The sequence below is a fragment of the Pedobacter heparinus DSM 2366 genome (assembly GCF_000023825.1).
GTDB lineage: Bacteria > Bacteroidota > Bacteroidia > Sphingobacteriales > Sphingobacteriaceae > Pedobacter > Pedobacter heparinus.
The window spans coordinates 4,325,365-4,383,035 of the sequence record NC_013061.1; the positions used below are offsets into that span (position 1 = coordinate 4,325,365).

The 57,671-nt window shown below is 43.2% G+C and carries 54 protein-coding genes (2 of these 54 only partly in view); 28 read left to right on the forward strand and 26 right to left on the reverse strand.

From position 1 onward, the window contains the following. The 12 genes from hemH to kbl all read right to left on the reverse strand — a co-directional run. Positions 1–637 carry the 5' portion of a ferrochelatase gene (gene hemH / locus PHEP_RS18050; protein WP_036675219.1) on the reverse strand. 377 nt of this gene lie to the left of the window's left edge, so only the first 637 of its 1,014 coding nucleotides appear in the window; it begins with the start codon at positions 635–637; the stop codon falls past the left edge of the window. Positions 638–748: 111 nt separating this feature from the next. Then, positions 749–1,597, reverse strand: a complete 849-nt coding sequence (locus tag PHEP_RS18055; protein ID WP_015809418.1) for a 4-hydroxy-3-methylbut-2-enyl diphosphate reductase — start codon at positions 1,595–1,597, stop codon at positions 749–751. 53 nt (positions 1,598–1,650) lie between these two features. Next, entirely contained in the window at positions 1,651–2,607 is a 957-nt protein-coding gene (locus PHEP_RS18060; protein ID WP_015809419.1) for a hypothetical protein, read from the reverse strand. Continuing rightward, a complete protein-coding gene (locus PHEP_RS18065) occupies positions 2,604–3,224 on the reverse strand; it encodes a lysophospholipid acyltransferase family protein (protein ID WP_015809420.1) in 621 nt (206 codons plus the stop codon). The genes PHEP_RS18060 and PHEP_RS18065 overlap by 4 nt, the downstream gene beginning before the upstream one ends. A 39-nt stretch (positions 3,225–3,263) precedes the next feature. Continuing rightward, the gene (locus PHEP_RS18070; protein WP_015809421.1) at positions 3,264–3,773 is read right to left on the reverse strand and encodes a phosphoribosyltransferase family protein; all 510 of its coding nucleotides are present in this window, start codon (positions 3,771–3,773) and stop codon (positions 3,264–3,266) included. Positions 3,774–3,940: 167 nt separating this feature from the next. Beyond that, positions 3,941–4,351 carry a hypothetical protein gene (locus tag PHEP_RS18075; protein ID WP_015809422.1) on the reverse strand — a complete coding sequence of 137 codons (411 nt, stop codon included), beginning with the start codon at positions 4,349–4,351 and terminating at the stop codon, positions 3,941–3,943. Positions 4,352–4,362: 11 nt separating this feature from the next. After that, positions 4,363–5,808, reverse strand: a complete 1,446-nt coding sequence (gene rlmD, locus PHEP_RS18080; RefSeq protein ID WP_015809423.1) for a 23S rRNA (uracil(1939)-C(5))-methyltransferase RlmD — start codon at positions 5,806–5,808, stop codon at positions 4,363–4,365. A 109-nt stretch (positions 5,809–5,917) separates the two neighbouring features. Beyond that, positions 5,918–6,028 carry a hypothetical protein gene (locus PHEP_RS18085; RefSeq protein ID WP_015809424.1) on the reverse strand — a complete coding sequence of 37 codons (111 nt, stop codon included), beginning with the start codon at positions 6,026–6,028 and terminating at the stop codon, positions 5,918–5,920. Positions 6,029–6,141: 113 nt separating this feature from the next. Continuing rightward, positions 6,142–6,717: a TetR/AcrR family transcriptional regulator gene (locus PHEP_RS18090; protein WP_015809425.1), complete on the reverse strand. Its 576-nt coding sequence runs from the start codon at positions 6,715–6,717 to the stop codon at positions 6,142–6,144. After that, the gene (locus PHEP_RS18095) at positions 6,717–7,133 is read right to left on the reverse strand and encodes a Rieske (2Fe-2S) protein (RefSeq protein ID WP_015809426.1); all 417 of its coding nucleotides are present in this window, start codon (positions 7,131–7,133) and stop codon (positions 6,717–6,719) included. The genes PHEP_RS18090 and PHEP_RS18095 overlap by 1 nt, the downstream gene beginning before the upstream one ends. Next, on the reverse strand, positions 7,133–8,170 hold the full coding sequence (gene pheS / locus PHEP_RS18100; protein WP_015809427.1) for a phenylalanine--tRNA ligase subunit alpha: 1,038 nt from the start codon (positions 8,168–8,170) through the stop codon (positions 7,133–7,135). Before pheS ends, PHEP_RS18095 begins: the two co-directional genes overlap by 1 nt. Positions 8,171–8,191: 21 nt before the next feature. After that, the gene (kbl, locus tag PHEP_RS18105; RefSeq protein WP_015809428.1) at positions 8,192–9,379 is read right to left on the reverse strand and encodes a glycine C-acetyltransferase; all 1,188 of its coding nucleotides are present in this window, start codon (positions 9,377–9,379) and stop codon (positions 8,192–8,194) included. 139 nt (positions 9,380–9,518) lie between these two features. Here kbl and PHEP_RS18110 point away from each other — a divergent pair, with 139 nt between their 5' ends. Next, positions 9,519–11,969: a DUF5686 and carboxypeptidase regulatory-like domain-containing protein gene (locus PHEP_RS18110; protein ID WP_015809429.1), complete on the forward strand. Its 2,451-nt coding sequence runs from the start codon at positions 9,519–9,521 to the stop codon at positions 11,967–11,969. A 54-nt stretch (positions 11,970–12,023) separates the two neighbouring features. Here PHEP_RS18110 and PHEP_RS18115 read toward each other — a convergent pair whose 3' ends face one another. Further along, a complete protein-coding gene (locus tag PHEP_RS18115; protein WP_015809430.1) occupies positions 12,024–13,208 on the reverse strand; it encodes a C1 family peptidase in 1,185 nt (394 codons plus the stop codon). 342 nt (positions 13,209–13,550) lie between these two features. Here PHEP_RS18115 and trhO point away from each other — a divergent pair, with 342 nt between their 5' ends. From trhO to PHEP_RS18165, 10 genes are all read left to right on the forward strand, one after another. Then, complete coding sequence (gene trhO / locus PHEP_RS18120; protein WP_015809431.1) at positions 13,551–14,489, forward strand: oxygen-dependent tRNA uridine(34) hydroxylase TrhO; 939 nt, start codon at positions 13,551–13,553, stop codon at positions 14,487–14,489. A gap of 15 nt (positions 14,490–14,504) precedes the next feature. After that, complete coding sequence (locus PHEP_RS18125) at positions 14,505–17,405, forward strand: ligand-binding sensor domain-containing protein (RefSeq protein ID WP_015809432.1); 2,901 nt, start codon at positions 14,505–14,507, stop codon at positions 17,403–17,405. A 247-nt stretch (positions 17,406–17,652) separates the two neighbouring features. After that, entirely contained in the window at positions 17,653–20,685 is a 3,033-nt protein-coding gene (locus PHEP_RS18130) for a SusC/RagA family TonB-linked outer membrane protein (RefSeq protein ID WP_015809433.1), read from the forward strand. 21 nt (positions 20,686–20,706) lie between these two features. Continuing rightward, positions 20,707–22,233, forward strand: coding sequence for a RagB/SusD family nutrient uptake outer membrane protein (locus tag PHEP_RS18135; RefSeq protein ID WP_015809434.1), 1,527 nt, complete (start codon positions 20,707–20,709; stop codon positions 22,231–22,233). A gap of 19 nt (positions 22,234–22,252) precedes the next feature. Next, complete coding sequence (locus tag PHEP_RS18140) at positions 22,253–23,176, forward strand: LamG-like jellyroll fold domain-containing protein (protein ID WP_015809435.1); 924 nt, start codon at positions 22,253–22,255, stop codon at positions 23,174–23,176. 55 nt (positions 23,177–23,231) lie between these two features. Continuing rightward, complete coding sequence (locus PHEP_RS18145; RefSeq protein WP_015809436.1) at positions 23,232–24,899, forward strand: glucoamylase family protein; 1,668 nt, start codon at positions 23,232–23,234, stop codon at positions 24,897–24,899. Positions 24,900–24,912: 13 nt separating this feature from the next. Then, positions 24,913–26,286, forward strand: coding sequence for a glucoamylase family protein (locus PHEP_RS18150; RefSeq protein ID WP_015809437.1), 1,374 nt, complete (start codon positions 24,913–24,915; stop codon positions 26,284–26,286). Between the two features lie 24 nt (positions 26,287–26,310). After that, on the forward strand, positions 26,311–28,611 hold the full coding sequence (bglX, locus tag PHEP_RS18155) for a beta-glucosidase BglX (protein WP_015809438.1): 2,301 nt from the start codon (positions 26,311–26,313) through the stop codon (positions 28,609–28,611). Between the two features lie 82 nt (positions 28,612–28,693). Beyond that, complete coding sequence (locus PHEP_RS18160; RefSeq protein ID WP_015809439.1) at positions 28,694–29,041, forward strand: hypothetical protein; 348 nt, start codon at positions 28,694–28,696, stop codon at positions 29,039–29,041. Positions 29,042–29,442: 401 nt separating this feature from the next. Continuing rightward, positions 29,443–30,231 carry a carboxylesterase family protein gene (locus PHEP_RS18165; protein ID WP_036674893.1) on the forward strand — a complete coding sequence of 263 codons (789 nt, stop codon included), beginning with the start codon at positions 29,443–29,445 and terminating at the stop codon, positions 30,229–30,231. On the opposite strand, the gene PHEP_RS18170 is transcribed toward PHEP_RS18165, so the two are convergent. Next, complete coding sequence (locus tag PHEP_RS18170; protein WP_015809442.1) at positions 30,228–30,956, reverse strand: YebC/PmpR family DNA-binding transcriptional regulator; 729 nt, start codon at positions 30,954–30,956, stop codon at positions 30,228–30,230. The genes PHEP_RS18165 and PHEP_RS18170 overlap by 4 nt on opposite strands. 86 nt (positions 30,957–31,042) lie before the next feature. Next, positions 31,043–31,987, reverse strand: a complete 945-nt coding sequence (locus PHEP_RS18175; RefSeq protein WP_049772322.1) for an NAD-dependent epimerase/dehydratase family protein — start codon at positions 31,985–31,987, stop codon at positions 31,043–31,045. A 270-nt stretch (positions 31,988–32,257) separates the two neighbouring features. Between PHEP_RS18175 and PHEP_RS18180 the strand changes: the two genes are divergently transcribed. From PHEP_RS18180 to PHEP_RS18250, 15 genes are all read left to right on the forward strand, one after another. Continuing rightward, positions 32,258–32,947: a gluconate 2-dehydrogenase subunit 3 family protein gene (locus PHEP_RS18180; RefSeq protein WP_015809444.1), complete on the forward strand. Its 690-nt coding sequence runs from the start codon at positions 32,258–32,260 to the stop codon at positions 32,945–32,947. 21 nt (positions 32,948–32,968) lie between these two features. Further along, positions 32,969–34,672: a GMC oxidoreductase gene (locus tag PHEP_RS18185; RefSeq protein WP_015809445.1), complete on the forward strand. Its 1,704-nt coding sequence runs from the start codon at positions 32,969–32,971 to the stop codon at positions 34,670–34,672. Positions 34,673–34,674: 2 nt separating this feature from the next. Beyond that, positions 34,675–35,832, forward strand: coding sequence for a Gfo/Idh/MocA family protein (locus tag PHEP_RS18190; protein ID WP_015809446.1), 1,158 nt, complete (start codon positions 34,675–34,677; stop codon positions 35,830–35,832). A 4-nt stretch (positions 35,833–35,836) separates the two neighbouring features. Continuing rightward, positions 35,837–36,889: a sugar phosphate isomerase/epimerase family protein gene (locus PHEP_RS18195; RefSeq protein WP_015809447.1), complete on the forward strand. Its 1,053-nt coding sequence runs from the start codon at positions 35,837–35,839 to the stop codon at positions 36,887–36,889. 11 nt (positions 36,890–36,900) lie between these two features. After that, complete coding sequence (locus PHEP_RS18200; RefSeq protein WP_015809448.1) at positions 36,901–37,308, forward strand: c-type cytochrome; 408 nt, start codon at positions 36,901–36,903, stop codon at positions 37,306–37,308. Between the two features lie 12 nt (positions 37,309–37,320). Next, positions 37,321–38,742 (forward strand): Gfo/Idh/MocA family protein, encoded by a 1,422-nt coding sequence (locus tag PHEP_RS18205; RefSeq protein WP_015809449.1) that lies wholly within the window; start codon positions 37,321–37,323, stop codon positions 38,740–38,742. A 44-nt stretch (positions 38,743–38,786) separates the two neighbouring features. Continuing rightward, positions 38,787–39,479: a 3-keto-disaccharide hydrolase gene (locus PHEP_RS18210; RefSeq protein WP_015809450.1), complete on the forward strand. Its 693-nt coding sequence runs from the start codon at positions 38,787–38,789 to the stop codon at positions 39,477–39,479. Between the two features lie 32 nt (positions 39,480–39,511). Next, positions 39,512–40,714 carry a nucleoside permease gene (locus PHEP_RS18215; RefSeq protein ID WP_015809451.1) on the forward strand — a complete coding sequence of 401 codons (1,203 nt, stop codon included), beginning with the start codon at positions 39,512–39,514 and terminating at the stop codon, positions 40,712–40,714. Between the two features lie 12 nt (positions 40,715–40,726). After that, on the forward strand, positions 40,727–41,608 hold the full coding sequence (locus PHEP_RS18220; RefSeq protein ID WP_015809452.1) for a hydroxypyruvate isomerase family protein: 882 nt from the start codon (positions 40,727–40,729) through the stop codon (positions 41,606–41,608). Positions 41,609–41,618: 10 nt separating this feature from the next. Further along, positions 41,619–42,497, forward strand: coding sequence for a sugar phosphate isomerase/epimerase family protein (locus PHEP_RS18225; protein ID WP_015809453.1), 879 nt, complete (start codon positions 41,619–41,621; stop codon positions 42,495–42,497). A 154-nt stretch (positions 42,498–42,651) separates the two neighbouring features. Continuing rightward, complete coding sequence (locus PHEP_RS18230; RefSeq protein ID WP_015809454.1) at positions 42,652–43,644, forward strand: aspartate-semialdehyde dehydrogenase; 993 nt, start codon at positions 42,652–42,654, stop codon at positions 43,642–43,644. Positions 43,645–43,710: 66 nt separating this feature from the next. After that, the gene (gene dacB / locus PHEP_RS18235) at positions 43,711–45,117 is read left to right on the forward strand and encodes a D-alanyl-D-alanine carboxypeptidase/D-alanyl-D-alanine endopeptidase (protein ID WP_015809455.1); all 1,407 of its coding nucleotides are present in this window, start codon (positions 43,711–43,713) and stop codon (positions 45,115–45,117) included. 48 nt (positions 45,118–45,165) lie between these two features. Next, positions 45,166–47,133: a beta-N-acetylhexosaminidase gene (locus tag PHEP_RS18240; protein WP_015809456.1), complete on the forward strand. Its 1,968-nt coding sequence runs from the start codon at positions 45,166–45,168 to the stop codon at positions 47,131–47,133. 12 nt (positions 47,134–47,145) lie between these two features. Beyond that, on the forward strand, positions 47,146–47,955 hold the full coding sequence (gene truA, locus PHEP_RS18245; RefSeq protein WP_015809457.1) for a tRNA pseudouridine(38-40) synthase TruA: 810 nt from the start codon (positions 47,146–47,148) through the stop codon (positions 47,953–47,955). Positions 47,956–48,044: 89 nt separating this feature from the next. Continuing rightward, complete coding sequence (locus tag PHEP_RS18250; protein ID WP_015809458.1) at positions 48,045–48,500, forward strand: DoxX family protein; 456 nt, start codon at positions 48,045–48,047, stop codon at positions 48,498–48,500. Between the two features lie 3 nt (positions 48,501–48,503). On the opposite strand, the gene PHEP_RS18255 is transcribed toward PHEP_RS18250, so the two are convergent. Genes PHEP_RS18255 through PHEP_RS18270 form a run of 4 tightly spaced genes read right to left on the reverse strand, consistent with a single transcriptional unit; the run spans position 48,504 to position 51,765 of the window. Next, a complete protein-coding gene (locus tag PHEP_RS18255) occupies positions 48,504–49,013 on the reverse strand; it encodes a shikimate kinase (protein WP_015809459.1) in 510 nt (169 codons plus the stop codon). Continuing rightward, a complete protein-coding gene (locus PHEP_RS18260) occupies positions 49,014–50,069 on the reverse strand; it encodes an ABC transporter permease (RefSeq protein ID WP_015809460.1) in 1,056 nt (351 codons plus the stop codon). A gap of 2 nt (positions 50,070–50,071) precedes the next feature. Beyond that, the gene (locus PHEP_RS18265) at positions 50,072–51,223 is read right to left on the reverse strand and encodes a BT_3928 family protein (protein WP_015809461.1); all 1,152 of its coding nucleotides are present in this window, start codon (positions 51,221–51,223) and stop codon (positions 50,072–50,074) included. Then, the gene (locus tag PHEP_RS18270) at positions 51,223–51,765 is read right to left on the reverse strand and encodes a DUF1599 domain-containing protein (protein WP_015809462.1); all 543 of its coding nucleotides are present in this window, start codon (positions 51,763–51,765) and stop codon (positions 51,223–51,225) included. Before PHEP_RS18270 ends, PHEP_RS18265 begins: the two co-directional genes overlap by 1 nt. A gap of 72 nt (positions 51,766–51,837) precedes the next feature. Here PHEP_RS18270 and folP point away from each other — a divergent pair, with 72 nt between their 5' ends. Beyond that, a complete protein-coding gene (gene folP / locus PHEP_RS18275; RefSeq protein WP_143715774.1) occupies positions 51,838–52,695 on the forward strand; it encodes a dihydropteroate synthase in 858 nt (285 codons plus the stop codon). A gap of 28 nt (positions 52,696–52,723) precedes the next feature. Next, the gene (gene cdaA / locus PHEP_RS18280; RefSeq protein WP_015809464.1) at positions 52,724–53,515 is read left to right on the forward strand and encodes a diadenylate cyclase CdaA; all 792 of its coding nucleotides are present in this window, start codon (positions 52,724–52,726) and stop codon (positions 53,513–53,515) included. A 121-nt stretch (positions 53,516–53,636) separates the two neighbouring features. On the opposite strand, the gene PHEP_RS18285 is transcribed toward cdaA, so the two are convergent. From PHEP_RS18285 to PHEP_RS18315, 7 genes are all read right to left on the reverse strand, one after another. Further along, complete coding sequence (locus PHEP_RS18285; RefSeq protein WP_015809465.1) at positions 53,637–54,041, reverse strand: hypothetical protein; 405 nt, start codon at positions 54,039–54,041, stop codon at positions 53,637–53,639. Positions 54,042–54,075: 34 nt separating this feature from the next. After that, a complete protein-coding gene (locus PHEP_RS22105; protein ID WP_015809466.1) occupies positions 54,076–54,642 on the reverse strand; it encodes a hypothetical protein in 567 nt (188 codons plus the stop codon). Between the two features lie 102 nt (positions 54,643–54,744). After that, positions 54,745–55,251, reverse strand: coding sequence for a hypothetical protein (locus tag PHEP_RS18295; RefSeq protein ID WP_015809467.1), 507 nt, complete (start codon positions 55,249–55,251; stop codon positions 54,745–54,747). A 190-nt stretch (positions 55,252–55,441) separates the two neighbouring features. Beyond that, the gene (locus PHEP_RS18300) at positions 55,442–55,846 is read right to left on the reverse strand and encodes an ATP-binding protein (RefSeq protein WP_015809468.1); all 405 of its coding nucleotides are present in this window, start codon (positions 55,844–55,846) and stop codon (positions 55,442–55,444) included. 98 nt (positions 55,847–55,944) lie between these two features. Further along, on the reverse strand, positions 55,945–56,355 hold the full coding sequence (locus tag PHEP_RS18305; protein ID WP_015809469.1) for a BrxA/BrxB family bacilliredoxin: 411 nt from the start codon (positions 56,353–56,355) through the stop codon (positions 55,945–55,947). A 126-nt stretch (positions 56,356–56,481) separates the two neighbouring features. Then, positions 56,482–57,411 (reverse strand): bestrophin family protein, encoded by a 930-nt coding sequence (locus PHEP_RS18310; RefSeq protein WP_015809470.1) that lies wholly within the window; start codon positions 57,409–57,411, stop codon positions 56,482–56,484. Positions 57,412–57,436: 25 nt separating this feature from the next. Continuing rightward, a protein-coding gene (locus PHEP_RS18315) for a hypothetical protein (RefSeq protein ID WP_015809471.1) crosses the window boundary here: on the reverse strand, positions 57,437–57,671 show its final stretch. The gene runs 251 nt beyond the window's last position; 235 of the gene's 486 nt are visible here — the last part of the coding sequence; its start codon lies off the right edge, out of view; it ends in the stop codon at positions 57,437–57,439.

The window sequence follows — 57,671 nt, forward strand, 5'->3', positions numbered from 1 at the left end:
TGTCTTTTTTAAGGCAGTAATGACCTGTATGATCGCACTTTAAGAGCTGACGCTCTGGTAAGCCATGAAAACTAAAGAGGACATGATCATAGGTTTCTGGCTGGTATTTCCTTGCATTCCCCGCAAAAGTCTCAATCATCAGTTCATTGTCATGAAAAGAACTGACAAAAGATACTGGTGGTATTGTTGCCCATTTGCTAACCAGTTCCATGACCAGCTGGATCACAGAACCTGAACTGGCCGATGCATATTGTGGGAACAGGGGGATTACTTTGATGCTTTCCACCAGGCCTGCTTTCATTTTCTCCAATGCAGATAAAATTGAGGGGTTTTGATAGCGCATGGCCAGTTCCACATGGTAATCCTCTCCCAGCTGTTCCTGAACCAGGGCAGCCTGTATTTTACTGAAGTACAACAGGGGTGAACCATTCTCATCCCAGATCTCTTTATACAATTTGGAAGTTTTCGGACTGCGAAAGGGAACAATGATACCTTTAACCAGCAAGGTTCTGTTAACAATGTTAACGTCAATGACCCGTTCATCCATCAAAAACTGATCAAGATATTTACGTACATCGCCAACTTCCGGACTGTCCGGAGTTCCTAAATTCACAAGCAGTATACCTTTTTTTCCCATATTTTTTGCAAAAATAACCATTCGATCCATTATTCTGTCTGAACAACTAATGGAAAGGGAATAATTACTTTTTAATGATGATAAACAATAGAATTTCTTTAAAGATTAAGCTCAGTAAGTTAACAATTCGGCCTTCACCTGTTCCATCAGCCACATTGGCGTAGAGGTAGCCCCGCAAATGCCCACTTTGTCGCCAGGACTAAACCATTCCTTGTCTATTTCTTCTGTATTGGAAATAAAATAGGAATTGTCATTGTATTTTTTGCACACATCGTATAACACCTTGCCATTTGAAGATTTTTTGCCCGACACAAACAGGATTTTATCATATTCAGCTACAAACTTTTCCAGATCGCCGTAACGGTTGGATACCTGCCTGCATATCGTATCGTTTGCCTTCACATCGTAACCGCGGCCAATCAGTTCCTCTTTAATGCTATAAAACTTATCGGTACTTTTAGTAGTCTGGCTGTATAAAGTAAATTTTTGGGGCAGCTTCACCTCGTCAAGCTCTGCTATATCCTGAAATACGATCGCTTTACCATCTGTTTGACCCTGCAGGCCAATTACCTCGGCATGACCATGCTTTCCAAATATCAGGATCTGCTCTTCTTCATCATGTGAGTTCTTTATCCTGTTCTGTAATTTTAATACAACAGGACAGGAAGCATCGATCAGGGTAAGCCCATTTTGAAGGGCCAGTTCATAAGTGGCCGGGGCCTCTCCATGTGCACGGATCAATACCTTCTCTTTGTACAAACCTTTCAACTGCTCATGGTCTATTATCCGCAGACCTTTATCAGTTAGCCGTTTAACCTCTTCATCATTGTGTACAATATCTCCAAGGCAATACAGATAATCCTCATTGTCCAGGATATCCTCAGCCATATCAATAGCATAAACTACCCCAAAGCAAAAGCCGGATGCTTTATCTATTGTTACAGCTAAATTGTATTTCATATGACATTATATTTTGAGCTCCCGCAAAATTACGTAAAAACTGTTTGATATTCCTATTTCCCTGGTTTAAATGACCTGAGTATGCGCCCCAGGATGACCTTCAATATTAAAGTAAAAAGCAAGAGCATCTGTAAGGGATGTAACAGTACCTGTACGAAAGGATTTTGCAGGGTTAGGAATGCGATCATTATCCTCGACAAAAAGATCAGTCCAAATGGCAGCACTGCAAGTACCGGGTTAAAGCTGAGCAGCACCATCACCGGCCCCAGCACCACCAATGCCAGATAGCTCAGCGCTACAGGCACACTATTGCCAAAATTCAGGAACAAACGTTCCGAAAAATTGTCCAGCCCCTTCAATTCAACCTTACTGTATACAAACTTATTGGCCAGCAGGGTCTCTGCTTTAAGCTGCTGCTGTTTTACCTGCTTAACCACTTCAATTCCGGATTTGTGCTTTAACTTGTTATGCCAGTTATATTGTCTGCACAAGGCTGCATCGAAAAATAAACAGCCATTGTTACCGGCGGCAAAAGCAGGCACCCGGCTTAATCTGACTAATCTTAAGGGCAGCAGGTTTAACAGCAAAAAATCGTTCAGGGGATAAATGCACTTTTCCATAAAACCAGCAGCTATATACGTTGGCACGAGGCTTAATACTGCCAGCTCAAACACCTTTACCCTGTAAATCAGGTTATTGATCAGACCATGCCGTATAACAGTCCCGGCTTCTAAAAAAAGTAAGTATTTTCCACTTGCCCGGTTTACAAGTTCTTCTTCGTTTTCCAGCTGCTGAACAATCACTTCTGTATACTTGTACTCCTGCTGTTCAATAGCATTGAGCGTACTCTGGACACCATCTTCAGATGGTGCCGATAAAATAATGATGGAAACCTTGTCTGTAAAATGTTTTCCGTAATAACCCAGTTTGGGATTAGATAAAAAATTAAATAAAGTCACGGAAAAGCGCAGTACCAGAAACACAAGAACTGCATATACAAATATCATCATACCAGCGCCTTGCTTTGTTTTTTTAAGGAATGCTCGTAGTGTTTGTTATATTCGCTCTTTAACAGCTGTAAGCTCGTGTGTTCTTCTGCCTCCCAGCTGGACAGGTAAGTATAAACTCCAGGTTTTCTTGAGGTATGATCTACGAGGTTTGCGGCAAAGACAATCTGAAATTCTTTTTTTGAAGCATTTATCACCTGCATTATCCCTTTCTCAAAAGCAATGCTGTCTATGTAAACAGAATAACATTTCCCCTGCGGGAACATCAGTACAATATTAGCCGGATCATCGAGTAACTTGCCTGCATACAACAGGGTTTCGACCACATCCTTACCCTTCCCTTCCGCAGCAAATGCACCGAGGTATTTTAAAAACCAGTATTTTTCATAATCCTCTTCGGTTACCAGCACATGAAATTCTTTCTTAAAGACCAAGCGGTTGAGCTGAAACATTAAGAAACCGTCCCACCAGCTGAAATGATTGGCCAGCAGTAAAACGGCTTTTTGCTTTTTTACTTCAAAAGGATTGAATACATAAGCAGAAAAGTCCTTTTTTAGGATATACCTGATATACCAGGAAAAGAAATTAAAAACGATAAAGTTTTTACGGGACTGGTGCATCCCCCTAAAATGAGAAAAAATAGCCTCAAATGCAAACGGCTAGCTTAAATAAACCCTGTCCTCTTCTCCATCCACATCCATTACCACATCTACGTGTTCTTTTAATACAGTTGCCAGCTCCAGTCCAACAAAATCTGTAGCAATCGGGAATATCTTATGGCTCCTGTCTACCAGTACTACCGTTCTGATCTTTTTATGGGGGGTATTTAAGAAAACACCTAAGCCATAGGCCAGTGTTTTTCCGCTGTTCAGTACGTCATCAACCAGGATGATCACCTTATTTCTCCAGTGTACTTCATCGAGGTCTGTATTGGCAACCAGCTTACTGTTTTGCCTGTCCAGCTCAATTTTCAGCATCGTGATCTTCAGGTCAGAAATTTTGGACAATACCTTCTTCAACCGTAAGGCCAGTTTATACCCCCTGTCCCAGATACCTGCCAGTACAATCTCCTTTTCATTCAGGTTGTCTTCCAGTATCTGATAAGCTATCCTGTTTATTTTCTGTTGTATCTGCTTTTTATCAAGAATAAGCAATTGAGATCCTGCCATTGTTATGCCTTATTTTATGCTACAAAAAGAACGATTTTAAGGTTCATATTCAAATATTTAAAAATATTTTCCAAACCCATGAAACCTTTCGGCCTGAGCGATGTCTAACTGGTAGTTTTTTAGTAATCCTTATCCATGTTTGCCCGGGTAGGGATTTCTTTTTTAGTTCAGGCCTTGCTCTTCACCTGATAAGGGTAATAAATAAAATTCGCACCCTCAGGTACGATCACAAACACACACATATAGTCTTCCGGCTTTTTATAACTTTTTAAAAACAAAGCCTTTTTTTCGGGGCTAATGATTCCCTTTTCTACAAACTCTTCAAAAGTTGAGGCCTGTATGGTCCATTCTGTGTTTAATTCTTTCCTGTCCAGGATCAGCTCACCGATACTTACGGTATGCTGATGGGCAACAAAAATTGGGTTGGCAGAGATGCCTTCCACCATAATTTCAACCGCCACTTCCTTAATAGAAGCTGCATACAGCTCCAGGTCTTTTTCCAGGCTTAGCAGCGGGCTTTTTCTTTGTTCTTCTTTGCCGCCTTCAGGTTGTTGCGGCAGCAGTTCTTCTATATCCATCGCTATAAATCTTATGGTTGTGCACCTGTAAACTTCAGCAGCACTACATTTTCAACATGCTGTGTATGCGGAAACATGTCAACAGGTTTAATCCTTACTACTTCATATTTTTCTTTCAGCAGGGCCAGGTCGCGTGCCTGGGTGGCAGCATTACAGCTCACATACACTATTTTCCCTGCTTCCATTTCCAAAAGCCGTTCTACCACATCAGCATGCATCCCTGCCCTTGGCGGATCGGTAATTACCACATCAGGTTTACCATGTTCAGCTATAAATTCCCTGGTCAGGATGTCTTTCATGTCTCCCGCATAGAAAACCGTATTGTCAATGCCATTCAGCGTTGCATTAAACTTCGCGTCTTCAATCGCTGTAGGTACATATTCAATACCTACCACCTGTTTTACGCTCCGGGCTACAAAATTGGCAATGGTACCAGCTCCGGTATAAAGATCATACACCAGCTCATCACCAGAAAAACCTGCAAATTCTTTGGTAATCTTATACAGTTCATGCGCCTGATCAGAGTTGGTCTGGTAAAAAGATTTTACACCTATCTTAAATTTCAGACCTTCCATCTCTTCAAAGATATGGTCCCGTCCAGCGTAAGTGATCACTTCCTGGTCAAAAATAGTGTCGTTTTTTTTCTGGTTCACAATGTACAACAGCGCAGTAATTTCCGGGAAACGGTTTTTCAGGAACTCCATTAAACCAATGATCTCTTCCTGCTCCACATAAGCAAAAACCACTGCCACCATCACTTCGCCGGTTGATGAAGTACGGATGACCAGGTTCCTGAGGCTACCTTCGTGGTTACGCAGGTCATAGAACGAAAGTCCGGCTTTTAAAGCATAATCCCGAACCTCATTGCGGATGGTATTGGAAGGCTCCGCCTGCAAATAACAATGCTCAATGTCTAATATTTTATCAAAACGTAAGGGCACATGAAAACCCAGCGCATTCATTTCCAGTTCCGGATTGGGCGCACCGGTTTCAGCCCCTTCCATCATGTCGGTCTTATTCAGCCAGCGCTTATTGGAAAAAGTATATTCGAGTTTATTTCTATAATATTTATTTTGTGCAGAACCCAGAATGGGCTCCATACCGGTCGTATCAATTTTTGCAAGGCGCTGCAATGCAGCCTCCACATTTTTGTGCTTAAACTTCAGCTGTGCAGCATATTCCATCTGTTGCCATTTACAGCCGCCACAGGTACCAAAGTGCTGGCAAAATGGTTCTGTCCTGAATGCTGATTTTTTATGTAACTGCTCTATTACAGCTTCAGCAAAGTTTTTCTTCTTCTTTATCACCCGAACATCCACCACATCACCCGGTACAGCTTTTTCTACAAAAACAACCAGTTCATCTGCTTTACCTACGCCTTTTCCTTCTTCGGCAATATCAATAATACTTAAATCAGGAATGATAGTTACCGTTCCGGCTTTTCTATTTCTACTCATTATGGCGCAAACTTAGATAAAAAAGAGAAAAAATTAGTTTTTTTTCAGACATACTCATCTCTGTGACGCAGAAAACGTCTTTTAAGAAAAGAAACCAATGTGCTACATCCTACCTGCCAAAAATTTTAAGTATCAAACCCAAAAAGCCATCAACCAGGTCAAATTTCACATCAAACTTCTCATCAACCAATACAGAAATTTCTAAAATCTCTTTACTCATTGTAATACGATGGTAACTAAGCAAATATAGCGCATTTCATACCAAATACCCAAACGGTATAAGTTAAGTTTATGTAAAGAAATCTCTTTAAAGCCTATAAATTGGTGGGATAATTATAAGGCTGCTTTTACCAGAAAGGGGAGTAATTCTTTTTGGAAGCTGACAAAGTTTTTACGGACATCCGAATCGCTTACTGAAGTAAAAGCAAATGAAAACACAATGTTCTTACTGGCTTTTAGTAAAAAAGCAAGGCCTTCCCTACGCGAAGGATGGTTTTTAAAATGGTCCAGTTCCAGGTAAGCAGAAAGCAACAAAGATTCGAGCTGGTCGGACAGGTGTTTCAGGAATTCCTGTGAGTTGGCATTTTCGCGTACAAAATCCCAACCTATAAACTCGTTGCATACGGTATAGGTTAACCTGCAGGTTTTCATGACCAATGCTTTAAGATGTTCCTCTTCATTGGCAAACTGAGCTTTATTTTTCAATATCTCGTGCAGGTTCAAATCCAGGTAATCCATTAAAATGGCATCCAGGATCTGTTCTTTGCTTTCAAAATACTTGTATATGGTCGCTTTTGCTATTCTTGCCTTCCTTGCGATCTCATTCACACTTGTTTTATGATAACCGTATTTTCTGAACAGTTCTTTAGCAGCCTTTACTATACTTTCTTTTATTTTTTCTGGTTCCATTAATTGGTTACATGTAATGTATTTCCTGCTACAAATGTATTATACTTTTTAAGTGATAGCTGTGCCGGGGCTTTAGCAGGACTACCGTCTTCCAGCAGATATTTTGCCCCCGAACATTTATCAGTAACGGTAAAACTGGGGTCATCCAGCTCTACTGCACATTTTTTTTCCGGATTAACCGTACTGCAGCGATCATAAGCTACATACCCACCACTGTTTGTGCGGTAGATGACTATACCTGCCACACCATAATCTGCAAATGCCACTGCACCACCCGGACTGCTCAACCTGATCAGCCGCGGATCGGTTAGCTGCGCACTAAAATTAACCGGTACATTGGGGATATTCAGGTTTTCTTTTCCACATCCGGTCAGTACCAGGACCAGCATAAACAATCCGGCCAGTATTCTGTTCATCAGATCAGCGAGGTTTTATATTGTTTCAAAAACCGGGCATCATTCTCAGAGAACAGGCGCAGGTCCTTAATCTCAAATTTTAAATTTGCAATGCGCTCAATGCCCATTCCAAAAGCAAAACCACTGTACTTTTTACTGTCTATACCGCAGTTTTCCAACACATTGGGATCAACCATGCCGCAGCCCAGAATTTCTACCCAGCCACTATATTTACACATCTGGCAACCAGCACCTTTACAAATCGTACAGGAAATATCCATTTCGGCAGAGGGTTCGGTAAAAGGGAAATAAGAAGGGCGGAAACGCACTTTAGTCCCTTCGCCGTACAACTCCTGAACAAAATAGAACAGGGTCTGCTTTAAATCGGCAAAAGAGACATGCTCGTCTACATACAGGCCTTCCACCTGATGAAAAAAGCAATGTGCCCTGGCAGATATGGCCTCGTTACGGTAAACCCGTCCCGGCATAATGGCCCTGAATGGTGGCTTTCCTGCCTCCATCATCCTGACCTGAACGGAGGACGTATGTGTACGCAGCGCGATGTCACCATGTTCTCCACCTTTTTTAATGAAAAAGGTATCCTGCATGTCGCGTGCCGGATGTTCTTCCGGGAAATTTAATGCCGAGAAATTGTGCCAGTCGTCCTCAATCTCCGGTCCTTCTGCAACTATAAATCCAAGTTTATTAAAAATCTCAATGATCTCCCTTCTTACCAAAGCCAGGGGGTGGCGGGAGCCAACTTCAAAACCTTCTCCTGGTAAAGTCATATCCAGACCAGATGCTGCAGCTGTATCTGTAGTTAAGGCTGCGTCTTTCAGCTCCTGATACCTGGCTTCTGCCAGCTGCTTAAATTCATTTAAAACTTTCCCCAGGCTTCTTTTTTCGTCAGGAGAAACGGCTTTAAACTCATCAAAAATATCTTTTATAATCCCTTTTGTGCCGAGGAATTTTATACGGAACTGCTCCAGTTCATCAGCAATGTTTGTCGAAAACGCCTTTATTTCGGCGGTATATTGTGTTATCTTATCTTGTAACATGGGAACAAATATACAGCTAATTTATATTACACCCAATGCCTTCCCCACCTTAGTAAATGCAGCTATGGCTTTATCCAGGTGATGCTGCTCATGGGCGGCCGACAACTGCACACGGATTCTGGCCTTGCCCTGTCCAACTACCGGATAATAAAAGCCGATCACATACACCCCTTCATCCAGCATTTTTGCAGCAAATTCCTGTGCAAGTTTAGCATCGTATAACATTACAGGTACAATTGGATGTACTCCAGGTTTAATATCAAAGCCTGCCTCAGTCATTTTTTCACGGAAATACCGGGTATTGTTTTCCAGTTTGTCCCTCAAATCTGTAGTTTCGGTAAGTAGATCCAGCACCGCAACCGAAGCACCTGCAATAGCCGGGGCAAGGGTATTGGAAAATAAATAGGGTCTCGAGCGCTGGCGCAGCATATCAATAATTTCTTTCCTGCCAGAGGTAAAACCACCAGACGCCCCACCCAAAGCCTTACCCAGCGTACCGGTAATGATGTCTACCCTGTCCATCACATTAAAATGTTCATGGGTACCACGACCAGTTTTACCGATAAATCCTGTACAATGCGACTCATCAATCATTACCAATGCCTCATATTTATCTGCCAGATCACAGATCTGATCTAAAGGCGCCACAACACCATCCATAGAAAATGCACCATCCGTTACAATAATCCTGTGCCTTGCCTCCTTCGCTGCAATCAGCTGCTGCTCCAGATCGGCCATATCCGCATTTTTATACCTGAAGCGTTTGGCCTTACACAAACGTACCCCATCAATAATCGAGGCGTGGTTCAGTTCATCGGATATAATGGCATCCTGATCATTAAACAAAGGTTCAAAAACCCCGCCATTTGCATCAAAAGCCGCTGCATATAAAATGGTATCTGCTGTGCCCAAAAACTTAGAAAGCTTTTCTTCCAATTCTTTATGCACATCCTGGGTACCACAAATAAACCTTACGGAAGACATGCCATAACCATATTTATCAATCGCCTTTTTGGCGGCATCAATTACCCTGGGATCAGCCGAAAGCCCAAGGTAATTGTTTGCACAAAAATTAACCACTTCCTGTCCGGTACTCACTTTTATATCTGCACCCTGTGGGGTCACAATGATACGTTCCCGTTTAAATAAGCCATCTTTTTCTATTTGGTCTAGTTCTTGTTCAAGAACAGGTTGTAATGTTTTATACATATTGTTGTGATTTGATACGCTCAAAGTTATACAATTACCCCCTGCTGGTGGTAACCTAAAATAACGGGGCCTTTTACAAATTTAACATTTAACTATATTTACCGGTAACTTATCCGATATTTAAGGCCTAATCCTCTGTATGAAGAAACTATTTTTAACGCTGGCACTGTTTATTCTGACTATCACGACCTTGCTTGCCCAGCAATTTAAATTAAGCGGCAGCATAAAAGACACAGAAGGACAGCCGGTATCCTTTGCATCGGTATACCTCAAAAACACCACTAAAGGCACCTCTGCCAATATTGATGGCTTTTACCGCCTGGCTATAGATAGGGGCAGCTTTACCATTGTATACAAAGCCATTGGCTATAAAGCAATAGAAAAAGAAATAACCATAAGCGGTGACGTTTCGGAAAATATAATACTTAGCCCCGAGGCTTATACACTCACTGGTGTTACCATTAGCGCAAATGCTGAAGACCCTGCATACGCCATCATACGGCAGGCTATAAAAAATAGAAAAACACATTTAACAGAAGTACCTGCTTATACCAGCAATGTTTACATTAAAGGTGTTCAAAAACTGGTAGGTGCACCAAAAAAGGTATTTGGCAGAGATGTTCAAAAAATGCTCGACCTGGATACCAATCGTAAGGGTATCCTCTATTTATCTGAATCTACCTCTACATTTGCCTTCCAGCGACCAGATAAGATCCATGAAGAAATGATCTCTTCTAAAATCGCAGGCAGGAACAATGCCTTCAGTTTCAATAAAGCGTCAGACCTCATCATCAATTTTTACGAGAACATCCTGCTTGAGGACAAGCTTAGCTCCAGGGGCTTTGTTTCTCCCATTTCAGACAATGCCTTTCTGTACTACCGGTACAAACTGCTGGGTGTGAACACAGAGAACGGAATTACTGTAAACAAGATCCAGCTTATTCCGCGCCGTGACCACGATCCGGTGTTCAGGGGCATTATCTATATCAGTGACGATAGCTGGCACCTGGTCAATGCAGAGGTTTACCTTACAAAAAATACAGGCATCAATTTGCTCGACACCTTAAACATCACCCAACAGTTTCTAAAGGTAGAAAACACCTATATGCCTTCCAACATCAACTTCCGGTTTAACGGAAATGTATTTGGGTTTAAATTTGAAGGTTATTACATAGGTGTTTACAGCAATTATAACATCCGGCCCGATTTCCCTAAAAACTACTTTACCGGCGAAATCCTCAAAATCTCCAGGGCGGTAAACAAAAAAGACTCCCTGTTCTGGCTAAACAACCGACCTATTCCGCTTACACAGGAGGAAAGCCGGGATTATGTACGTAAGGATAGTATTGCTGTCCTTAAAACCTCAAAACGATATCTTGATTCGCTGGAAAGGGTAAACAACAAATTTGGCCTGGTTAAACTTGCCGTAACAGGTTACACCATCAACAACCGTTTTGAAAGAAAATACTATAAATTTGATCCGCTATACCGTTCTATATTTTACAATACCGTTGAAGGCTTTGCCCTTAAATATGGTGTAACGTATACTAAAGGCCTGCAAGACCGCAGTTATTACAATATCAGGCCCGAAGCCAGGTATGGCTTCTCTAATAAGACCTTTACAGGAAGCCTGGCAGCCAATTATTATTACAACCCGGTTAAACGGGCAAATATTAGCTTCAGTGCCGGATCGGGTATTTACGATCTTAACAATTATGGCTCCATGAGTTTGCTGGGCAACTCTATCAACTCCTTATTTTTTGAAACCAATTTTTCCAAATTCTATAAAAAGGAATTCGTTAATATAGGGGCTACAAAAGAACTGGCCAACGGACTTCAGGCTACACTGGGCCTTGACTATTCCCGCAATACCAATCTGATAAACACCACTCATTTTAAGATTAAGGATTTAAAAGGCGAAGAATTTACCTCTAACAACCCCTTTACGCCTGAAACAGAAACACCACTGTTCCCAACCTATAGGGCACTGACTTTAAATGCTACTTTAAATTATACGATCGGGCAAGAATTCATTACGCGGCCTGATGGCAAATTTTATCAGCCATCCAAATACCCGGTCATCGAACTGTCTTACAAGAAAGGTATTCACAATGTATTGAGCAGCGATGTAAACTACGATCTGGCGTCTTTGGAAGTTTCACAAAACAGGATCAGTAGTGGCCTTTGGGGTTATTCATCCTTTGTTGCAGGTGTAGGGAAGTTCCTGAACAACAACAAAGTATTTTATCCTGAATTTAAACACTTCAGAGGAAACAATTCCCTGTTTTCTACGCCCGATCTCAGAAAGTTCCTTTTCCTTGATTTCTATATCTTTAGTACTGACCGGGAATACCTGGAGGCACATTTTGAGCATAACTTTTCAGGATTGCTGACCAATAAAGTACCATTGCTGCGCAAACTGAAACTGGAAGAGCTTGTTGGGGCCAGCTACTTAAGTCAGCCTTTAAAGAGAAATTATACTGAGTTTTACTTTGGCCTACAACGATTAATTTTCCGTGCAGCTTATGGATTTGCTTATGACGGAAGCAAAAGAGTTGAACATGGTTTCAGGTTCTCCTATGGGTTTTAAAATAAAAAAGGAGGCTACGAATGTAACCTCCCTTCCTGTATAGCTCAACCTTAATCAGATCTTCATTTTTTTTCTCAGATCTGACGGAATGCCGTTTTTATGCAGTAAGAATGCTGTAGTTTTGTATTTTACAAAATTTCTGGTTACGTATAAATATCCTTTATAATCGTTGGAAACGCCCCAAGAATTTTTAACAATATAGTATTCTTTACCCGCCTGATCTTTGGCAATACCCGTAATCTGCATCCCATGGTCATCCGTTGTTTCATAATCATCAAAAGCTGTCTGACGCATGTCTACTGTAATCTCCTTCTCTGGTTTTGGACCGTTAAACATGGTTTTCTTTTCATCGGCAGACATATTATCAAAATCTTTTTCCGGCACATAAGCTACACCGTTCTTCCAGCTAAAACCTTTTTCACTTACATCCGTTGCCCAGGCCACAGTAAACCCTTTTTTAAGCGCATTGTCAATAATCGAGGTAATGTCATTCATTTGCACATTGTATACCTGATCGTACGACCAATTGTCGGGTACCATGAGTACGGTTTTTTCATAGTACGGACTGGTAGTAAACGAAGAAAGTTCCACATAATCGGCCGGGTTGATCCCTACAACTTCTTTGGCAAAAGTTTTAGGGGTATATTCTTTACCTTCATAAGTAAATTTTTCCGGTACAGCACCCATGCAGGAATCAATAGTGGCAATATATTTTGCTTTCCAGCTCGGATCAAATTTACCCGCAACAGCTTTTTTCAGGATCGCTTCTGTCAGCTTGTTCATCCTGTCAGACGAACCGGGGCTACCATAATTATTACCGTTATAAACTTCCTGTGGCAATGCGCCATATTTGGCAAACATATTGATCACATCGTGACAGGCACCGCCATCACCCAAAGTTAGGGCCCCATGCATGCGTACATAATTGATCCCTTTTTCGATATAAGCATTACGCGCAGTAAAAAGATCGGCAAGGTCGACAGGCTTTTTACCCATACGGATCATTTCTGATTCCAGGAATGAATTGGTGCTGTAGCTCCAGCAGGTACCAGAAGATTTTTGGTCCTTTATTGAAGTTGCCTCTGCATTAATTACAGGCGTAAAAATAAAGCTGTTGGCACTATTTGCGCTCTGGTTGTTTTTTAGTGAGTTTACAAGGTTGTCCTGTGCAAAACCAGCAGTTGAACCAAAGAGCAGACCTGCAGCCAACCACAATGGTTTCATTGAAATTTTAATCATCTTATGTTTAAAAAAGTTAGTTAGTATACTTGTTCTAATTGCAATAGGCAAATTTAACAATTATCCTACATAAATAACGCCAGCTCCGGACCAATAGCTTTAATGTCCCCCCTAAAAGGGGAAATTAAAGCACCTTTTAGCTTACCGGCAGTTAATTTGTTACAAACTTTGAAACCCCTTTACCGCTCTTCCAATCCAGGTCCTGTTTAACCCCCAAAAAAACCTGCTCTGACAAAGCCTGGGTGCTGTTGCCCTTCGCAAAGATGCCAGACTTGGAAGAGAATGGTTTTTTTTGCACTTTTGCACTGCATTAAACGCCGTTTGCATCGGTATCAATGAAATATGAAAAAATTCCAGACATTACTTTACTACTGCTATAGTCATATAGCCGGGGCAGAACAGTTTGCCGACGATCACCTCAAATTTTGTAAATCATTGGGTCTTGTGGGCCGGATCATAGTGGCCGACGAAGGCCTGAATGGCACCGTTTCGGGCACACAGGAAGCCTGCGAAGCATATATGGCTGCTGTAAAAGCCGACGAGCGCTTCGCAAAAACAGACTTCAAAATAGACGATGTTGAAGAACCATCCTTTATTAAAATGCATTGCCGCTACAAAGCGGAAATTGTGCACTCCGGACTCAGGGATCCGAACATCATCGATCCGAACAGGCAGACAGGCAAACATCTGGAACCTGCAGAATTCCAGAAAATGATAGACCAGGACGATGTAGTGATCCTGGATGTACGTTCCAACTACGAGCATAACCTGGGTAAATTTAAAAATGCCCTTACCCTCGATATCGAGAATTTCAGGGAGTTTCCTGATAAGATCAACGAGCTGGCCAAATACAAGGATAAAAAAGTCCTGACCTATTGCACCGGCGGTATCAAATGTGAAAAAGCATCGGCATTGCTCTTACACCATGGTTTTAATGAGGTGTACCAATTGCATGGTGGCATCATTAAGTATGGCAAGGAAGCAGGTGGTGAGGATTTTGAAGGCAAGTGCTATGTGTTCGACAACCGTATTGCGGTAGATGTAAACACGGTAAACCCTACCGTGGTTTCCAAATGTTTTAACTGTGGCAAAACAACGCCCAAAATGATCAACTGTGCCAATCCGGAATGTAATGAGCACATTACACAATGTGACGAGTGTGGCGAGGAACTACAGGGCTGCTGTTCTGTTGCCTGCACCAGCAATCCGCGTAAACGCAAATACGATGGAACAGGGTATTATGTAAAAGTCCCCCAGCCGGTAAACGTAGCGAAGAAATAACTATCTTAGCTATTCATGAAGCACTCTGGCCTTAAATACCTTTTATTTTATCTCGCTTTACTCTTACCTTTTTTTGCAACGGCAGATAACATACAACGTATCGGGGTTCCTTATGTGCAAAACTATCCCAAATCGGTTTACCTTTCGGGTAATCAGAACTGGTCTATAGCCAAAGACAAATACGGCATCATGTATTTTGGCAATGCCCAGGGTCTGCTCAGCTTTGACGGCAAATACTGGCAGCAGTACAAACTGCCTAACCGGCAAATTGTACGTTCGGTAGCTACCGCTGCAGACGGCACCATTTACACTGGCGGATTTGGTGAATTCGGCTACTGGTCGGACAAAAACAAACACCTTAGCTACACTTCTTTAACCAACCTTATCCCCCATCCGCACCGGCTTAAAGACGAGATCTGGAAAATATATACCTTTGGCAAAAAAGTCATCTTTCAATCCTTCTCGGCCATTTATATTTACGAGAACAAAAAGATCAGTGTAGTTACGGCACAGCAATCGCTCCTTTTTCTGCACCAGGTTGGCCAGCGTTTTTATGTGGAAGTAAATGGGAAGGGGCTCTTTGAGCTTACAGGCAACAAATTAATCCCCTTAAAAAACAACGGCTTAGTCCTGCCAAAAGGTGTATTGTCTATACTGCCCTATCAAAACGGCAGCCTTTTGATCGGTACAAGTAAAGATGGGCTTTTTGTATATAACGGTGAAAACTTTAACCCCTTAAACACTCCGGCAAATACCTTCCTTAAAACCTACCAGTTAAACAATGGTACACGTATACAGGACCGCTATTATGCTTACGGCACCATTCTGAACGGTCTGATCATCATAGACGAGACGGGAAACATCGTACAGCGTATCAATAAATCGAGTGGCCTGCAAAACAATACGGTACTGAGCCTATATGCCGATCAGGACCAGAACCTGTGGGCCGGTCTCGATAACGGGATAGACCGGATAGAACTCAATTCACCCCTGTACTTTTACTTTGATAAAACAGGACAGTTCGGAACGGTATACTCCAGCCTGATCTATAAAAACAACATTTACCTGGGCACCAACCAGGGCCTATTTTACAGTACCTGGGCATCCGGAAGGGGAAACCTTTTCAATACCTTCGATTTCAAACTGATCCCCAATTCACAGGGTCAGGTATGGGACCTTACCTTAATAGACGACCAGTTATTTTGTGGCCACAATGATGGTACTTTTAAGGTAACGGGTAATAAACTGGAAAACATTTCGACGGTAAAAGGGGGCTGGACCATCAAAAAACTACACTCAAATCCCAATTTTTTAATTCAGGGCACTTATAACGGGCTGGTGCTGTTTAAAAAAGATGGAGCCGGACAATGGGTATTCTGGCATAAGATAGAGAATTTTGGAGAACCTTCCCGTTATGTAGAGCAGGATACCAGGGGCGACATTTGGGTAAGCCATGCCTACAAGGGCCTGTATAAGCTAAGCCTCAGTCCGGACTTTAAAAAGGTCACCACCATAAAAACCTATGATGAAAGGAATGGCCTGCCGGGGGATTATAACATCAATATCTTCACGCTGGAAAACCGTTTGGTTTTTTCTTCAGATGAAGGATTTTTTATTTACGACGAGATCAGCAACCGTTTTACCAAATACACAACACTGAACAAGGAACTGGGCAGTTTTGCCGGTGCCAATAAGATCATTGATGCGGGCTCAAAAAAATACTGGTTCATCAACCATGGAAAAATGGGACTTGTGCACTTACTGGAACCAGGAAAAGTCCAGGTAGATTCCAGCACTTTCAGCATCCTGGACGGCAGGATGGTACAGTACTATGAAAACATCAGCAAAATAAGCGATAAGATCTATCTGATGAGCGTGGACGATGGTTTTGTCATTTACAACGCCACTGAAAACCGAAATGGGAAAAACCATACAATACTCCCCCAGGTACTCATCCGAAAAATTGAGGACATCACCGATACCTACCATACGATCAGCGAGTTTGGCGACAAGGATACTGAAATTGAGATTCCTTTTAGCCGCAACAGCATCCGTATTTCTTTTGCCCTGCCCTGGTACAGGCAATCCAAAATTAAATTTCAGTACTATCTGGAGGGTTATTCCAAACAATGGTCTGACTGGAGTGCAGCCTCACAAAAAGATTTCACCAACCTGGGCCAGGGTAGTTATGTCTTTAAAGTAAGGGCACGCATCAACGAGAGCACGGTTAGTAAGGTTACCGAGTTCAGGTTTACCATACACCCTCCATTTTATGCCAGTAACTGGGCCATTGCTTTATATCTTATCCTGTTTATATTGCTGCTCTTTACCTTTAAACGGCTTTATGAGCGTAAGCTAAGAAAAGATCAGCGGGCCATATCTGATAAATTACAGGCAGAGAAAGAGGCATTCCTTAAAAAAGAAGCTGAAGCAACAGAAAAGCAGATCATCAAATTGCAGACAGAGAAACTCCAGGCCGAACTGGCGGGCAAGAACAGGGAACTGGCCAACTCGGCCATGAGCCTGGTTTACAAAAATGAACTGCTGCAGAAGCTGAGCCAGGAAATCCTTAAACTGAAAGATGAAAGCGGAAAACCGCTTGCCGAAGATCAGCTCAGAAAAATCCAGAAGGTAATAGATGAAGGTATGAATGATGAACGCGACTGGAACCTTTTTGAAAGCAGCTTCAACGAAGCCCACGAGAGCTTCTTTAAAAAACTGAAAGTAAACCATCCCGATCTGGTACCCAACGATCTTAAACTTTGTGCTTACCTGCGCATGAACATGAGCAGTAAAGAAATGGCATCTTTATTGAACATTTCTTTAAGAGGTGTAGAAATACGGCGTTACAGACTGCGTAAAAAGCTGGATGTGCCCCATGACAAGAACCTTGTAGAGTTCCTGATGGAGCTGTAACACTACATCATTACCTCTCATCACCGCTTTCAGGGTGTAATTATTTTAGCCTTAAAAAACAATATTGTTGTAGTAGTAAATTTCTGTTTGTGGCTTAAAAAACATCGTTTTTATACCAAAAACGAATGTAGAAAGCATAGATGAGATAGTGCAAAATCTGCTGATGATGTATTAATGTAGAGGCACTTTTTTTGTATTCCCCACAATAGTACCGGAGCTTTATCTAACATTTAAATAACCAAATAGTATGAAAAGAATCTTTACAAAACTTTCAGTTTTAACTTTTCTCTGTTTTCTTTTTACGAGCGTAACACAAGCACAGGACCTTACTGTAACTGGTGTAGTAACAGATTTAGCAGATAAACTGCCGCTACCTGGTGTCAGTGTACAGGTAAAAGGAACCCAGAAAGGAACAACCACAGATGCAATGGGCAAATATGCCATCAGCGCACCTGCAAATGCAACCCTGGTTTTCACATCCATTGGGTATACCAGCCGTGAAATGCAGATCGGCAATCAAACCACAATTAATGTCGTGCTTTCCTCTGCCTCCCAAGACCTTGAAGGTGTAGTTGTAGTAGGTTATGGCACGCAAAGAAAACGTGATCTAACAGGAGCAATTACACAGATCAAAGGCGACGAAGTGGCAAAAATGCCAAACACCAATCCTCTATCTTCTTTACAGGGTAAAGTAGCCGGTTTAACCGTTGTAAACAGTGGCACACCCGGTGCCGCACCTACCGTAAGGATCAGGGGGGTAAACAGCACAACATCAGGAGGCAACAATCCTCTTTATGTAGTTGACGGCGTGCATCAGGACAATATCGATTACATCAATCCCGCAGATATAGAAAGCATTGAAGTATTAAAAGACCCTTCTTCTATAGCTATTTTTGGTTTGCAGGGAGGAAACGGTGTGATTGTAGTTACCACAAAACGGGCAGCTAAAGGACAAACCACCATTAACCTTCAAAGTTCTGCCGGTGTACAAAAAGTATTGAATACCATTGATGTAACCAATGCAGCACAATTCATTAAATTGTACAACAACCTACTCGCTAATTCCGGATTGGGATCTTACGATTATACCAATTATACTGCAGATACCGATTGGCAGAAAGAAATCCTCCAATCAGCCTTTCAAAGCAACAATAACCTGAGCATTTCCAATAGCGGTGAAAAATCAACCACATTGATCAACCTGGGATACAATACAATGGAAGGTGTAGTTAAATTTGGAAAGTATCAAAGATATGTAGCCCGGGTAAACGAGGAAATAAGAATAAATGATAACATTAAAATTGGCGCAGATATAACAGGAACACACTGGATTCTGAACAACTCGAGCGGAGATCTGAACAATGCATTATGGGCAGCCCCGATAGTTGGCATCAGGGAAAGTGAAACTGCTTATTATGCCATGCCTGGATTTCAGCGGGGCCAGGTTGGTAATCCGGTAGCCAGGATTTACCAAAACGACAGAAACAGCATTAACAAAGGTTACCGGGTAGTCGGAAACCTTTTCGCCGATGTTACTTTCCTGAAAAAATTTAAATGGAGGTCGCAGTTTTATACCGACCTTGGTTTCAACAATAACCGGGGATATACAGGCCTGCCCTTTACTGTTATCTATTTAGGAGAAGGCAATATCCCTACCACCAGATTCGACAATCCAAATGCCCGTACTTCGGTAAGACAGGGAGCTGACGAATTCAGAAAGTTTCAGCAGGACCACACAATAACTTATGAAAACACCTTTAATAACGACCATAAGGTAACAGCTGTTGCAGGTTTTACTTCTATCTTCAGAAGTGAGACTAAACTTTCCGGGGACCGGACAGACATCGGGCTAAATATTCCAGATGACCCTGCTTACTGGTACATTGGCATTGCCGACAAAAGCAATCCAAGTGGTGTAACCGGTAGTGGTGAAGAAAGGGCCTCAATGGGTTATTTTGCAAGGGTAAACTATGCTTATAAAGACAGATACCTGATAAATGCCACTTATAGAAGAGACGGGCTGTCCAGTATTGCCCCTCAAAACCGCTGGGGTAATTTTGGCGGTATTGGTTTGGGATGGGTGCTCTCCGAAGAAAGCTTCTTCAAAAACATTAAAGGTGTTGACTTTTTGAAACTTCGTGGTTCATGGGGAACAACAGGTAACGGACAGGGCTTACCTCCCAATATCTTCAGACCAGGTGTTACCACCTCTGGCTCGGGCGTGTTCGGCGACAACATTTATCCCGGCATTGCACCTGCCTATATTGCAGATCCAAACCTGAAATGGGAAGTAGTAAGAGGATTAGACTTGGGAATGGATCTGAAAGCTTTGAACAGCCGCTTAAGCGCAGAAATTAATGTATATGACCGTACAACAAAAGACATCATTACCCAGATCACTTTATTGAATACTAGCGGAAGCTATCCTTACCGTACCAATCTGGGCACTATATCCAATAAAGGAATTGAGGTGGCCCTGGGGTGGAATGATAAAATCGGCAGTGATTTCACCTATAATATCACACCTAATTTTAGTTACAATAAAAACGAAGTCGTATCCATCGGAAATAACATTAACTTCCTGCTAACCGGAAATGGCGGTGCAAACAGGACCATTACCGGAGAATCGATAGGTCACTTTTATGGATATAAGCAAATAGGCATTTATCAATCGACTGCCGATCTGGACAAAATGGCCAGGCTATCCAACTCACTCCCTGGTGATATTGCCTATCAGGATACAGATGGTGATGGTAAGATCACACCTGCCGACCGGATTAAGCTAGGTTCTCCCTTTCCTGCCTGGAGTTATGGCCTGAACCTGAACTTAGGCTACAAAGGTTTCGATGTTTTGTTACAGGGACAAGGTGTTGCCGGCAATAAAGTATACACCCAGCGCCGTACCGCAACTTTTGCTGACCTGAACTTTGAAACCAACAGATTAAATGCCTGGACAGGGCCAGGAACCAGTAACGTTGAACCCATTTTACAGAAAGGCAGACTCAACAACTACCTGTTCAGCAGCTATTACCTGGAGCCGGGAGATTACTTCCGTCTGCGTACCGTACAATTGGGTTATACCTTTAAACCAGCTATGCTGGCAAAAGCAGGTGTTAAAAACCTCCGTTTGTATGTGAGTGGACAGAACATCCATACCTGGACAAAAACTACCGGATATTCGCCTGAAGCACCGATCAGTGATGTACTTGGTGGTGGTGCTGACAATGGAGTATATCCAATTCCGGCAGTTTACACATTTGGTATCAATGCAACATTTTAATGGAATCCTTATTAAAAGAAGATGAAAACATTTAACAATAAAAATTTCTGTCTGATGCTTTTTAGTATCGCAGCAATTACCTTACTGGCGAGTTGTAAAAAAAGCTTCCTGGATCGCGATCCACAAGGAACATACACTTCCGACACCTATCCCTATCCTAAAGGATCAGGTCCATTTGATTCGGAAATATTTGCCACCTATGACATCCTGCGCTCATATGATGCCTCTGGAAGCGGATTTATTGCTGCAACCGGTATCAGAAGTGACGATGCTGATAAAGGCAGTACACCTACCGATGGCCCTACCTCACTTGAAATGGACAATTTCAACATTACCACCAGTAATGTCCTGGCAAATGATCTTTGGAGAGGCTACTTCAATATCGTAAACAAGAGCAATATTGTGCTGGATAAGGTAGCTAAAGATCTTGACCCGGGCACACCAGCAGAATCAAAAGTATTTGCAGAAGCAGAAGCTAAATTTTTGCGTGGCTATGCCTATTTCATGCTGGTACGCTTATTTGGCAGGGTGCCCCTGATAGACAAAGTATTTGATGATCCCGTTGCCCAATCTAACGTTGCCCAAAGTGAACCGGCCGCTACCTATACCTTAATTGAAAGTGACCTGCAGTTTGCCGGAACCAACCTGCCCTTAAGCTGGGATCCAAGCAAGTTTCCCGGACGAGCAACCAGAGGTGCGGCGAACGGCTTACTGGCCAAAGTATACCTTACCCGTCAAAACTGGGCAGCTGCCCAAAGTGCCGCTAACCTGGTTATTACCTCACAACAGTACAACCTAAGCACTCCATATGATGATATTTTTAAAGAAACAGGTGAAAACAGTAAAGAATCTGTATTCGAAATTCAGGCAACAGCTAACCTGACGGAAAAAAGAAGTTTCGGAAGCCAGTTTGCAAGTATCCAGGGTGTAAGGGGAACAGGTATCTGGAACCTTGGCTGGGGCTTTAATATCCCAAGTCCACAACTCGAAGGTACTTATGAAACCGGCGATCCACGTAAAGCCAGAACCATTTTATACGCCGGAGGCACCTCAGTTTTTGGTGAAGTTGTTCCTACCGGTTTACCAAATACCAGGTACAACCACAAAGTACACAGTAATCCTGCAACGCGAAATGCACTGCTTGACAATTTCAGCTATTGGATGAACATCCGGATCCTGCGTTATGCAGATGTATTACTGATGTATGCAGAAGCTGCAAATGAAGTAGGTGGCACCGCAAATACCACTGCTGCGCTAGATGCATTGAACAGTGTAAGAAAAAGAGCAAGAGGAACAACTCCGGGTATTTTACCAGACATCACGGTAACTGATCAGGCGCAGCTGCGCGAGATCATCCGCCACGAAAGAAGGGTTGAGCTAGCCATGGAACATGAGCGTTTCTTTGACCTGGTACGCTGGGGCATTGCCGGACAGGTACTGCAAAATGCAGGGAAAAATTTCGTTACCGGCAAGCACGAACTCTTACCTATCCCTTTTGCACAGATAGAGATCAGCAAGGGTGTATTGAAACAAAATTTTGGTTATTAATCATTAAAAATATACGAACATGAAGTTTTCAATATCATATTTCAATTATTGCGTTCTTTCCCTTACAGTCGGGCTCCTAATCAGTTCCTGTAAAAAAGACGGCAATCCAAATAACCTGCCCGATGCAGACGCATCAAAATATGCGGGGACGATTGATGGCTATAACAATTCCGATGAAGTTGCTTCGGCAAATCTGATTGCTTACTGGGATTTCGATGGCACAAACAATGAGAAAATCAGCGGTACTGCCCCAACAACAGCAGCCGGCAATTCGTTTATTGATGGTGGTGTTAAAGGCAAGGCCCTCAGCCTCAGCGCCGGCTACCTTTATTATGCCACACAGTTTGCCAAATTTAAAACAGATGTTTTTGCCAATTTTACCATCAGTACATGGGTACAGATTTTGAACAATGGTTCAAAAAAAACCATGGTCTTCCAGTTGGCGCGTCCAGGTATATTTAACGGAAACATCAATTTCATTTTAAATACCCAAAGTTTTCCGGCCAGCAATACGGATGAGCTCAAGATCAATCCAACTTTTACAGCAGTAAGTGGTGGCATGCAGGACAATGTCAATACCAAAAGGGATAACCCTGGTGATGCCAATTATTTTCCTTACCTGACCCCAAAAATAGGTGCGAGTAAATGGACACACCTTTTGCTGACCTATGAAGGTACTACAGGTGTATTTAACATCTGGGCCGATGGCATAAGGGTTGGCGCCTTTTTTAGCAGAGGCCTTGGAACTGCACTCTTTAAATCCTATGAGCCAAGCGAAGTGATCATTGGAGGAAACTATAATGTTATACCTGGCAAAAGCGTAAGTACCGATGTAAGTTTTGCAGCAATGACTGGCAGAATTGACGAATTGAAAGTCTGGAACATTGCTTTAACAGACGCACACATCCAGGCCATTTATAAATTAGGCCTTGCCGGAAAATAAATATGTAGCGGAGCTACAACATGCAGCTCCGCTCATTAAACACCATTTGAACCCTATGACCCAATTTAAAAAGCTATTGTTTTACACCGGATGTTCCTGTCTTTTGCTACTGCTTGCCAGTTGCAGTAAAAGCAAAGAATCGGGCGTGTCAGCTACCGATACCTCCTTATCCTTTACCGTAAACGGAGCTTACAATGGCACTTTAAATTATGAGGTAAATGGAAAACCGGTTATCAAATTCAGCTTTACAGAAGCGATAGATCCGGCAACAATAGCTGCAGGTGTTAAACTTACCGATGCAGCCGGCGCAAATGTGGCCTTTAGCCAGGCTTTACAGGATGCAGATAAAACCCTCAGCATTACCCCACAAAACAACTTTTTGTCCTTTGCCGGTTATCACCTCGAAATAACCAATGCCATAAAACCGGCAAAGGGTGGACGACTGCTCAATCCGGTAAGGATCAGCCTCAGTACCGGTTTTGACGATACTGATAAATGTCCTCGGATTTCTGATGATGAACTGCTTACACTGATCCAGCAACAGACTTTTAAATACTTTTACGATTTCGGACATCCCGTAAGTGGCCTGGCCCGTGAAAGGAGCACTTCCGGCAATACAGTAACTTCCGGTGGTTCCGGATTTGGTGTTATGGCGCTGGTTACCGGTGTACACCGCAGTTTTATTACCCGTGCCGCGGGCCTGGCAAGAATGCAGAAAATCGTAGATTTTTTAAAAAACAAAGCCAGCCGTTTTCATGGGGCTTACCCCCACTGGCTGGATGGCAATACCGGGGCCGCATTGCCCTTTAGTACAAAAGACAATGGCGGCGACCTGGTAGAAACTTCCCTGCTGATGCAGGGTTTGCTTACCGCACGCCAGTATTTTACTGGCAGTGATGCTGCCGAAACCGCTTTAAGGAATGACATTACCTCCATTTATAACGGAGTGGAATGGGACTGGTACCGTAAAAACAACAGTGATGTATTGTACTGGCACTGGAGCCCGGATTACAACTGGGAAATGAACCTGCCCATTAGCGGATATAACGAATGTCTGATCACTTATGTGCTGGCCGCATCTTCCCCTACCCATAGCATCCCCAAATCGGTGTACGATATAGGCTGGGCAAAAAACGGTGCCATAAAAAATGGCAACAGCTATTATGGCATACCATTGCCATTGGGCACTGCCAATGGTGGTCCGCTGTTTTTCGCCCATTATTCCTTTCTCGGCCTGAATCCTATGGGCTTAACAGATACTTATGCCAATTACGAAACACAGAACAGGGCGCATACCCTCATCAATTATAAATACTGTGCAGACAATCCTAAAAAATATGCCGGTTATAGCGAGAACTGCTGGGGACTTACCGCCAGCGATATTCCTAATGGTTATGCAGCAAGCTCTCCAGCTAACGACCGTGGTGTAATTGCACCAACAGCAGCCCTTTCTTCTTTCCCTTATACACCTGTAGAATCTATGCAGGCCTTAAAATTCTTTTATTACAAATTGGGCGACAAACTCTTTAAGGACTATGGCTTTGTAGATGCCTTCTCGCTACAGGAAAAATGGTTTGACACCCAAACTCTTGCCATAGACCAGGGGCCAATTGTCATTATGATCGAAAACTACCGCAGCAAATTGCTATGGAATTTGTTTATGACTGCGCCGGAAGTTAAATCGGGCTTGCTTAAACTGGGTTTTAACAGCCCTAATTTATAAATTACACTTTAACATGAAACGAAACTTATTTTACCTGTTTTTACTTTTAACCCTTTTTACAAGCTCTACTTATGCCCAGGTAAAAACACTGCCCAATAAAAATGAAGGCATAAAGCCTGAAATGAAAATCAGGAAAGACCTGAACGACGAACAGCTGTTAGACCTGGTACAAAAACAAACCTTCCGCTATTTCTGGGATTTTGGACATCCGGTAAGCGGTATGGCCCGCGAACGCAGCAATACTACCTTAAATTATGGCCCTGAAGTGGTTACCACCGGCGGCACCGGATTTGGCGTAATGGCCATCATTGTGGCTGCCGAAAGAAAGTTCATTACCCGCGAACAGGCCGCTGCAAGAACAAAAAAGATTGTCGATTTCCTATATAAAGCAGATATGTACCATGGCGCATTTCCACATTGGCTGAACGGAGAAACAGGCAAGACCATCAGGTTTAGCCTTAAAGATGATGGGGCCGACATTGTAGAAACTTCCTTACTGTTTCAGGGCCTGCTTACTGCGCGCCAGTATTATACGGCAGACAACCCGGTCGAAAACAGTATCAGAAGTAAAATAAACGAAATGTGGAATGCCATAGAATGGGACTGGTTTACCCAAAACCAGCACGTGCTGTACTGGCACTGGAGCCCCGACAACGGCTGGGCTATGGACCACCCCATCAAGGGATACAATGAATGCCTCATTACCTACGTCCTGGCAGCATCCTCAACACGCCATAGCATTGATTACAAAGTATATAAAGATGGTTTTGCCAACAACAACACCTACCTGAATGGTAAAAAATTTTACGACATTACCCTGCCTTTGGGCTTCGACTATGGTGGCCCTTTGTTTTTTGCCCATTACTCTTTTACCGGCCTCGATCCCCGTGGTTTAAATGATGCCGGTGCCGATTACTGGGAACAGAACAGGAACCACACCCTGATCAACAGGGCTTATTGTATCGATAATCCTAAAAAATACAAGGGCTACGGTGCCAATAGCTGGGGTTTAACAGCCAGCGATAGCTGGGCTGGCTATGCTGCACATTCTCCAACTAACGATGATGCTGTAATTACCCCTACCGCAGCTTTATCTTCCTTTCCTTATACACCTGCAGAATCTATGCAGGTCTTAAAACATTTCTATTTTAACATGGGCGATAAGTTATGGACTGAATATGGTTTCATTGATGCCTTTAGTGAAGAAAAAAACTGGTATGCAAAATCCCACCTGGCCATTGATCAGGGACCGATCATTGTGATGATCGAAAATTACCGAAGTGGCTTGCTCTGGAAACTTTTTATGAGCAGTCCCGAGGTACAAAATGGTCTGCGCAGCCTGCATTTCAAAAGTCCCGCTCTCCAGAAACCTGTCATCAAAAACTAACAGCACAAACGAACACACACCACCATGAAAATAGCTAACTTATTTATCCTTACGCTCATTTTTACTGCCCATATAACTTTTGCCCAAACCAAAAAAACGGGCAAAGCTACCCATCAGCAAATGAATACCTTCATCAGTAACCTGATGTCAAAAATGACATTAGACGAAAAGATCGGGCAGCTAAATCTGCTTACCGGTGGCGAAGCTACTACGGGCTCGGTAGTAAGCACCGATGTAGAAAGTAAAATCAAGAAAGGACAGGTAGGAGGTATTTTTAGCTTAACCACCCCTGCACGCATCCGTAAGGCCCAGGAAATAGCCGTTAATCAGACCCGGCTCAAAATACCTATCATATTTGGTCAGGATGTGATCCATGGATACAAAACTACTTTCCCTATTCCGCTGGCCTTATCCAGTACCTGGAACATGGAAATGATCAAAAAAACAGCCCGGATTGCCGCCATAGAAGCTACAGCAGATGGGCTGAACTGGACCTTCTCGCCCATGGTCGATATTTCCAGGGACCCCCGCTGGGGCCGTATTTCTGAAGGTTCAGGAGAAGACACCTATCTGGGCTCAGAAATTGCCAGGGCCATGGTAAAAGGCTACCAGGGTGATGACCTTGCTAAATACAATACCATGATGGCCTGTGTAAAACATTTTGCTTTATACGGGGCGTCAGAAGCGGGCAGAGACTACAATACCACGGATATGAGTCTGGATCGCATGTATAATGAATACTTGCCGCCCTATAAAGCTGCGCTTGATGCGGGCGCAGGCAGTATCATGACCTCCTTTAACGACATCAATGGAGTGCCTGCCACTGCAAACAAATGGCTCATGACTGATCTTTTGCGTAAAGAATGGGGGTTTAAAGGTCTTGTGGTTACCGACTATACTGCGGTTAACGAGCTGATAGACCATGGCCTGGGCGATCTGAAAGCCGTATCGGCCCTGTCCATTAACGCAGGTGTAGACATGGACATGGTTGGCGAAGGCTTTTTAACCACCCTGAAAAAATCTGTACAGGAAGGCAAAGTAAAAGCACAACGCATTGATGAAGCCTGCAGATTGGTTTTAGAGGCCAAATATAAGCTGGGCTTATTTGACGATCCTTTCCGTTATTGCAATGAAGAAAGGGCTAAAACGGAAATTTTAAAACCTGAACACCTTGCTTTTGCCCGAGAGGTAGCTGCCGAATCTTTTGTGCTTCTGAAAAATGAAAACCAGACCTTGCCCCTTAAAAAAACGGGTACCATAGCTTTAATAGGCCCCCTGGCCAATACAGGGGCCAATATGCCTGGTACCTGGAGTGTAAACAGCGACCTGGCCAATACCGCCTCTCTTTTAACAGGCATGAAGGCCGTTTTGGGCAAACAGGTAAAAGTGGTACACTGCCTGGGTTCAAACCTGGTAACAGATGAGGCCTACCAGCAGCGTGCCACCATGTTTGGCCGCGACATTCCAAGAGACAACCGCCCTGAAGCAGAAGTGATAAAAGAAGCTGTGGAACTGGCCAAAACTGCAGATGTAGTTATTGCTGCATTAGGTGAAAGTTCTGAAATGAGCGGCGAAGCCTCCAGCCGTACCAACCTGGAAATCCCGGAAGTTCAGCAGCGTTTGTTACAAGCCCTGTTAAAAACAGGTAAACCTGTTGTACTGGTCTTGTTTACCGGCAGGCCACTGGTACTGAACTGGGAGCAGCAAAACGTACCGGCCATTTTAAATGTCTGGTTTGGTGGTACAGAAACGGCAAAAGCAATAACTGATGTACTGTTTGGCGATGTGAACCCTTCGGGAAAATTAACAGCCACCTTCCCGCAAAATGTGGGGCAGATTCCCTTATATTATGCGCATAAAAATACCGGCAGGCCATTGGCAGATGGAAAATGGTTCAGTAAGTTCCGCTCCAACTATCTGGACGTAAGCAACGAACCCCTATACCCTTTCGGTTACGGCCTAAGCTATACCAGTTTTGCCTACAGCAATTTAAGGTTAAGTAAAAACAGCTTTAAACCTGGTGAATCTATTACCGCCAGCATCGATATTAAAAACATCGGTTCAAGGGAGGGCAAGGAAGTGGTACAATTGTACATACGCGACCTGGTGGGCAGTTCTACCCGTCCGGTTAAAGAACTAAAGGCTTTCCAAAAGATCAGCCTAAAACCCGGAGAAAGCAAAACTGTGAGCTTTAAGCTGACCGAAAATGATTTGAAGTTCTATAATACGGCTTTAAGGTTTGTTGCCGAACCCGGTGATTTTAACTTGTTTATTGGCGGAAATTCCAGAGATGTGCTGGAAACGAAGTTTAGTTTAAGAAATTAATAGCAAATGTCCCTCTTTTGCAGGGACATTTTGTTAAAAACATTTCCTTATCTTACCACATCTAAAAACGCATTTCAAAAAAATGAACCAAACTTTACGAATCATTTCATTTAGCGCCTTTGCGATTATCTCTACATTTAAAATAATCCGCTATGTTAACAGGCCTGATGGTAACGCAGAAATCATTGACAAATATTTTCAAACTGAATGGCGTAATGACGGCAGATCAATGGAGCAATGGGTAAAATTAGCCCTGAAGGAACGTCACATCAACTATTCCAGTTTTTTCGTTAAAACAAACGGCAGCGACAATAATGAGGCCGTTGTGGCTTGTACCAATGACGACGAAACATTTCAGTATTATAAATACAATTATACCTATAAAAGCCTGGAACCTATTGAAGATGATGGGATAGCGAAGCCTAAATGAGCTTTACAATAAGATAGCTATAATAATTCAATAACCATGAACCAGCCCGATTATTCAACGTTCCCAACATTAAAAACCCCAAGATTGCTACGCAGAAGGCTTTTATTAGCCGACACTCCTGTAATTTATGAGTTGCGTTCTGATCCTGAAGTAGCAGTTTTAACTTACTCTACCCCTTCCTAACAGTTCATTGAAGGCTTGGTTGAGGTTTGCTGGGCTAAAGGGTATCTCTACCCCAGCAAACCCCAACCAAAGTTGCACTAAGCTCCCTTTCAGCCCAATATCAATGTGCCCCGCCACGTTCTTCTGCGTTTCCGATATTGTTGCTGCGATTCCGTCATCGCTTCGAAATAAATACAGATTGCTTTTTTAATCCTGCGCAAAATCGATATTTTAGCCTGATGAGCAGATTCAAAATGACCTTTATGATGGTTTTACTGTTTTGCGGATTAAACGGTATTGCCCAGGATTTCACCAAATATGAAAAAGGGAGCTTTATTAAAGGAAAGGACAGCATTTTTTACCGGGTACTTTTTCCTGAAAATTTCGATGCTGCAAAACAGTACCCCATTCTGTTCTTTTTACATGGACGGGGCGAAAGCGGCAACGACAACCAGAAGCAACTGACGCATGGCGCAAAACTGTTTTTAAAACCCGAGATCAGAAAACAGTTCCCAGCTATCGTGGTGTTTCCGCAATGCAGTTCAGACAGCTACTGGGCCAATGTAAACATTAGTACAGAGGCTAACGGCAAACGCGTTTTCAATTTTCAGGAAAAAGGAAAACCTACAAAGGCCATGCAGGCTTTACTGGACATGGTAAATAATTTTATGGACAAGCCTTATGTAAACAAAAAGCAGGTTTATGTGGGCGGCTTGTCTATGGGGGGGATGGGTACCTACGAACTGCTGAGGCGTAGACCCCGCTTGTTTGCTGCTGCTTTTGCCATATGCGGGGGCGACAATGTGGCCAACGTACAGCGCTATCAAAAGGTTCCCCTATGGATTTTTCATGGTGAAAAAGATGACGTAGTACCGGTAAGCTGCTCAACCATTATTGCTGATCAGTTAAAAGTACTGGGCCATCCTGCTAAACTTACCTTGTATCCTGAAGCCAATCACAACAGCTGGGACCCGGCCTTTGCAGAGCCGGATCTGTTGCCCTGGTTATTTTCTAACAGGAAAAATTAATCTGGCATGTTGTGGTAAACGGCCTGAACATCATCGTCCTCTTCCAGTTTATCGATCAGCTTCAATACATCAGCAGCCTGTTCTTCGGTCACTTCATGGTGTGAAAGGGCAATGCGTTCCAGCTTGGAACTTTTGAGTTCTATGCCCTTCTCTTCCAGTGCTTTTTGCAGGGATCCAAAACTTTCAAATGCGCCCTGTGCAACTGCAATATCGTTACCTTCTTCATCAGCTTCTACATAGAGTTCTTCCAATCCGGCATCAATCAATTCAAACTCCAGTTCTTCCAGGTCCAGGTCATCGGCAGGCACAAACCTGAATACAGATTTCCTGTTGAATACAAAATCCAATGAACCCGTTTTACCTAAAGTACCATTGGTTTTATTGAAATAACTACGCACATTGGCAACGGTACGGTTGGTATTGTCAGTAGCAGTCTCTATCAGTACTGCCACCCCATGCGGAGCATATCCTTCATAAACAATTTCCTCATAGTTGGCCATGCTTTTATCGGAAGCCCTTTTTATGGCGGCATCCACACGGTCTTTAGGCATGTTTACAGCTTTCGCATTTTGTATAGCCGTACGCAGGCGCGAATTGGTTTCAGGATGTGGCCCGGCCTCTTTCACTGCCATCACAATATCCTTACCTATCCTGGTAAACTGTACGGCCATTTTGGCCCAACGTTTAAATTTTCTTTCTTTTCTGAATTCAAATGCTCTTCCCATTTTCTTGCTATATTTTTCGTCAACCTGAAATTTCCAGGGTTTGATCTGGTCTTGCAGCCACTAACGGACAGGTTGCGAATTTATAGTTATTTTTTTAAATTTTTCAACATATCGGTTGTCAGTTTTGCGAGGTCAAATTCCGGCTTCCAGTTCCAGTCGCTGGCTGCATAGCTGTCATCAATAGAACGTGGCCAGCCATCGGCAATATGCTGGCGCGGATCATTGGCGGTATAAGTTAGTTTAAAGTCCGGAATATGTTTCCTGATCTCAGCAGCCAGAATCTCTGGTGTAAAGCTTACACCGGCAAAATTATAACTGGAACGGATTGAGATTTTGCCGGCCTCGGCATCCATCAATTCAATGGTCCCCCTGATCGCGTCGTCCATATACATCATCGGCAATTCGGTTGCAGCATTTAAAAAAGAAGCATAACTTCCTTTTTTGAGTGCATCGTGAAAAATATGGATGGCATAATCTGTAGTACCCCCACCCGGTGCAGCCTTCCAGCTGATCAGTCCTGGATAACGGATACTGCGCACATCAAGCCCATACTTCTGGTGGTAATATTCGCACCAGCGCTCGCCTGCCAGCTTGCTTATCCCATATACCGTGTTCGGATCCATCACACAAAACTGCGGGGTCTGGTCTTTAGGCGAATTGGGACCAAAAACGGCTATAGAGCTTGGCCAGTATACTTTTGCAGTTTTATAGGTGATGGCCAGCTCTAAAATATTGAGCAGACCGTTCATGTTCAGGTCCCATGCCAGCTTTGGGTTTTGCTCACCTGTAGCCGATAACAAAGCGGCCAGCAGATATACTTGTGTAGGTTTATATTTTTGGAAAATGGTGTTCAGTGTTTCTTTTTCCAGCACATTCACAAATTCAAAAGGTCCGGAATTCTTAATGTCATAATCAGGCCGGCGGATATCGCAGGCGATCACATTATCTTCACTATAGGTCTTCCGCAATGCAGTAACCAACTCTGTGCCGATCTGACCGTTGGATCCCAATACTAATATTTTTTCGATCATCATTTGATATGAATTATAGTAATCAGTAAGTATAAGAGCAAACCTATTTAAAATTGTTCATAGCGACCAAATTTGTGCCCAATAATTAAGGATAAACCTGTTTATCCGTTCAGATCTGTGAACTATGTAAATACACAAAAAATTGATTTAGTAACAAAAACATTATATATTTACTTTATGGTGTATTTATAACACTATCTATTTTTTTTTGCTTAATATTACAAAACAGAACACACTTTAAATACACACGGACACCCTTAATAACCAAATATGAACAGAAGAGAAGCGGTGAGAAGTGTTGCCTTTTTAATGGGCGGCGCACTATCGGCAACTACAATTGGCGTATTTTTAGAAAGTTGCAATTCACCATCCACTAAAACAAACGGAACTTTATTTACCGACGATCAGCAAAAGCTGATCACCGAAGTTGCAGACATTATTATTCCTACCACCAGCTCTCCCGGGGCCAAAGCCGCAGGAGTTGGGCCATTCATCAGCATGATGGTTAAAGACTGTTATCCCGATGATGCGCAAAAGGCTTTTGTGAAAGGGCTGGAGGACCTGGACAAGCAGTCGAAGGAAACCTACAAGAAATCTTTTCTGGAACTGAGCGTGGCACAACGCCAGGAACTGCTGGGTAAAGTAAGGGATGAAACAGTTGCAGCTACCAAGGCCGAAAAGGAAAATCTTGACAAGCAGCAGCAGGCCGAAAAAGATAAACAAAAGACAAATCCGGCAGATGCCGCCAAATCGCAGACAGAGAATGCGGGCAACATTTCGATCTTACCGAAGGACAAGCCTAAAATGGAACCTCGTTTTTTTGCCATCATCAGGGATTTAACGTTACTGGGCTATTTTACTTCAGAGATAGGTGCTACACAAGCATACGCTTTTGTAGAGATCCCGGGCCGTTACGATGGTTGTGTAGACCTGAAACCAGGTCAGAGAGTTTGGTCGTAAACCTTTTATAGAATTAAATAAATGAGCAATTTAAATACTAAAGCAACTGCGCAGAACACTTATGATGCGATTGTTGTAGGATCTGGGATTAGCGGCGGCTGGGCAGCAAAAGAACTGACAGAAAAAGGTTTAAAAGTTTTACTGCTGGAAAGAGGCAGAAACATTGAACATATAAAAGATTATACCACGGCCATGAAAAAGCCCTGGGAATTTGAACACAGGGGTAAACTGACTGAAGAACAGAAGGCCACGCACCCTGTACAGAAAAGAGACTATCCTTATACAGAATTTAACGAAAGCTTTTGGGTGAACGACCTGGAATGCCCTTATACAGAGGTAAAGCGTTTCGACTGGTACCGTGGCTTTCATGTGGGTGGCAAATCACTGATGTGGGGCCGTCAGAGCTACCGCTTCAGCGACCTGAACTTTGAGGATAACCTGAAAGACGGACATGGGGTAGACTGGCCGATCCGCTACAAGGACATTGCGCCATGGTACGATTACGTGGAGAAATTTGCCGGGATAAGCGGACAGGCAGAAGGCTGGCCGGCATTACCTGACGGACAGTTTTTACCGCCCATGGAAATGAACTGCGTAGAGAAAGAGGTAAAAAAACGAATTGAAGCCAAATGGAACAAATCAAGGATCATGACCATTGGCCGCACGGCGAACCTTACGGTACCCCACGGCGGACGTGGCAGTTGCCAATACCGCAACCTGTGTAGCAGGGGCTGTCCTTTTGGTGCTTACTTTAGTACCCAATCATCTACCCTTCCGGCGGCTGTGGCTACCGGAAACTTAACACTTCGTCCTTTTTCGCTGGTAAATACCATCATTTACGATAAAGAAACACAAAAAGCAAAAGGCGTGGTTGTGATCGATTCCGAAACCAAAGAAACGACAGAATACTTTGCAAAGATTGTATTTGTAAACGGCTCTACACTTGCCTCGACCTTCATTTTATTGAATTCTGTATCTGATGAACATCCCAACGGATTGGGCAATGGCAGCGGACAGCTGGGCCATAATTTAATGGACCACCATTTCCGTTGCGGTGCCAACGGGCGGATTGAAGGTTTTGACGATAAATATACTTACGGCAAACGGGCCAATGGCATTTACATTCCGAGGTATCGGAACATGGGCAATGATAAACGTGACTATGTGAGGGGCTTTGGTTACCAGGGCGGCGGAAGTAGAGGTAACTGGCATGCCGATGTAGCAGAAATGGCTTTCGGTGGCGAGTTTAAAGACCAGATGACCGTACCTGGCTCCTGGAATATGGGCCTGGGTGGTTTTGGTGAATCGCTCCCTTATTTTGAAAACAGGGTGTATATCGATAAGAGCAAGAAAGACAAATGGGGACAACCTGTACTGGCCATTGATTGCGAGTTTAAAGATAACGAACGTAAAATGCGGGTAGACATGATGAACGATGCCGCTGAAATGCTGGAGGCATCTGGTGCAAAAGATGTTAAAACTTTTGACAATGGCTCGGCACCGGGCATGGCCATTCATGAAATGGGTACGGCACGTATGGGCCACGATCCTAAAACATCTATACTGAACAAATGGAACCAGATGCACGAAGTAAAAAATGTTTTTGTAACAGATGGTTCATGTATGGCCTCTGCTGCCTGTCAGAACCCATCATTAACATATATGGCTTTAACTGCAAGGGCGTGTGATTTTGCAGTTAGTGAATTAAAAAAAGGTAACCTTTAATAATGAAAAGAAAATTAAGAATGGGCATGGTTGGCGGCGGTAAAGATGCTTTCATCGGAGCCGTTCATCGCATTGCTGCAAACATTGACGGGCAAATAGAACTTTGCTGTGGTGCATTGAGTGTCCACCCTGATGTGGCTAAAGAATCAGGAAAAATGTTGTTTCTTCCGGAAGACCGCACGTATTTGAACTTCGAAGAAATGATCCGCAAGGAAAGTCAGCTTCCTGCTGATCAGCGGATTGATTTTGTAACAATAGTTACCCCTAATTTTGCCCATTTTGCACCCGCAATGATGGCATTGGAGCATGGCTTTAATGTGGTGATAGAAAAACCAATTGCCCTTTCGCTGGATGAAGCAAAACAATTGCAGCAGAAGGTGGAAGAAACCGGATTGATTTTATGCCTTACCCATACCTATTCTGGCTATCCTATGGTAAAACAAGCCAGGCAAATGGTAAAAGAAGGAAAATTAGGCGTCATCAGGAAAGTAGTGGTTGAATATCCTCAGGGCTGGTTGAGTACGCTGACCGAAAGGGAAGGCAATGCACAGGCGGCCTGGCGTACTGATCCTTCAAAAAGCGGAAAAAGTGGATGTATGGGCGACATTGGCACCCATGCGGCACAACTGGCCGAATATATTTCCGGCTTAAAGATCAGCAAGCTGTGTGCCGACCTGAACATTGTGGTTCCTGGAAGGGCCCTGGATGATGATGGCAACGTACTGCTGAAATTTGACAACGGCGCAAATGGTATTTTAATGGCTTCGCAAATTGCTGCCGGAGAAGAGAATGCTTTAAAAATAAGGATTTACGGCGAAAAAGGTGGCATGGAATGGCACCAGATGGAACCCAATACCCTGCTGGTAAAATGGCTGAATGAGCCTGCACAGGTTTACAGGGTTGGACAGGCATACATGTCTGACATTGCCAAACACAATACCCGTGTACCGGGTGGACATCCCGAAGGGTACCTGGAGGCCTTTGCCAACATTTACAGGAATTTTGCCTTAACTGTAGCTGCTAAACTTGAGGGCAGTACACCTACTGAGGCCATGCTGGATTTTCCAAGGGTTGAAGATGGGGTAAGAGGAATGGCTTTTATTGAAAACGTAGTGGCATCGGGCCAGTCTGACCAGAAATGGTTTGATTTTAAAATCTGAATAAATGAAAACAATTAAAGGACCGGGTGTATTTTTAGCCCAGTTTATAGGAGACGAGGCCCCGTTTAATTCCTTAGATGCGATATGCGAATGGGCAGCAGGCCTGGGTTTTAAAGGCATACAGATGCCTACCCTGGATGCGAGGTTCATAGACCTGCAAAAAGCAGCGGAAAGTAAAACTTATGCCGATGAATTAAAAGGCAGGGTAGCTGGACACGGACTGGAGATCACAGAATTATCTACCCATTTACAGGGACAGCTGGTAGCGGTAAACCCGGCTTACGACCTTGCCTTTGATGCTTTTGCACCAGATGCTTACAAAAACAATCCAAAAGCAAGAACAGAATGGGCGGTACAGCAACTGAAATATGCGGCTAAGGCCTCTCAGAACCTTGGCTTAAATGCACATGCCACTTTTAGCGGTTCGCTGTTATGGCATATGTTCCATCCCTGGCCGCAACGCCCGGAAGGGTTGGTGGATGCCGGTTTTACAGAGCTGGCAAAAAGATGGATGCCCATCCTGAACGAATTTGATGCCTGTGGCGTAGATGTTTGTTATGAGATCCATCCGGGTGAGGACCTCTTTGATGGCATCACTTACGAGATGTTCCTGGAAAAGGTGAACAACCATCCCCGCGCCTGTTTGCTTTACGATCCTTCACATTTTGTATTGCAGCAGCTGGATTACATCCAGTACATAGATTTTTACCATGAGCGCATCAAAGCCTTCCATGTGAAGGATTCTGAATTTAACCCCACTGGTCGGCAGGGTACTTTTGGCGGCTACCAAAGCTGGGCCAACCGTGCCGGAAGGTACCGTTCGCCGGGTGATGGACAGGTTGATTTTAAGACCATCTTCAGCAAACTGGCGCAGTACGATTATACCGGTTGGGCGGTGATGGAATGGGAATGCTGCATCAAGGATGCGCAGGTAGGTGCAAAGGAAGGAGCAGAATTTATCCGCAAGAACATCATTAAGGTAACCGACAGGGCATTTGACGATTTTGCGGCTTCGGGCGGGAATGATGATTTTAACAAGAAGATCTTAGGCTTATAATAAATACACAAATGAAAAAAACACTATTTATCCTGGGCTGCTATGTACTCGCAATGACAGCTTGTGCAAGTCCGGAAGAAAGGGCCGCTGCCCTTAAACAAGCAGAAACTACTAAAGATACTGCCGGGAATGGGCCGGCAACTACTGCATCTGCGGCCGACATTACAGCGGGGGAACAATTGATTGCAAAGAATGACTGCATTGGCTGCCACAATAAAGACAATAAGATCATTGGCCCAGCCTATGTAGACATTGCGGCCAAATATCCTTTAAATGAAGAAAATGTGAACCACCTGGTAGAGAAAGTCATCAGTGGTGGTAAAGGGGTATGGGGCGAGATCCCGATGACACCTCACGACGCCTTAAATAAGGATGATGTAAAAAAAATGGTTACTTATATTTTATCGGTCAAAAAATAAACCAGCAAGGTCATGGAAAAATCGAGACGTAATTTTCTAAAAACAAGCGCAGTAGCAGCTTCTGCATTTATGATTGTGCCCCGTCATGTACTGGGTGGCAAAGGCTTTTTAGCCCCAAGCGACAGGCTGATCGTTGCCAGTATAGGTGCCGGTGGCAAGGGCAAAGCAGATATTGCGGGAATTTATAAAAGTGGCAAGGCCGATATTGCTTTTCTTTGTGATGTGCACGACAGCAGGGCTGCCGATAGCGTAAAAGCTTTTCCTAAAGCAAAATATTATAAGGACTACCGTCAGATGCTGGATAAAGAAGCCAAACATTTTGATGCAGTCTCTGTTTCTACACCCGACCATAACCATACCATTCAGGCACTTGCTGCTATGCAGCTGGGCAAGCATGTATATGTGCAGAAACCACTGACCCATGACATTTATGAAGCGCGGATGCTGACTTCAGCTGCCGATAAATACAAAGTGGTAACCCAGATGGGTAACCAGGGCGCATCTAACGATGGCCCCAGGCTCATGAAAGAATGGTATGATGCCGGCCTGATTGGGGATGTACATACCGTTTACGCCTGGACGGACAGGCCGGTATGGCCACAGGGTATTCCCTGGTCGGCCAATAAAGCACAGGTACCTGCAGACCTGGCCTGGAACTTATGGCTGGGTACCGCACCCTATAAAGATTATGTAGACAAACTGGTACCTTTTAACTGGCGTGGCTGGTGGGATTACGGTACCGGTGCACTTGGCGATATGGGTTGCCACCTGCTAGAAGCCCCATTCAGTATACTGAACTTAAAATATGCAACCGAGGTTCAGGCCAGTGTGGGCTCTGTGTATGTAGATGAGTTTAAAAGAGGATATTTTCCAGACAGCTGCCCGCCATCCAGCCATGTAACCTTAAAATTCCCTAAAACCAATAAAACCCAGGGCGACATTGTGGTACATTGGATGGACGGTGGTATTCAGCCGGAAAGACCAGAGGAACTGGGTGCCAACGATGTGTTTGGCGATGGTGGCAACGGAACTTTGTTTATAGGCACTAAAGGTAAAATGATGGCCGGCACTTATGGCCGGAACCCCCGCTTATTGCCATTGAGCAGGAACGAAAATTTAAATGTGGCGCAAAAATTTGCCCGTGTACCGGATGGCGAGAATGGCCATTACAAACAATGGGTTGATGGCTGTATTGCTGGCTATGGCAAACAGGAACTGAGCTCGCCCTTTTCAATTGCCGGCCCGCTTACAGAATCACTGCTGATGGCAAACCTGGCCATCAGGGCTACAGACATACAGCGCAAAGATGCAGAAGGCAAAATTAAATATCCGGGCAGAAACATTAAGCTATTGTGGGACAATGCCAACATGAGGATCACCAATTTTGATGACGTAAACCAATTTGTAAAAAGAGAATACCGTACAGGATGGTAAGCAAAACCTGCTAACTTTAAACAACCAAAACCAATTATAAAAATATGAAACAATATATTTTTTCGGCCATGATACTTACCCTGATGGGCGGTAGTATTGCAAACGCCCAGTCGGGCAAAAAAGGATTTACTAAATTATTTGATGGCAAAACCACCAAAGGCTGGCATACTTACGGTAAAACCACTACCGGATCAAAATGGAAAGTTGAAGATGGCACCCTTCATTTTACACCTGCGGGAGATAAAAGTGAGGGTGGCGACCTGGTAACAAACGAGGAATACAGCAATTTCCACTTAAAACTCGACTGGAAGGTTGCCCCTAAAGCCAATAGCGGTATCATTTTTTATGTACATGAGGATGCAGCAAAATATCCGCAAACCTATAGTACGGGGCTGGAAATGCAGGTGCTGGACAATGATGGCCATCCTGATGGCAAGATCACCAAACATCGTGCAGGCGACCTGTATGATCTGGTAAAAAGCAGCTCAGAACCGGTTAAACCTGTGGGCGAATGGAATACTGCCGAGATCATTTCTAAAAATGGCAAGCTGGAACAATACCTGAATGGCGTAAAAGTGGTATCTACCACGCTTTGGGATGAGAACTGGAAAAACCTGGTTGCAGGAAGTAAATTTGCCAAATGGGAAAACTGGGGTACTTTTAAATCTGGTAAAATTGCTTTGCAGGATCATGGCAATGAGGTATGGTACCGCAACATCATGATTAAAAAGCTGTAATTCACCGAAAAAATAAGAATAATCAACCAAACATGAATTTAAACAACCGCATTAAATTATCCACCATGATGTTCCTGGAGTTTTTCATCTGGGGCTCCTGGTTTGTGACCATGGGTACTTACCTGGGCAAAAACCTGTTGTCAGATGGTGTACAAATTGGCTCTGCCTATAGTACCCAGTCGCTGGGCGCTATCATTGCCCCATTTATTATTGGCTTAATTGCCGACAGGTTTTTTGCGGCACAAAAAATACTCGGGGTTTTACACCTGGCTGGTGGCGCACTGCTTTGGTTTGCTTCTACCTCACTAAATTTCGAAAGCTTTTTCCCTTTCATTTTAGGTTATATGATTGCTTATATGCCTACGCTGGCACTGGTCAATTCCATTTCCTTTAAGCAAATGAAAGATCCGGAAAAAGAATTTCCTTCTATCCGTGTGTTTGGAACCATTGGCTGGATTGTAGCCGGGATCATCATTGGCTGGTTAAACTGGGAACAATCAGGAAACCTGGTGCTTACCTTTAAAATGGCAGCTGTAGCCTCAATAGTCCTGGGCTTGCTGAGTTTTGCACTTCCACATACACCTCCGGCAAAAAAAGGAGAAAAAACGAGTTTAGGGGATATTCTTGGCCTGGATGCACTAAAACTGCTTAAAAACAAGTCTTTCCTGATCTTCTTTATTGCCTCCATTGCGATCTGTATTCCACTGGCCTTCTATTATAATTTTACCAATCCCTTCCTGAACGAAATTGGGGTAAAAGCTGCCGCCGGGGTCCAGGTATTGGGCCAGGCCTCAGAAACCTTGTTTATGTTGCTGATGCCATTGTTCTTTATCCGCCTGGGCGTTAAAAAGATGCTGGCCATCGGAATGATCGCCTGGGTAGCCAGGTATTTGTTTTTTGCGTTTGGCAATGCCGATGCAAATTACTGGATGCTGATTGGCGGTATTGTACTACACGGCATCTGTTACGATTTCTTTTTTGTTACCGGTCAGATTTATACGGACAGGCTTGCCGGAGAGCGGTTTAAAAGTGCTGCACAGGGTTTCATTACATTGGCAACTTATGGTGTAGGTATGCTGATCGGCTCTATTATTTCTGGCATGGTAGTAGATAAATATGTAGTAGATGGCAGCCATTTATGGAAAGAAATATGGATGATACCTGCAGCTATTTCTGCAGCAGTAGCCATTATGTTCCTCTTATTCTTTAGTGACAAAAAGAAGGTTGAGGCTTAAGAAAACAGAAAAATGAACAAAGATTTAAGCAGAAGAACTGCATTGAAAAACATTGTTGCCGGAACTGCTGCTTTAGGCGTTTCGGCAGCAATACCCGCTTTTGCTGCAGCATCACAACAATCCACTATGTTAAAAGGAAATGTAAACCACGCTGTGTGCCGCTGGTGTTTTAGCAAGATGGACCTGGACAGCCTGTGTATTGAAGCCAAAAAGATTGGCATTAAAGCCATTGATCTGGTAGGGCCTAAAGACTGGCCTACACTTAAAAAACATGGCCTGTACTCATCTATGTGCAACGGCGCCGAGATTAACCTGGTAGACGGGTGGAACGACCCGCAATTTCACCCTACATTGATCAAAAACTATTCGGAAATGATTCCTAAAGTGGCAGAAGCCGATTATACCCAGCTCATCTGTTTTAGTGGGAGCCGTCGCGGTAAAGATGACGAAACAGGATGGAAAAACTGTGTAGATGGTCTGAAACAGGTATTACCACTGGCAGAAAAACATGGTGTGGTACTGGTTATGGAACTGCTGAACAGTAAGGTTAACCATAAAGATTACCAGTGCGACCATACAGAATGGGGTGTTGAACTGTGCAAAAGACTAGGTTCTGAAAATTTTAAACTGCTATACGACATTTACCACATGCAGATTGATGAGGGCAATGTCATCAGCAATATACAAACCTATCACCCTTACATTTCGCATTATCATACTGCCGGTGTACCTGGAAGGAATGAGATTGACGATACCCAGGAACTGTATTACCCCGCCATTGTTAAAGCGATTGTGGCTACGGGCTTTAAAGGCTACCTGGCACAGGAATTTATTCCTAAATATGCAGATAAGATCAAATCATTAAGAGACGCCGTAAATATATGCGACGTATAATCCAATCCTTATGAATTCGAGAAGAACTTTTATTAAACATGCGGGCCTGGCAGCAGCAGGGGCGGTACTCCTGCCCTCTTTTGCCTGCAGCGGAGCTGCTGCGGAACAAAAAGTCGGGCTCCAGTTGTACACCCTAAGGGAGCAGATCCCCCATGATGTAAAGGGTGTAATTGAAAAAATTGCCCAGGCTGGCTACAAAGAGGTTGAAACCTTTGGTTATTCGGCAAATGCTGGCTATTGGGGCCAGGATCCCAAATCCTTTAAAGACCTGCTTAAAGCCAATGGATTAACCAGTCCGAGCGGGCATTTTGTGATTGACGATTTCATCACCTCTGGCAATAAGGAATTGTTAAAGCCACTTATAGAAGGTGCGGCCGCCATCAACAACCAGTATTTTACTGTCGCCCATATCGCCGAGCCGATCAGAAAAACGCTGGATGATTACAAAAAAATTACTGCACGTCTGAACGAGGCCGCAGAGCTGGTGGCACAATCGGGCTTAAAACTGGCTTACCATAACCATGCATTTGAGTTCGATAAGCACGAAGGGGGAAGTACTGGATACGAGATCATGCTGAACGGAACCGATAAAAACCTGATCAGGTTTGAAATGGACCTGTACTGGGTGGTACGTTCGGGGAATGATCCTGTTGCGTTGTTTAACAAATATCCCGGCCGTTTTGTGATGTGGCATGTGAAAGATATGGACAAAGCCAATCATGCCATCAATACCGAAGTAGGTACCGGTACAATTGATTTCAAAAACATTTATAAGCATGCCAAGCAGGCCGGACTGGAGCACCTGATCGTTGAACAGGAAAACTTCTCCAAGGACCCTTATGTCAGCATCAAGCAAAGCTTTGATTATGTAAACCAGAAACTGATTTAGGCAGAAATAGCTGAATAAATTAACAGGGATTGGTTGCAGACAGCCAATCCCTTTTTTATGATGGAAAAAATGCCCATCTTTGGAGCCTATTATTCACCATAAATACAACTGATTAAATAAATTAAAAACAAGTAAAACAACAATTAGAGAAAACATGAAAATTGCAGTAGTTGGTGCTACCGGTCTGGTAGGCACCGTAATGTTAAAAGTATTAGAAGAGCGTAACTTCCCGTTAACTGAATTGATCCCTGTAGCTTCTGAAAAGAGCGTTGGTAAGCAAATCACGTTCAAGGGTAAGCAGTACGCTGTTGTAAACATGGATACTGCGATTTCGATGAGACCTGATATTGCGTTGTTTTCTGCAGGTGGCAGCACTTCATTGGCTGAAGCCCCTCGTTTTGCTGCGGTAGGTACTACAGTGATCGACAATTCATCTGCATGGCGCATGGATCCGTCGAAAAAGCTGATCGTACCTGAAGTAAATGCCAATGTTTTGTCGGCCGACGACAAGATCATTGCCAATCCTAACTGTTCAACTATCCAAATGGTAGTGGCCTTAAAGCCACTTCATGATAAATATAAGATCAAACGCGTAGTCGTTTCTACCTACCAATCCGTTACCGGAACAGGTGTTAAAGCTGTTGACCAGCTGATGAACGAGCGTAAAGGTATTACAGATGGCCCTATGGCTTATGCCTATCCTATTGATTTAAACGTAATCCCTCAGATTGATGTTTTCCAGGATAACGGCTATACCAAAGAGGAAATGAAAATGATCCTGGAAACCCAGAAAATTATGGGCGATAACAGCATCAGGGTTACGGCAACTACAGTACGTATCCCGGTAATGGGAGGGCACTCTGAATCGGTAAACATAGAGTTTGAGCATGATTTTGATGTTGCTGAAGTAAAAGACCTGCTGGCCAATACTGAAGGGGTGATTTTGGTAGACGACCCGGCAAACCTGAAATACCCGATGCCTAAAGATGCACATGAGAAAGATGAAGTATTTGTAGGCAGGATAAGAAGGGATGAATCGTTACCAAATACATTGAATATGTGGATTGTAGCAGATAACCTGCGTAAAGGTGCTGCAACAAATGCTGTTCAGATTGCGGAATACCTGGTAAAAGAAGAACTGATATAATTTTTCTTTTGTAAACGTTAATAAGGGTGTCCGGATTTTTTTTGGACACCCTATTTTTTTAATCCTATGTTTAAAACACCACTAAGCCTGTTATTGCTGCTGATCAGCAGTATTACCTGGGCCCAGACACCGGTTCAAAAGCTGGAAAGGGCCTTTAATGATTTTCTGGCCAATCCTCAGACCAGGTATGCCTCAACTTCCCTGCTGGTGCTGGATGCCAATACAGGAAAAACCTTATTTGGCAGAAATGAAAATATTGGCCTGGCCACGGCCTCTACCTTAAAAACCATTACTGCAGCAACCGCATTCAATATCCTTGGAAAAGATTTTCAGTTTCAGACCACACTGGGTTACACAGGGCAGCTGACTCCCGACGGTACGTTAAAGGGGAACCTGGTGATTACAGGAAGTGGAGATCCGACCCTGGGTTCGGCCCGTTATCAGAACAAAGAAAAGGCGGTGCTAGACCAATGGGTGAATGCCATTAGTGCAGCAGGTATAAAGCGGATTGAAGGAATGGTGATTGGTGATGACCGTATTTTTGGAACACAGACCACTCCTGAAGGCTGGACCTGGCAGGACATTGGCAATTATTATGGTGCCGGAACTTCCGGACTGGCCTGGCGTGAAAATCAGTTTGACATTCATCTGCAGCCCGGACAGGGTATAAATACAGCGGTAAAGCTTTTACGTACTGTTCCGGAAATGCCTTATTTAAAGCTGGTGAACGAGCTCAAAACGGGGGCTTCAGGTACTGGCGACAATGCTTATGCTTTTCTGCCGCCTTACAGCAATATTGGTTATCTGAGAGGTAGCTGGGGCATGGGGATCGGTAAAAATGGGATCTCTGCGGCGCTTCCCGACCCGGCCTTCGACTGCGCCTACCGTTTACAGGATACCCTGAAAAGATTGGGGATCAGTACAGCAAAACCTGCAACAAGTACACGTATGATGGCGCTAAACGGTGAAGAACTACCGGGAATTACAAAGAACTTAAGCAGCATCAGCTCTCCACCCTTAAGTGAAATTGTATTCTGGTTCCTGAAGAAAAGCATCAACCTGTATGGAGAAACACTATTGAAAACACTGGCATTAAAATCAGGAAAAATGGCTAAAACTACTGAAGGGGCTAAGGCTGAAATTAACTTCTGGGCAGATAAGGGCATCGACAGAAATGCGCTGAACATCATCGATGGCAGTGGCCTGTCTCCTGCAAACCGTGTAACCGCCGCAGCTATGGGCAGCATTTTATTTATGGCCCAGACGGCCTCCTGGTTTAGCGATTACTACAAGGCCTTTCCGGAATATAACGGAATGAAAATTAAAAGCGGCACCATTAACGATGTATCAGCCTTTGCAGGCTATTATACAAATGGGGCCGGCAATAAATACATCATTGTCATCAATATCAACAATTATTCAGGGTCGGGCATCAACCGTAAACTCTTTAAAGTATTGGATGCTTTAAAGTAATTGGTAAATTGCAACCTTTTCCAGAATTAGAACCTATTAACTGATTAAATGAAGAACATCATTGCCTTATGCTGCTTTTGTTTAGTAAGCTACACCGTTACAGGTCAGACTTCCGTTTCCCCTGCTCCTGCTTTATCTGCTGAAACCGCCAGTATATTGAACAGCCCTCCGGAGATAGCCATTATACCAGAACCGGTGGCCATAGTTAAACAGGAAGGCTATTTTATTTTACCTGCCAATGTAACCATACAATGTGCCGATGTGCCGGAAAACAAGCAGGTGCTTGCCTTTCTGGAAGAGCGGCTTTCTGCCGCAACAGGCAGTTATGTTTCGGCAGTGAGCAAAACTACACCATCGGCCAGCATTAAACTGCTCATCAACGATAAAGCTGACCATACACTGGCTGCAGAAGGATACCATTTGCAGGTTACACCCAATCACATTACCATCAGGGCCAATAAACCAGCCGGACTTTTTTATGGTGTACAAACACTGTTGCAGCTTTTTCCTGCGGCCATAGAAAGCAAGGAAAAGGTGGAAGATATAGAATGGAAAGCCCCTTGTGTTGAAATCACAGACTATCCGCGTGTAGGCTGGCGGGGACTGATGTTTGATGTTGCCCGTCATTTTTTTACCAAAGAAGAGGTAAAACAATACATTGATGCGATGGTACGCTACAAATACAATGTACTGCATTTGCACCTGACTGATGATGAAGGCTGGAGAATAGAAATTAAAGGCCTGCCTAAATTAACTGAAGTTGGGGCATGGAATGTAAAAAAAGTGGGTGAGTTTGGAAACTTCATCCCCCCTGTGGCAGATGAGCCGCGTAACTATGGCGGTTTTTATACCCAGGACGACATCAGGGAGCTGGTGGCTTATGCCAAAGCAAGGTTCGTAAATATTTTACCCGAAATAGATGTACCTGGCCACAGTTTGGCAGCAGTGAGTTCCTATCCGGAGCTTTCCTGTACACCAGGTGCTGAAAATTACCGTGTACGTTCAGGAGAAAGGATCATGGACTGGTCTAGAGGTGCCCCTCCGATTGCCCTGGTAGACAACACACTTTGTCCGGCCAATGAAAAAGTATACAGCTTTCTGGATACCATAATTACACAGGTGGCAGCGTTATTTCCGTTCGACTATATCCATATGGGCGGTGATGAGGCCCCTTTCAATTTCTGGGAGAAAAACGACTCCGTTAAAGCACTGATGCAGAAAGAAGGATTAAAAGATATGCATCAGGTACAGGGTTACTTTGAAAAACGCGTACAGAAAATTGTAGAAGCAAAGGGCAAGAAATTTATTGGCTGGGATGAGATTTTAGATGGCGATCTGCCATCCAGCGCTGCTGTGATGAGCTGGCGGGGCATGAAATACGGAACCGAAGCCGCAAAAAAGAAACATGAAGTAGTGATGAGTCCAAGCACTTTTGCTTACCTGGATTATATGCAGGCCGATGCCATTACCGAACCCAGGGTGTATGCTTCATTGCGTTTAAGCAAGTCTTACGAGTTTGATCCGGTACCGGCAGATGTAGACCCTAAATACATTAAAGGCGGACAGGCAAACTTATGGACGGAACAGGTATATAACATTCGTCAGGCCGAATACATGACCTGGCCAAGGGGCATGGCCATTGCCGAATCGGTATGGTCGCCAGCCGCCAAAAAGAACTGGACCAATTTCTTTGGCCGTGTGGAACAGCATTTCAAGCGACTGGATGTGGCCGAAACCAAGTATGCACCAAGTGTATATGACCCGATATTTAAGGTCAGCAGATCGGCAGACAGGCAGCTCCAGATAGAGCTGAGCACGGAAGTAGAGGGTCTGGACATTTATTACAGCTTTGACAATTCTTTTCCTGACCGCTTTTATCCTAAGTACACAGAGAAATTGACACCGCCAAAAGATGCGACCATGTTAAAGGTGATCACTTACAGGGGGAAAAACCAGGTAGGCAGGATGATGAACATGCCAATAGAGGAGCTGAACAAAAGAGCAGGTAAAAAATAAAGATTATAGAAATTGAGGTACTTCGTACACATCGGTTACAATGGCTTAAAATACAATGGCTGGCAAAAACAGCCTGGGGTGATGAACGTGCAGGGTGTGATAGAAAATGCGCTTAGCAAGGTATTAAAAACCCCTGTATTTATCATCGGATGCGGGCGCACGGATGCGCATGTACATGCAAGCCAGTTTTTCTTCCATATGGATGTGGAGCAGGACTGGGATTTTGATCTTGTGTTCAGGATGAACAAGCTGCTGCCTGCGGGAATTGCCATTTTTGAGGTTATCCAGATGGATGGTTTGCAGCATGCCCGTTTTGATGCTGTATTGCGCTCGTACGATTATTTTATCCATACCTATAAAGATCCCTTTTTAAATGGCCTCAGCTCATTTTACCTGCTGGATAAGCTGGACTTTGATAAAATGAAACAGGCGGCGGCGATATTACCGAAATACAAAGATTTCAGGGCCTTCTGTACCAGTCCGGATAAATATGAACATACCCTGTGCAATGTGATGTCGGCCAGTCTTGCTGTAGATGAAAATGGCGACAAACTCCGCTTCCAGATCTCTTCGAACCGTTTTTTGAGTAAAATGATCCGGATCATTATGGGACAGCTGTTGAAGATTGGGCGTGGGGTATTGAGTGTGGATGAATTTGAACATTACCTTATTTACAACCAAACGCCCGAACTGATTACCCCGGCACATCCACAAGGGCTGTATTTATCTAAAGTTACCTACCCCTACCTGAATTTGCCACCCCGGACTGAATTTTCGTCTATCCTGCAAAAGCAATCGGACTTATCCTGGCAGCTGCTATAAGCCTGCAGATGTGCATAAACTACTATTGATATTCTGCACGGTTTTTGCTAGCTTTAATAGAGGGCTTCATTAAAAAGAAGACAATCTGTATGACAGTTATTCAAAAAATTGAGCGTTGGGGCGATGTCCATCATGCCAAATGGCTTGACGTGATCCGTATTGTATTGGGCATACTTATTTTTAGTAAGGGCATTGCCATTGTGAGCAATACCAATTCGCTACAGGACATGCTGCTGCAAAATAATACATTTGGTTTTTCGGGCATGATGTGGAGCGTGGCCATTCATATTGTTGGCTTTGTGCACCTGGTTGGCGGCCTTTTAATTGCCATTGGCCTGCTTACACGCTTTGCAGCAGTGATCCAGATCCCTATTTTACTTTGTGCTGTACTTTTTGTGAACCTGGCCCAGGGCTTTTCGGCCCTTAACAGTGAGCTTTGGTTATCCATTATTGTATTGCTCTTGCTGGTATTGTTCTGGGTAATTGGCTCGGGTCCCTTTTCTGTTGATCAGGCCATGAAAAAGAGACCTAATATTTACAGATAAGCTTTATTCCTGACTTAATATGAGGGCCCTCATTGCATCTGCATTGAGGTTAATGCCATCTATAACCAGGGCAGCGCGTTTGTAAAAAACGTCGCGTTCAGCTAATCTGTTTTCAATAAACTCAATCATCTGGGCTTCATTAAGATCGCGTAACAGCGGTCTTTTTTCTTTACCGCTTTCCAGGCGTTTGGCCAGCGCAGCAGGGGGCATTTCAATATACATGGTTAAACCGTTGGCATTCATCCAGTCCATATTGTCAAAAAAGCATGGCGCACCGCCTCCGGTGGCAATAACCACGTTTGCAGGGTAATCAAAATGCTTCAGGGTATCACTTTCCAGTTTTCTGAAAGCCGCTTCGCCATGTTCAGAAAAATAAGCGCCAATAGTTTTACCTATATTTTTTTCTATCTGCTGGTCCAGATCAACAAAGTCGTACCCAAGTTTTACTGCCAGTTTTTTACCCATTGTGCTTTTACCGCAGCCCATAAAGCCAATCAGAAATATCTTCATCATTTACGCCAGTTTTACCCTTGGATCTACAAAGGCATACAATACATCCACTAAAATATTAATTATTACAAACACCAGGGCAATAAAAAGAATAGAACCCATGACCACCGGGAAGTCGGACATTTCCAGTGCATTTACCGTAGTACGCCCCAAGCCATTATACCCGAAGATATATTCTACAAAAAAAGATCCTGCCAGTAAGGAAGCAAACCAGCCTGATATGGCTGTAATAACAGGGTTCAAAGCATTTTTTAAGGCATGCTTATAAATGATCGCATTACGGCTCAGGCCTTTTGCCCTGGCCGTACGGATATAGTCCTGCGCCAGTACATCCAGCATGGCACTGCGGGTTAACTGTACAATAATGGCCAGTGGCCTTAAACCCAAGGTGAGCATTGGGAGCCAAAGGTTTTTCCAGGTCATGACCTCACCTTTAAAAGGATCATAACTGTACAGACTGCCAGACATATTTAAACCTGTATAATTGCTAAGCACAAAGCCGAACAGCCAGGCAATGATGATCCCCGCAAAAAAAGAAGGTGCCGAAATGCCCAGTATGGCAAACGAATTGGCGGCCTTATCAATCCAGGTATCTTTGTGCACCGCAGAAAGCACGCCCAGGAACACGCCGACCAGGGTAGCAAAGATCATGGCAGTGAGGGCCAGGATAAAGGTATTGGGTACGGTTTCGGACAAAATGGTGGTCACATCCCTTTTGGTCTGATATGAACGGCGCAGGTAAGGCCATTTCAGGGCCAGTACCTCATCTCCAAAACCAATCAGTTTAACGTAGTGGTATTTCTCTTTCGCTTCAGGGGTATTTTCATGCAGGCCGATGGGTGAAAGGTCGTTCAGGTAAAGAAAAAACTGTACAGGCTTCGACTTATCCAGTCCGAATTCCTTTCGCACTGCTTCCAGCGAGGAAACATCCGACCGCTGGCCCATTGTCATCCGTGCCGGATCACCTGGCAGGATATTAAACAGCACAAAGACCACCACTATTACACCAGCCATTACCGCTACTCCATATAAGAACTTTTTGACAGCGTAGCGCAGCATAATTATTTGTTAAAATATTTTTCAGCTAATTTATCAAAAGAGGGCATAGTATGGTAATGCCATTTGTTAATGACCACACCATTTTTTAGCAGCAATACGCCCGGGTTAGACCTGACCATACTTTTTAAGGGTACCGCATCGGCATAAAAAACCTCGGCAAACAACTTCATCTGCTTGCTGAAAACTGCGGCATCACTGGCAGAACTGGAAGTTAGCAATACCGTTCTGATGTTGTACTGTTCAGCAGCATTCAGGGCCAGGGCGTTGAATTCGGCTATGGCCCTGTCGTTGGTTTCGTTCAGGTTATAGGCCACAATGATGAAGTTATAATAGGGGTTCTCTATCAGCTCTTTGGTATAATCCGTTCCGGAGGCATCGCTGATCTGCAGATCTTTTATCTTAGGTTCGTAGCCTTTTTTTACCAGTACTTTATCTGGATCGCCTGTAATTTCCCAGTTCTCGTCCTTCCATATCTCGGTTTTCAGGTAATCTTTATCACTCATCACTTTCTTCTCCCCTGTCTTTTTATTGTGCATATTGTACATGATGGCATATTCGTCGCCTTTGGCCCCTTCAGGGATCTTCATCAGTTCAGGGATGTTTGCCCCTATTTTGTATGGCAGAAAATCTAAAACCGGTAAGGTACTGTAGGTAAAGATACCAAAGCCGGTAGAGGCAAGCAGTACAACAGCAAGCAGTATCTGCTGCACTTTAGGGTCCGCCACTATGGGCTGGATCAGGTTGCGGTTAACGAACAGGTAAATGATCAGTACCAGTAAAACGAGGTCTTTGGAAAAGGACTGCCATGGGGTTAAAGGGATGGCATCACCAAAACATCCGCAGGAAGTTACGACTTTAAAGGCTGCAGATACAAAGGTTAAAAAGGTAAAAAAGATGATGATGGCCAATAAACCTGCAGTTACCTTTTTAGCCCAGAAACCCAACAGCAGCAAGGCCCCCAGTACAATTTCCAATACGCAAAGCAAAATAGCTATACCGGTTGCCATGCCTCCCAGAAAGGACATATGGAACACATCAAAGTATTCCTGTAACTTATAGCCAAAGCCCAGGGGATCATTTGCCTTAATGAGTCCTGAAAAGATGAAAAGGACACCAACAATAATTTTCGAAATGTTAAATGCAATTTTCCTCATTATCGAACCCCCAGTTTTATCAGTGCAAAAACAGAATAGTTTAACATGTCCTGGTAATTGGCATTTACCCCTTCAGAGGCCAGTGTATACCCCATATTGTCTTCAATCTGCTTTACTCTCAGGATCTTCATCAGAATCAGATCGGTTAAGGAGCTGATGCGCATGTCACGCCAGGCCTCGCCATAATCGTGATTTTTGTTGAACATCAGGGCCTTGGTTTCTTCTACCTTTTGGTTGTAGGAGGCCTCTACCACTGGAAGTTCCAGTTCAAACGGGGCATTTTCATCCAGTTCCAGCTGCATCATTGCGATGATACAATAATTGATGATACCGATATATTCTGAGCCAATGTCCTCCCCTACTTTAGAGATCTTTTTTTCTTCCAGAGTACGGATGCGCTGGGCTTTGATAAAGATCTGGTCTGTTATAGAGGCCGGGCGTAAAATGCGCCAGGCTGTACCGTAGTCTTTAGTTTTTTTTAAAAAGAGCGATTTACAAACCGCTATTACCGAATCAAATTCCTGAGCTGTATTTGTTGCCAAAACAATAATAATATTTAGTTCAATCCTATTTTCCTACACAAGCATTTTTTTATCTAAGTTTGCATGGAAACAATGGCTAAAGATACATTTTTAAACCGAAAGACAACACTAAACCTGGGGGGTAAACTGGTCGATCTAAGACCTCCGGCTGTAATGGGCATCCTGAATCTTACAACAGATTCCTTTTACAGCAAGAGCCGCACAGCTACAGTAGAGCAGGCTTTGGAGCGCGCTGAAATTATTCTGAAAGAGGGCGGGCAGTTTATTGACATTGGGGCTTATTCTTCCAGGCCAGGGGCCGCTGATGTGCCTGCACAGGAAGAAAAGGAAAAAGTAGTCGCCGCTGTTGAAGCCATTGCCGCAGCCTTTCCGGAAGCATTGCTTTCTATCGACACTTTCCGGGCAGAGGTTGCAAAAGCCGCAATTGAAGCTGGCGCCCACCTCATTAACGACATATCGGCCGGTAGTATGGATGAAGCCATGTTTGAAACGGTGGCAGAGCTGGGCGTACCTTACATTATCATGCACATGCGGGGTACCCCGAAAACCATGCAGCAAAATACCTCTTATCAGCACCTGATGCCGGAAATGCTGGATTATTTTTCAGATAAGGTATCCCGGCTTAAAAAGTTGGGTGTTAAAGACATCATTCTTGATCCGGGCTTCGGTTTTGCAAAAACCCTTGACCAGAATTACCTTGTAATGCAAAGGCTGCAGGAACTGGATATTTTTGAACTACCAGTATTGGCCGGGCTTTCCAGAAAATCTATGATCTATAAATTTCTGGGCGAAGGGCCTGAAGGGGCCTTAAACGGGACAACAGTATTAAATACCATGGCCTTACTAAAGGGGGCTAACATTTTAAGGGTGCATGATGTAAAAGCTGCTGCCGAATGCATTGCCCTTGTTCATAAAACACTGGAACAATAATATGGTTAAAATTCCTAACTTGGCATAAATGAAAAGCTTGGATTTCGATTTTCTGAAGGTATCTTTTACCGATGCGGTAGACATTATTCTTGTCGCGCTGATCATTTATTATATCTATAACCTGATCAAAAATACACTTGCTGTAAATCTTTTATTGGGTATGGTGATTATCCTGGTGATCCACTGGGTGGTAGATGCCCTGCACATGAACCTGCTGTCGAGCATTATTAATCAGTTTATGAGTGTAGGGATCATTGCACTGATCATCATTTTTCAGCCCGAGATCAGGCGTTTCCTGCTCCTTATTGGTAAAAACACGTTTTTACAGCAGAATAAGGCCTGGTGGGGTTATCTCTTTGGCAGTAAGAATATAGAACAAAACAACCTGATCAGGATTAAGCCTGTTATTGATGCCTGCAAAAGCATGAAAAAATCAAGAACGGGTGCGCTGATCGTTTTTGTTAAATTTTATGATGACCAGCTTTTTGCGAATAGCTGCGAAATTATAGATTCTAAAATTTCCAAACGCTTACTGGAAAGCATTTTTCAGAAATACAGCCCGCTGCATGATGGGGCGGTGGTGATTGCCGAAAATAAGATTAAAAGTGCCAGCTGTATTTTACCACTGACGGACAATGATAAATTGCCACCACAGTTTGGCTTAAGGCACAGGGCCGGTATTGGCGTATCGGAAACTACGGATGCTGTTGCGGTGATCATCTCTGAGGAGACCGGTGAGATTGCCTATGCCAAGCAGGGACGGGTACGGATGAATGTTTCTTTTGGAGAGCTGGAGAAATTGCTGAACAAAGATTTTTAAAATTGCCAAAAAAGTATCTGAGTGCCTTTGATAGATTGAGCAGATGTTTTACTTAGCATCAACATTCCTACGAAGAATGTTAATACTTGTATCATAAATCCGTTGTTCATTTTGAGAGCTATTAATAATATACCCTGTCGTTTGTAAGGTCAATCAATGCGTCGCGCATAATACCGTAAAAAATAACCTTACTAGAATTCATTTCTATGTAGCCAAACTCTTTTAATGGCAGAACCTTTATAGGCATGTATTTATGGTTTTTTTTGTTTATAAAAAAATGCGCCAAATAATCCGGATCTTCTTTTTTTAGCAATGGAAGTCTGTTTCTGTTATTACTCAGGGCCCGTTTAATACCAATATTCCTCTTATCCCATTTAACGACTGAATCATCATATAATTTGTAACTGTAATTTTCTTGGTTATCTTTAAATAGAATATGGACAGTTTTAATATTACTTTTTAGTAAAGGTTGGTAAGCACAACCAGATAAACTAATCAAACCATATATGAACAAAAAGTATTTCATAATTAATTATTAAAAATGTGAATATAAACTTGGTCTAAGGCCAAGTTATCGTTACACCTTTCCTTGCCCTAATTTTCGAAAGTTCATCTTTGTTCATTGGACCATACAAAGAGTCACTCTTTTTATCAATTAAATAATAGTTTAATTTATTTTTAAAGATGCTTTTGAGCGAAGCGTTGTTTTTCACTATGCTATCGCTTACACGCTGTAAATTATCTTCGCTAAGCGTTGTAAGCAAGTTATTAATATGTTTAATTGACATCTTATCACCAAATACGTTAATTACAGTATCTTTTTTATTCTCCACATAGTAGTTGCTCCAGAAGCTCAAATCATCCTTAATGTTTTTATCCATTAATTTTCTATTAGGTCGCTGCTCCATCAAAATATAACGACTATCAGACTTATACATTAAAACATCTGAAAACACGACTACTTTTTGATAGTGATACTCTTTAGTCGATTTATAGACAATTGACCCATAGGGATAGCCAACATCTAATGCATCATATTCTGATAGATAATAATAATTCTTGCTTGGATTCCTTTGCGTACAACTAAATAATATAAGTACTAAAAAAAGGGCTAATAATCTTCTCATTTAAATCTGATTGTTGGGTTAAGATAATGAATCATGTAGGATTTCCCAGGGTCTAGGACCTTGGGGTATCTTTAACCTCATATAAAGATCTATTTAATAAATTCAAATATCAAAAAGATGATTATCGCTGAAATATTTATCCAAAGCAGCAATAGCCTTTTTAAATTCTGCATTATTCTTTAGCATTTTAAGAACCACATTTCTAAATGTAACGGCTCTATACTCTTGTCCAAATGCAAAAATCCCCTTTGAGTAATCCTCATCAACAGTTATTTCTAATAATTTTTTTTTATCATAGAAAAGTTTTATACGCAAGTCTCTGGCAGGCATTATTCTATGCTCGGAAGCATATATGGCCGTTCCACGCATTTCATCTAATCTGTTATCATCGAAAGACTTGATAATTTGCTGTTCTTCATTTTTGGACATTTTCAACGTATCTGTATAGTTCCATTCGCCATAGGTTGCTTTTACTACCTTTGATGTGAAATCAACAGTAATTCGCTTATTATAGACAAATATTAGATGATGATGAGCACTTTTATATCCATGCGTTTCTGCACAAGAGGAAAATAAGAGTAAAATGATGCCTATTTTTATTTTATCCATAATGGCATAATTTATTAAAAATTCTCCAACTATATCGTCTAGGATGAACACCAATCAATGACCTGTTGGTATTTAGCCAACTATTATATCCATGTTGTTTCATGCAATTAAGGCCATAGGCAGATACTGCCTTTTTTTTATTTTTTCACATTCCATAGCTTACTTTATTATCAAGGAAAAATTAGCGGGGCTAAAACTTCAGTACGGAATTGAATCTTCTGACAAAGGCAGTATCAATATTGCTTTTTTTCTTTGTAGCAAGGATGACCATTCCTTTATGTGTGTCCATTAGCTGTAAAAGACAGGACACTTCCTGGTTGGCATACTTGTCATGGGCATCCTTTATCTCTGTACGCTTACCAAATAAGGCATCGGCCTCATCGAAAAACAGGATCCAGCCTTTCTCTTCTGCCTCAGCAAAAAGACGTTTAAGGTTCTTTTCTGTTTCGCCAATGTATTTGGAGATTACTTTTGACAGCTCTACCTGATGGACTTCCCTACCCAGTTCTTTTCCCAATAAGGCAACGGTTTGTTTTTTTTCGCCACCTGCAGGGCCATGGAACAATATGCGGTTGCTGTTTATTTTAAAGTTCATGCTTAATGGTGTTCACGACATACCTATTAAAGATAAGGAAATAAAAAACGGGATGCAATTTACCATTGCATCCCGTTTTTTATTTCTTTACAGTTTAACTAGCAATACTGATCAAATGCACCGATCAGGCTATCAGCAATCATTTGGGCCGGACGGCCTTCAATCTGATGACGCTCGATCATGTGGACCAGTTTACCATCTTTAAACAAGGCCATAGCAGGTGATGAAGGTGGGAAAGGCATCATATAGCTCCTTGCTTTATCAACCGCTTCTTTTTCCATTCCTGCAAAAACCGTTACCAGTTTATCAGGATGTTTTGCATTGGCCGCAGCAATTTTTGCTGCCGGGCGTGCATTAGCTGCAGCGCAGCCACAAACAGAGTTTACCACTACAAATACAGTTCCTTCTGCGCTGATTGCACTGTCCACATCGGCGGCTGTTTTTAATTCCTGAAAACCTACATTAGTAAGCTCTGCACGCATGGGTTCTACTAAATATTCTGGATACATATCTTTAAATGCTTTGTTAATTTCTTCTTTATGATACAAAGGTACGGCACTTGCATGTAGTATCAAAGGGTTAGCAGGAAAGGTATACAGTTTTTACCTTCAAATGATGCGCTAATACCTTCTTTGCTAAAGGATATAATACATTTTTGCCTTGGTAAGATGCAAGCCTGTCAGCTTTTCTTCCTGCCTGTAATTTTCTTTGAGCATCTGTTTAATGTCCCTTTCAATAGTCCGGCAAATGGTGGTTGTAGGTGTATCTGTTGGTTTATTCTCAAAAGGGTCCTGTAAATGAATGGCCATTTTTTCGATCAGAAAAAAAGAACAGGCGATGGCAATAACCAGTGGAACTGTCGCAAAGCTGAAAAACTCTATCAATCCGAAGGGCAGCAACATGATGAAGAGGATGATGGAGAAATGAATATAAACACTATACGTCACCGGAAAAATTGTATTCTTTATGCGTTCGCAACCGCCCATTTGATTAGAAAAGGCCGTAAGCGTCTTATCCATCTGTACCTGCTGGTATTCATTTATCCAGCCCAGCTTATAGGCATTGCGCAAATCGCTGCCCTGCAGCTCCAGCAGTGCCAGGGGTACGTTGGTATAGTTTTTTACATACTCCAGATCATCATTACTAATGAGCCGGCCAAGCTCTTCCAGTGGATCTTGTTTGCGCAGGTGCCGGCTAAGGGCGTAGCACCAGGCAATCTGTCTTTTTGCAAGACGTTCGCAAAAGACTTTCTCATCTTCGGCACTATATGGATTGTCGACAAAGGTAAGCAACTGCCTTGTCAGCGATCTGGAATCATTTACGACTGCACCCCAGATGGTACGGGCTTCCCACCAGCGATCGTATGCCTGGTTGGATTTAAAAGCCAGCAGCAATGAAATTACAGTACCCAGAATAGTGGGCACTGCAATAGGTATGGAAATTCTGGTAATGTGAAAATTGCTGTATAACATGGTGATTAAGGCAGCGTATAGCGCAACGATCAGCATTTCCTTACCAATCTTTCCAAAGATATATTTTACCGGTATATTTTCTTTTAGTAACATGTCATAAGATTTAAGGGGTATCAAACTAAACAACCATCAGGCTTTCTTCTTCCTGCACCTGTACAGATTGAGCAAAGGAGTCTTCGCATTTTTTTAACAGAGTTAAAACCGGGAGACCACATTTGGCAATCAGCGCTGAAGGATCAATACTGGTTTTATTCAGCTTTTCACACGAACAGAAGTCGGGATGCAATATGTAGTCTACCTCATTTGCCTCAAGAAAATTTCTGAACATACTGAGTGTAGTCCCATAAAAAAAT

Coding starts and splice junctions, on each gene's coding strand:
- PHEP_RS18230 (WP_015809454.1), top strand. CDS start 42,652: ATGAAAATTGCAGTAGTTGGTGCTACCGGTCTGGTAGGCACCGTAATG.
- dacB (WP_015809455.1), top strand. CDS start 43,711: ATGTTTAAAACACCACTAAGCCTGTTATTGCTGCTGATCAGCAGTATT.
- PHEP_RS18215 (WP_015809451.1), top strand. CDS start 39,512: ATGAATTTAAACAACCGCATTAAATTATCCACCATGATGTTCCTGGAG.
- rlmD (WP_015809423.1), bottom strand. CDS start 5,808: ATGAGTAGAAATAGAAAAGCCGGAACGGTAACTATCATTCCTGATTTA.
- PHEP_RS18085 (WP_015809424.1), bottom strand. CDS start 6,028: ATGAGTAAAGAGATTTTAGAAATTTCTGTATTGGTTGATGAGAAGTTT.
- PHEP_RS18200 (WP_015809448.1), top strand. CDS start 36,901: ATGAAAAAAACACTATTTATCCTGGGCTGCTATGTACTCGCAATGACA.
- PHEP_RS18190 (WP_015809446.1), top strand. CDS start 34,675: ATGAAAAGAAAATTAAGAATGGGCATGGTTGGCGGCGGTAAAGATGCT.
- PHEP_RS18195 (WP_015809447.1), top strand. CDS start 35,837: ATGAAAACAATTAAAGGACCGGGTGTATTTTTAGCCCAGTTTATAGGA.
- PHEP_RS18250 (WP_015809458.1), top strand. CDS start 48,045: ATGACAGTTATTCAAAAAATTGAGCGTTGGGGCGATGTCCATCATGCC.
- pheS (WP_015809427.1), bottom strand. CDS start 8,170: ATGTTACAAGATAAGATAACACAATATACCGCCGAAATAAAGGCGTTT.
- PHEP_RS18305 (WP_015809469.1), bottom strand. CDS start 56,355: ATGTATCCAGAATATTTAGTAGAACCCATGCGTGCAGAGCTTACTAAT.
- PHEP_RS18285 (WP_015809465.1), bottom strand. CDS start 54,041: ATGAAATACTTTTTGTTCATATATGGTTTGATTAGTTTATCTGGTTGT.
- PHEP_RS18170 (WP_015809442.1), bottom strand. CDS start 30,956: ATGGGAAGAGCATTTGAATTCAGAAAAGAAAGAAAATTTAAACGTTGG.
- PHEP_RS18295 (WP_015809467.1), bottom strand. CDS start 55,251: ATGGATAAAATAAAAATAGGCATCATTTTACTCTTATTTTCCTCTTGT.
- PHEP_RS18075 (WP_015809422.1), bottom strand. CDS start 4,351: ATGGATATAGAAGAACTGCTGCCGCAACAACCTGAAGGCGGCAAAGAA.
- PHEP_RS18150 (WP_015809437.1), top strand. CDS start 24,913: ATGAAACGAAACTTATTTTACCTGTTTTTACTTTTAACCCTTTTTACA.
- PHEP_RS18180 (WP_015809444.1), top strand. CDS start 32,258: ATGAACAGAAGAGAAGCGGTGAGAAGTGTTGCCTTTTTAATGGGCGGC.
- PHEP_RS18060 (WP_015809419.1), bottom strand. CDS start 2,607: ATGATGATATTTGTATATGCAGTTCTTGTGTTTCTGGTACTGCGCTTT.
- PHEP_RS18265 (WP_015809461.1), bottom strand. CDS start 51,223: ATGAGGAAAATTGCATTTAACATTTCGAAAATTATTGTTGGTGTCCTT.
- PHEP_RS18135 (WP_015809434.1), top strand. CDS start 20,707: ATGAAAACATTTAACAATAAAAATTTCTGTCTGATGCTTTTTAGTATC.
- PHEP_RS18115 (WP_015809430.1), bottom strand. CDS start 13,208: ATGATTAAAATTTCAATGAAACCATTGTGGTTGGCTGCAGGTCTGCTC.
- PHEP_RS18300 (WP_015809468.1), bottom strand. CDS start 55,846: ATGAACTTTAAAATAAACAGCAACCGCATATTGTTCCATGGCCCTGCA.
- PHEP_RS18240 (WP_015809456.1), top strand. CDS start 45,166: ATGAAGAACATCATTGCCTTATGCTGCTTTTGTTTAGTAAGCTACACC.
- folP (WP_143715774.1), top strand. CDS start 51,838: ATGGCTAAAGATACATTTTTAAACCGAAAGACAACACTAAACCTGGGG.
- PHEP_RS18095 (WP_015809426.1), bottom strand. CDS start 7,133: ATGAACAGAATACTGGCCGGATTGTTTATGCTGGTCCTGGTACTGACC.
- bglX (WP_015809438.1), top strand. CDS start 26,311: ATGAAAATAGCTAACTTATTTATCCTTACGCTCATTTTTACTGCCCAT.
- PHEP_RS18210 (WP_015809450.1), top strand. CDS start 38,787: ATGAAACAATATATTTTTTCGGCCATGATACTTACCCTGATGGGCGGT.
- PHEP_RS18310 (WP_015809470.1), bottom strand. CDS start 57,411: ATGTTACTAAAAGAAAATATACCGGTAAAATATATCTTTGGAAAGATT.
- PHEP_RS18130 (WP_015809433.1), top strand. CDS start 17,653: ATGAAAAGAATCTTTACAAAACTTTCAGTTTTAACTTTTCTCTGTTTT.
- PHEP_RS18145 (WP_015809436.1), top strand. CDS start 23,232: ATGACCCAATTTAAAAAGCTATTGTTTTACACCGGATGTTCCTGTCTT.
- PHEP_RS18090 (WP_015809425.1), bottom strand. CDS start 6,717: ATGGAACCAGAAAAAATAAAAGAAAGTATAGTAAAGGCTGCTAAAGAA.
- kbl (WP_015809428.1), bottom strand. CDS start 9,379: ATGTATAAAACATTACAACCTGTTCTTGAACAAGAACTAGACCAAATA.
- PHEP_RS18070 (WP_015809421.1), bottom strand. CDS start 3,773: ATGGCAGGATCTCAATTGCTTATTCTTGATAAAAAGCAGATACAACAG.
- PHEP_RS18165 (WP_036674893.1), top strand. CDS start 29,443: ATGAGCAGATTCAAAATGACCTTTATGATGGTTTTACTGTTTTGCGGA.
- PHEP_RS18220 (WP_015809452.1), top strand. CDS start 40,727: ATGAACAAAGATTTAAGCAGAAGAACTGCATTGAAAAACATTGTTGCC.
- PHEP_RS22105 (WP_015809466.1), bottom strand. CDS start 54,642: ATGAGAAGATTATTAGCCCTTTTTTTAGTACTTATATTATTTAGTTGT.
- cdaA (WP_015809464.1), top strand. CDS start 52,724: ATGAAAAGCTTGGATTTCGATTTTCTGAAGGTATCTTTTACCGATGCG.
- PHEP_RS18140 (WP_015809435.1), top strand. CDS start 22,253: ATGAAGTTTTCAATATCATATTTCAATTATTGCGTTCTTTCCCTTACA.
- PHEP_RS18160 (WP_015809439.1), top strand. CDS start 28,694: ATGAACCAAACTTTACGAATCATTTCATTTAGCGCCTTTGCGATTATC.
- PHEP_RS18110 (WP_015809429.1), top strand. CDS start 9,519: ATGAAGAAACTATTTTTAACGCTGGCACTGTTTATTCTGACTATCACG.
- PHEP_RS18175 (WP_049772322.1), bottom strand. CDS start 31,987: ATGATCGAAAAAATATTAGTATTGGGATCCAACGGTCAGATCGGCACA.
- PHEP_RS18260 (WP_015809460.1), bottom strand. CDS start 50,069: ATGCTGCGCTACGCTGTCAAAAAGTTCTTATATGGAGTAGCGGTAATG.
- PHEP_RS18255 (WP_015809459.1), bottom strand. CDS start 49,013: ATGATGAAGATATTTCTGATTGGCTTTATGGGCTGCGGTAAAAGCACA.
- PHEP_RS18065 (WP_015809420.1), bottom strand. CDS start 3,224: ATGCACCAGTCCCGTAAAAACTTTATCGTTTTTAATTTCTTTTCCTGG.
- PHEP_RS18185 (WP_015809445.1), top strand. CDS start 32,969: ATGAGCAATTTAAATACTAAAGCAACTGCGCAGAACACTTATGATGCG.
- PHEP_RS18225 (WP_015809453.1), top strand. CDS start 41,619: ATGAATTCGAGAAGAACTTTTATTAAACATGCGGGCCTGGCAGCAGCA.
- PHEP_RS18055 (WP_015809418.1), bottom strand. CDS start 1,597: ATGAAATACAATTTAGCTGTAACAATAGATAAAGCATCCGGCTTTTGC.
- trhO (WP_015809431.1), top strand. CDS start 13,551: ATGAAAAAATTCCAGACATTACTTTACTACTGCTATAGTCATATAGCC.
- PHEP_RS18125 (WP_015809432.1), top strand. CDS start 14,505: ATGAAGCACTCTGGCCTTAAATACCTTTTATTTTATCTCGCTTTACTC.
- PHEP_RS18205 (WP_015809449.1), top strand. CDS start 37,321: ATGGAAAAATCGAGACGTAATTTTCTAAAAACAAGCGCAGTAGCAGCT.